Here is a 57,671-nt window from a genome sequence, read left to right on the forward strand (position 1 = left end):
CGATGAAAAATAAATAAAAAAGAAGATATATAAATATAAATATTTACATATCTTTTTCATTTTATAATAATCCGAATTTTAGTATGAATACTATGCTAAGTATAATTAAAGAAAGTTTTGCCTGATCTTTCTTACCACTAGCTAACTTTAAAAATGTATATGATATAATTCCAAACATAATACCATCTGCAACACTGTATGATAAAGGCATCATTACAAATGTTATAAATGCTGGTATCGCATCTGTAAAATCATTAAAGTTAATTCTTAATATTGAACTTGCCATTAAGAATCCTACAAGTATAAGTATTGGAGCTGTAGCTTGAGGTGGTATAGAAACAAATAATGGAGCAAAAAATAATGAAATTAAGAATAAAATTCCAGTAATTACTGCTGTTAATCCCGTTCTTCCTCCAACTGCTATTCCAGATCCACTTTCAACTGTTGTCGCTAGCGTTGATGTTCCTAATACTGAAGATATAGTAGTTGAAACAGATTCTGCTAATAATGCTTTTTTTACATTAGGCATATTTCCATTTTCATCTAATAAATTAGCCTTATCTGCAATCCCTAATAAAAATCCTATTGAGTCAAACATATTAACAAATAATAATGTAAGAACTATTACTAACATATCTAAGCTAAATATTTGACTTTTACCTACATCCAGTGCTTTCATAAATACAGGTTGTATTGATGGAGGTAAGTCTATAACTCCTGTTGGCATAGGAACTATTGAAAATACCATCCCAATTACAGATGTAATTATTATAGATATTAAAAATGCTCCATTTACATTTTTTATTAATAAAGTTGCAGCTATCATTAATCCTATTATAGATAATAATACAACTGGTGACTTAACATTTCCCAATGATATTATAGCTCCACCTTGTTGAACAATCCCTGCATTAACAAGTCCTATAAATGTTATAAACAACCCAATTCCAGCCGTTATAGCATGTTTTAATACATCTGGCATACACTCTATTATCTTTTCACGAACATTAGTTATTGTTAATAAAATAAATATAATACCTTCGATAAACATAGCACATAGTGCAAATTGCCAAGTATATCCCATACCTAAAACTACTGTATACGTAAAGAACGCATTTATTCCCATACTAGGCGCTAATATTATAGGATAATTAGCTAAGAATCCCATTATTATACATCCTATTGCTGAAGCTATTGCAGTTGCTGTAAAAACAGCACCTTTATCCATACCAGCTTCACCTAATATAGTAGGATTTACAACTAATATATAAGCAATTGTCATAAATGTTGTTATTCCTGCTAATACTTCTGTTTTTACATTTGTGTTATTTTCACTTAGTTTAAAAACTTTCTCTAATAATCCATTATTAGAGCCTTTAACACTTGAATTTTGCATATTTTCCTCCATTGATGATAAATTTTTTGTGATAAAATCCTTATAAAAAAATAAAAAGCATAAGCTTTTTATTTTTTATAATTTATTGTAAGTGTTTGAATAAACTGGTTTTATTCCCATTCTATAGTTCCTGGAGGCTTACTAGTGATATCGTAAACTACTCTATTTGCTCCATCAACTTCATTTACAATTCTATTAGATATTTTTTCTAATACATCGTAAGGCATTTTGTACCAATCAGAAGTCATTCCATCAGAAGAAGTAACGGCTCTTATACCTACTAAATAAGCATAAGTTCTTTCATCTCCCATAACTCCAACAGTTTTTACATCTGGTAAAGTTGCGAATGCTTGCCATATTTCACTATATAAACCAGCTTTTTTAAGCTCGTCCATATATATAGCATCTGCTTCTCTTAATATATCACATCTCTCTTTAGTTACTTCGCCTATAACTCTTATTCCAAGACCTGGTCCTGGGAATGGATGTCTATATATTAAATCATAATCTATTCCAAGTTCTAATCCTATTTTTCTAACTTCATCTTTAAATAATTCTCTTAAAGGTTCAACTATTTCAAATTCTATATCTTCAGGTATTCCACCAACATTATGATGTGATTTTATTGTAGCTGATTCTCCAAGTCCACTTTCTACAACATCAGGATATATAGTTCCTTGAGCTAAGAAATCCATTTTTCCTAATTTATTAGACTCTTCTTCAAATACTCTTATAAACTCTTCACCTATTATTTTTCTCTTAGCTTCAGGTTCTGTTACACCTTTTAATTTAGATAAGAATCTATCTTCACAATTTACTCTTATTAAGTTCATATCAAACTTATCTCTAAATATTCTTTCAACATCATCGCCTTCATTTTTTCTAAGTAATCCATGATCTACGAATACACAAGTTAAGTTATCTCCTATAGCTTTATGAACAAGTACAGCTGCAACTGATGAATCTACTCCACCACTTAAAGCACAAAGTACTTTCTTATCTCCTATAGTTTCTTTTAATTCTTTTATCTTTTCTTCTATAAATGAATCTGTTGTCCAATCTCCACTTACTTCACATACATTATATAAGAAGTTTCTTAAAACTTTATCTCCTTCTAAACAATGTTCAACTTCTGGGTGGAATTGAACTCCGTATAATTTCTTTTCTGGGTGATGCATTGCAGCTACTGGACAATCCTCAGTATATGCAGCAACTTCAAATCCTTCAGGAAGAACATCTATTAAATCTGTATGACTCATCCAAACAGTATTAGTAGAAATTCCTTCAAATATGTTTGAAGCGTTATATGTTATAGAAGTTTTTCCATATTCTTTTTCACTATTATTTCCTCTTCTTACATTACCACCTAATAAGTGAGCCATTAACTGAACTCCATAACATATTCCAAGTATAGGTACTCCTATTTCGAATATTTCTTTAGTTATCTTTGGAGACTCTTCTAAGTATGCACTGTTAGGTCCTCCTGTAAAGATTATTCCTTTTGGATTTTTAGCTTTTATTACTTCTATATCTGTAGTATGTGGTAATATTTCACAATATACGTTATTTTCTCTAACTCTTCTTGCAATTAATTGGTTGTATTGACCACCAAAATCTATTACTAAAACTATTTCATGTTGTTTTTTCATTCTTATACCTCCCCTTGAGTGCTGTAATTTGGCGCTTCTTTAGTTATAGTTATATCATGTGGATGACTTTCTTTTAATGAAGCAGCTGTTATTTTTATAAATTCAGAATTTTCCATTAAGTCTTTAATTGTAGCGGCACCACAGTATCCCATACCAGCTCTTATTCCACCTATCATTTGGTAAACTATATCTTCAGCTTTACCTTTATATGCAACCATTCCTTCAACACCTTCAGGAACTAATTTTTTAGCATCATTTTGGAAGTATCTATCCTTAGATCCTTTTTCCATAGCTCCGATAGATCCCATTCCTCTATATGTCTTGTATGATCTTCCTCTATATAAAACTGTTTCTCCAGGACTTTCTTCTGTTCCTGCAAACATAGATCCCATCATACATATTGATGCTCCAGCAGCTAATGCTTTTACTATATCTCCAGAGAATTTTAATCCTCCATCAGCAATTACTGGTACTCCATACTTATGTCCAACTTCTGCACAGTCCATAACTGCTGTTACTTGTGGAACACCTATACCAGCAACAACTCTTGTCGTACATATAGACCCTGGTCCTATTCCTACTTTTACACAGTCAGCTCCAGCTTTTATTAAATCTTCTGTAGCTTTTGCAGTTGCAACATTTCCAGCTATAACTTGTAAGTTTGGATATTTTTCTTTTACTTGTTTAAGAGCATTTATAACACCCATAGAGTGTCCATGTGCACTGTCTAGTACAACTACATCAACATTAGCTTTAACTAATGCAGCAACTCTATCCATTAAATCAGCACTTATTCCAAGAGCAGCTCCACATAATAATCTTCCTTGAGAATCTTTTGCAGAGTTTGGATATTGTATTTTCTTCTCTATATCTTTTATTGTTATTAATCCTTTTAAGTTTCCTTCTGCATCAACTATAGGTAATTTCTCTATTTTATGTTTCTTTAATATTTGTTGAGCTTCAGTTAAGTTTATTCCTTCTCTTGCTGTAACAAGATTTTCTTTAGTCATAACATCTTCTACTTTTTTAGTAAAATCAGCTTCAAACTTTATATCTCTATTTGTTATTATTCCGATTAATTTATTATTATCATCTACTATTGGTACACCCGATATTTTATATCTTGCCATTATATCATCAGCATCTTGTATTGTATGGTCTTTTGTTAAGAAGAATGGGTCTACGATAACACCACTCTCGCTTCTTTTTACTTTATCAACTTCTAAAGCTTGTGCTTCTATAGACATATTTTTGTGTATTATTCCTATACCACCTTGTCTCGCCATTGAAATAGCCATTTTCGATTCAGTAACTGTATCCATACCCGCACTCATTAGAGGTATATTTAATTTAATGCTCTTTGTTAATTGTGTTTGTGTACAAACATCTTTAGGTAACACTTCTGATCTTTGTGGAACTAAAAGTACATCATCAAATGTTAATCCTTCTTTTAATATCTTTGCCATATCGGTTGCCCCCTTCGTTATTTTATATATATTTTTTTACTATTTATTATTTTTTATATAATCAGTTATTTTTATACTGTTTCTACCCTGAAACTTTAATTTCCTTAAAAATGGGTACAAAAAAACCTGTATAATAACTTCATTTTATAAGTGAAATTACTATACAGGTTCTCAAAACTCTTTTAACTTGTAGCTAACCTATAGGGAATATGCTCAGCCTATAGATTTACTTTATTAATGATAGAGTTTTGTCTATAATAATTTCACTCATAGTCAGAGTATTTTCGGTACTCCGGTAGAGACTCTCAGACCATATTTCTGAGTATATATGAGTGATTTTTTATTTATGATTTTGTATACAATGTTGTATGAGTTGTTTATTAATTTATCAAATTTTCTTACTTGTGTCAACAATTTTAAAAAATTTATTTTTTATTGAGCAATTTATGCTATCATATACAAATTTTATGGATATATTAGCCTTTTTAGCTATGTTTTTACACTCTTCGTACTCTGGAGTAACTTTTATAATTTTATTTTTGTAATACCCAATTTTAACTGTTACTTCTCCATATTCGCAATTTATTTTTTCAAACTTTCTTAATAAAGTTTTTCTTTTATACTCCTTATACCTAATTCCAAAGGTACTAGTTTCCATAAATATAATTTCAGTAAATTTATCTAAATCCTTTTTTTCACATAATATAGACAGTTTTATCGCTGGTCTATTTTTTTCATATGTATACTTTCAGTGTATATATCAAGTGCTCCTTCTTCTATGACCTTATCATATACATATGAAAATATCTCTGACGACATATCATCTATATTACAATTTATTTCATATATTACTTCTTCTTTTTTTTATACCTACTATAGTTCTTAACATATTTGGTATTTCAAATTTTTTATGTCCTATCCCATATCCAATTTGATTAACTTCAAATTCTAATTTATCTATAAACTCGCTACATAATGTTTTTATTATAGCTGCCCCCGTCGGTGTAGTACACTCTCCTTCTACACTATTTAGTTTAACTGGTACTCCTCTTAATATTTCAATAGTTGCAGGTGCTGGCACTGGCATAATCCCATGATCACATTTCACAAATCCAGACCCAACTGGAACACAGCTAGAGTACACTTTATCTATGTTTAGTAAATCTATTAATATAGAACATCCAACAATATCTACAATAGAATCTATAGCTCCAACCTCATGAAAATGAATTTTATCTATAGTTGTACCATGAACTTTAGCTTCTGCTTCTCCTACCGTCATAAATATCTTTTTAGCTCTATCTTTTATTCTATCGTTTAAATTAGATTTATCAATAATATCAAAAACATCTACTAAATGTCTGTGTGCATTAGATTCTTTAGCTATTACATTAACCTTTGTTCCAACTATACCACTTTCATTTTTAGAATCTATTTCTATACTAAATTCATCATTTAAATTTAATTTCTTTAATTCCTCTAAAAAAATTTCTTTAGGTACCCCTAAGTTTAATAAACTCGCAATAGTCATATCTCCAGATATACCATTCACTATGTCAAAATACAAAATTCTCTCTTCCATTCGAATACCTTCTTTCATATTTTAGTCTAATTTATTTATTGTAGCTGCTAGATATCCAGCCCCAAATCCATTATCGATGTTAACTACAGATATTCCTGATGCACAACTATTTAGCATCGTTAATAAAGCTGAAAGACCATTAAAATTAGCACCATATCCAACTGATGTAGGTACCGCTATAACAGGAACATCTACTAAACCTCCAACCACACTTGGTAAAGCGCCTTCCATCCCAGCTACAACTATTAATACTCTAGCGTCTCTAATTATATTCATTTTATTTAGTAATCTATGTATGCCTGCAACTCCTACATCATAAACTCTCTCAACATCATTACCTAAAAAAGTGGCAGTATAATATGCTTCATCTGCAACCGGAATATCAGATGTCCCACCTGTAACAACTACAATCTTTCCTTTTCCTATATTATCTATAGGTTTATTTTTAATCTTTAATACTCTAGATAAATCTTCATATTCGCAATGTGGATATAAAGATTTAATCTTTTCATATGTTTCTTTTCTACATCTAGTTCCTAATATGTTTGAACCTTTTTCGCTCATCTTTTTTATAATTCCTAATATATGTTCATCGCTTTTACCTTCACAGTAAATAACTTCCGGATACCCATTTCTTATTTGTCTATGGTGATCGATATTTGCATATCCAATATCTTCATAAGGTAAATCTTTAAGCTTCTCCATAGCTATATCTATATCTATATCATTATTTTTAACTTGCTCTAATAAACCTCTAATATCCATAAGTACCCCCCACTATTCTAAGTTGTTAATATTAATTTTAACACACTAAGCATACCTTTTCCAGCTGATAAAACACGTAAAAAAGGGATTATATCATTTAGATACAATCCCTTCCTATTTCTATTTCTCTTAACCTCAGTAAAGTGTTGAACTTTTCTAAAAGCGAAGTGTTGATGATATTTGCTGAATAAACGTTAAAGACCGCGTTCTCCAAGTCTTTAGTGCATGAAGCAACTATCCTTAATTCCTATCACACCTCAATAAAGTATTGAACTTTTCTAAAAGCTAAGTGTTGATGATATTTGCTGAATAAACGTTAAAGACCGCGTTCTCCAAGTCTTTAGTGCATGAAGCAATATCATCAACACTTCGCCAAGTATGTTCAAGCTTTACTAATCTACATCATTGGAGGCATTCCTCCACCCATTCCTGGTACTGGATCACTTTCAGGAAGGTCTGCAACAGCTGCTTCCGTAGTTAAGAATACACCTGCTATAGATGCTGCATTTTGTAATGCAGTTCTAGTAACCTTAGTTGGGTCAACTATACCAACGTCAACCATGTTCACATATTTTTCATTTAATGCGTCAAATCCTATTTCAGGATCCTCATTTACAACTTTTTGTATTATAACAGCTCCTTCAAGACCAGCATTAATTGCTATTTGTCTTAATGGCTCCTCTAAAGCTCTTCTTATTATCTTAGCTCCTACTTGAAGTTCTCCTTCAAGCTCTTCTATTAATTTATCTACAACTGGTATTACACTAACTAATGCAGTACCACCACCTGCAACTATACCTTCTTCAACAGCTGCTCTTGTAGCATTTAATGCATCTTCGATTCTTAATTTTCTTTCTTTAAGCTCAACTTCTGTAGCGGCTCCAACTTTTATTACAGCTACACCACCTGCAAGTTTAGCTAATCTTTCCATTAATTTTTCTTTATCAAAATCAGAAGTAGTTTGATCTACTTGATGTTTGATTTGGCTTACTCTATCTTCTATAGCTTTTTTATCTCCAGATCCATCTACTATTGTAGTGTTATCTTTAGTTATTTTTACAGAACTAGCTCTACCTAACATAGATATGTCAGCATCTTTTAAATCATAACCTAACTCTTCAGATATAACAGTTCCTCCAGTAAGTATAGCTATATCTTCTAACATAGCTTTTCTTCTATCTCCAAATCCAGGAGCCTTAACTGCAACAACATCAAATACACCTTTTAATTTGTTTATTACTAATGTAGATAAAGCTTCCCCTTCTACATCTTCAGCTATTATTAATAATTTTTTACCTTGTTGTACTATTTGCTCAAGCACTGGTAGTATATCTTGTATATTATTTATTTTTCTATCTGTTATTAATATATATGGATCATTTAAAACAGCTTCCATTTTATCAACATCTGTTACCATATATGCTGAAACAAATCCTCTATCAAATTGCATACCTTCAACTGCATCTAACTCTGTATGCATAGTTTTAGACTCTTCAACTGTTATAACTCCATCTTTACCTACTATCTCCATAGCTTCTGCTATTAGGTTACCTACTTCTTCATCTCCTGCAGATATAGACGCAACTTGAGATATAGATTCTTTCGTTTCTATAGTTCTTGATTGTTTCTTTAATTCTTCAACAGCTAATTCTACAGCTTTTTGAATTCCTTTTCTTAAAAGCACTGGGTTAGCTCCAGCAGTTACATTTTTTAAACCTTCTCTTATTATAGCTTGAGCTAAAACTGTAGCAGTTGTAGTCCCATCTCCAGCTACATCATTAGTTTTAGTTGCAACTTCTTTAACTAATTGAGCTCCCATATTTTCAAATCTATCTTCTAACTCTATCTCTTTTGCTATAGTAACTCCATCATTTGTTATAAGCGGAGCCCCAAATTTTTTATCTAATATAACATTTCTTCCTTTTGGTCCTAATGTTACCTTAACTGTATCTGCTAATTTATTTACACCAGCCTCTAAAGCTGTTCTTGAATCTTGTGCGAATTTTATTTCTTTAGCCATATCTCATAATCCTCCCTTTATACTTATTCAACTACCGCTAATATTTCACTTTGTTTTAATATAGTATATTCTTGTCCTTCTAACTTAATTTCTGTTCCTGCATATTTAGAATATATAACTTTATCTCCAATATTTAATTCCATTTTAATTTCTTTACCATCTACTATTCCACCAGGTCCAACTTCTACAACCTCCGCTATCTGAGGTTGTTCTTTAGCTGTTCCAGGTAAAACTATACCACTTGCAGTCTTTTCTTCTGCTTCTACTTTCTTTATTACTACTCTGTCAGCTAATGGTCTTATTTTCATAATTATCCCTCCTAATGAAATTTATGTATTTATCACTCTATAACTTAGAGTGCTAACAACTTTATAATATATTATATTAAGTTATTTTCAATACCCTTAATTTAATTTTATTTAATTTTTATGCGAGGAAATTTTACTCGTATCGACAAATCTCCTCGCATATTATAAATTTATAAAATTGGCGAAAATAATCTCGCTACTGATTCAACCCATTTTTTTATTAAAGGTCTTTTTTCAAAATCGTTAAGATATATTTCTTTACTGTCTGTTAAATCCTCATGGAAATCGTCAGTTATTTTTTTACTATTTGCTCATCATACATAAATGCATTAATTTCAAAGTTTAACATAAAACTTCTTAAGTCCATATTTGCAGAACCTGTTGATGCAATCTTATCATCTATAATTACTACTTTAGCGTGTATAAATCCTTTTTTATATAAGTAAACTTTTCCCCCAGACCTTAAAATATCATCAAAATATGAATATGATGCTTGATGTACTATTTTATGATCAGCTATACCAGGGAATATAATTCTTACATCAACGCCTCTTAATGCTGCACTCTTTAATGCTCTTAATAAACTTTCATCTGGTATAAAGTATGGCGTCTCTATATAAACTCTTTCTTTAGCATTACAAATAGCTGAAAAATATGCATAGTGTATAGCCTCCCAATCACTATCAGGACCTGTTGCTACCACCTGTATCATGCTATTTCCTTTATAATCTAATTTAGGGAAATATTTTTCATCAAAAACTGATTTTTGAGTTGTATAATACCAGTCTATTAAAAATACCATTTGTAGCATATAAACAGAACTTCCTTCAATTCTTATATGAGTATCACGCCAATATCCAAACTTTTTGTTTTTACCCATATACTCATCACCTATATTTATACCACCTGTGTATCCTATGCATCCATCGATTATAACAATCTTTCTATGATTTCTATAGTTAATTTTGCCTCCCATTAGAGGGAATTTTGCAGGTAAAAAAGGAACTATTTCTATGCCCTCTTTTTTCATCTCTTTAAAGAATTTTCTATGAAACCAAAACCGCCAACATCCTACATCATCATATAAAATTTTTATACTCAGACCTTCTCGAGCTTTTTTTATCAACAAATCCTTAATCTTTTTTCCAATTTCACTATCTTTTATTATGAAGTACTCTAAATGGATATGTTCTTTAGCTTCTTCTATATCTTTTATTAGTCTTTCAAACTTTTCATTCCCATCAATAAATATTTCTACTTTATTGTTAGCTGTAAACGGGAACTTTCCTGTATTTAAAAGTAAACTTATAACTTTCTTTTTTAACCCTTCAGAATCATCTAATTTTGATAATTCTTTATTCTTTATAGCTTCTTGTTCAAGGTCTACCAACTCTTCTATTGATCTCAAATTTTCAAATAAATTATTTTCTTTTATATCTGTAGCTAGTTTCTGAGTTTTAAATATTTTTCTTTTTCTTATATTTCGGCCTAGCACCCCATATATAACTAGCCCAATCCCAGGAAGTACCATAAATATTAGTAACCATGCCATAGTCTTAGCTGGATCTCGATTTTCGAGTATTATATTTATAGCAACCACAATACTAGCTAGATAAGATATTCCTACATAACTTAAGACTAGTATGTCTAAAGCACTCATATATCCTCCTTATTTTTATCTTCCTATTCCCAACTCTCTAGCATAATAGAATAGATATTGTTGTGCAAATCCTGATAAATCTTCAAATTTATCTATCGCATACTTTCTTATTTTAGGCAAACTCATATCATCTTCTACATAAAATTCTTGCATAACTCTTTTTACCCATACATCAACAGGGAACGTATCATACTTTTGCATACCAAATAGTGCTATACAATCACAAACTTTTGGACCTACTCCATTAAATTCCATAAGTTTTTTTCTGCAATCTTCTGTTCCTAAATTCTCATAGTTATATACATCTTCATTTTCACTTATAACTCTTTCTGTAGTTGCCTTTATATATTTGTCTCTAAACCCCGTAGAACAAGCTCTTATATCGACTATACTTGCTTTACTTAGTTGTTCTGGTGTTGGAAAATCGTAATAGTCTACTCCATTGAACTTTCCAATATAAGTGCCATACTCCCTTGATAAATTAGATATAGCTTTTTGAATCATAGGAATTCTATTATTAGATGATATTATAAATGAAATTAACATCTCCCATGGATCTTGACGTAGAATTCTTATTCCCCATCCAAATTCTGTTGCCTTTTCTAAATACTCATCCATACTTTTTAGTTCATTTTTTATTTTTGCATAATCTGTATCTAAATCAAAGTAAGATTTCCATATTGTATTGAAATCTTCTAAATTAGTATTCTTTAAATAAACTGTATTTCCTTCTCTAGATACATTTATTACTCTACCTTTAGCTACCCCTGTATATGAACCATCATCTTCTGCTTTCCACCTAAAACATTGTCCACATTCAAATATATGCTTAGGATCAAAATCTAATGCCCCTTCTATAACCACTGAATTTTCTTTTTCATAAACTTTCATAAATTTCGCTCCTTTTTATATAAACTTATAGTTTTAATTCTACCCATATTTCGTTAAATTTAAATTAACTATTTATTTTTAATACAAATTTAATTTAAAAAGTCTAGAGTAGAATTAGTGATTCTTTTTTGCTAAAATACATAAGACATTATTTTTTAGAGGGTGATTATATGAATAGTAGAGGTGTATTTATAGCTATAGAAGGTCCTATAGGAGTTGGTAAAACAACATTAGCTAATATTTTAAACAATCATTTTAACTGTACTTTACTTAGAGAAATAGTAGAAGAAAATCCATTTTTATCAAAATTTTACACAGATATTAAAGAATACGCATTACAGACGGAATCATTTTTTTTATTTAATAGAATCAAACAATTAGAAGATGCTGAGAAAAATTTATTGAGTCAAGGCACAAATGTTGTTAGTGATTATCATATTATTAAAAATCTTATATTTGCAGGAATAACTCTTGATAATATGCAATTTTATAAATATAAACAAATGTATAATATTTTTATTAATGACTTACCTCAACCAGATATAATAATCTATCTTAACTCAAATACAGATGTATTGATGAATAGAATAGCTATGAGAGATAGAAGCTTTGAAAGACAAATGGATAGGAACTATATACAAGAATTAAGTACAGAGTATAAGTATTACTTTAACCCATTATCTATAAAACATAATTTTGTAGGTAAAGAACCTCTTATATTAGAAATAGATAACTCTAATTTAGATTTTCTAAATAATGATAATGATAGAAAATTTATAATAAAAAAAGTAGAAGATGCTATTAATAACTTAGGAGGACATGAAAATGTTTAAATTGGTAAATCAGTGTAATAAACCGTTAAATAGAGACTTATTTATAACTGTTGCTGGAAATGTTGGAGCAGGTAAATCTACACTTACTAAACTAGTTGGTGAAAAATTAGGTTTTGAAACTCATTTTGAAAAAGTTAATGGAAATCCATACCTAGAAGATTTTTATAAAGACCAAAACACTTGGGGATTCCACTTACAATTATATTTTTTAGCTCAAAGATTCAAACAACAAAAAGAAATAGACAGTAACGGTCTTAACAATATTCAAGATAGAAGTATATATGAAGATGTTGAGATATTCGCTAGAAACTTATATGATAACGGTAAAATGAGTAAAAGGGATTATATAACTTATAGAGATTTATTTAATGATATGGTTCCTCACTTAAGAAGACCAGATTTAATGATATATTTAGATGGATCTATAGATACTATCGTAAATAGAATCAATATGAGAGGTAGAGAGATGGAGAAGTCTGTTGATTTAGATTACTGGGCTAATCTTCACAACAGATATAAAAATGGATTGCTGAATACGATCAGTCTCCTGTTCTTTATGTAAATATAAATGAAATTGACTTAAAAAATAACCCAGAACACTTAGATGCTTTATGTAATGAAATAAAAAGCTTATTAAATATATAAAATTTAAAATAGTGAATTAACTAGGATAGAAATATAATTTATTAAATTTTTAAAATTGTATTTCTATCTTTTTATTATTTTTATTTTTTACTTAAAACAGTATATGAAACTTATGATTATTGTTAAAATAGATATATATTTCATGAACCATTACTTTTTTGATGATTTAATCCAAGGAGGAATTTTTAATGATAGAAGAGTTTAAAACATTTATAGCAGTTGTTGAACATCAAAATTTTACCAAAGCAGGTGAAAGTATAAATTTATCTCAACCAACAGTAAGTACTCATATAAAAAATCTAGAGAATTATTTTAATACAACTCTAATAAACAGATCTATTAAGCAGAAAAACATATCTATAACTGATAATGGATATTTATTATATAAAAGAGCTAGAGAAATAATAACATCTATAGAGTCAGTAAAGGATGAACTAAACAGTATTTCTAGTTCAATCAAAGGTCATATAAAGATAGGCGCTAGTTTAACTATTGCCGAATACTTTTTGCCTAACTTCCTAGCTGTATTTTCTGAAAAATATCCAGATATAGAAGTAGAAATGCTTGTTGAAAATACACATAAAATTTGTGAAAAAGTAAAAAGTTCAAACCTAGATATTGGGTTGGTTGAAGGAAGCCTTACTTCATTTGATTTCAATCAAAAATTCTTCTTTGAAGATAGTATGATTTTAACATTTTCTCCAGATTTAGAGATTGACCCATTAAACTTTAATATAGATTCAATAAAAAATAAAAAATGGATAGTAAGAGAAGAAGGTTCTGGAACAAGAGAATATTTAAACATATTCTTAAGTAATAATAAAATAACCCCTAGACAGATAATGGTATTAGGTAGTAATCATGCTGTAAAAGAAGCTGTAAAAAGCAATCTTGGAGTTTCAATTATATCTAAATTGGTAACAGACTCAGAAGGAGATTCTTTAGCAACTGTTAGTTTAAATGATACTTACAATAGATACTTCTCTTTTATAACACCAAAAGATATAAAACCATCAAGTACAACAACTTTATTTATAGATGAATTAAATAAATTTTCAAATTTTGAAAAATAGAAAAAAATCAAAGACCTCGCAAATGTCTTATAACCAATACACTTCCGAGGTCTATTATTTAATTAATATACACTATCACTTTTAATTCATTTTCAAATTTCATAACTTATTTTATATTAATTGTATAACTACTATCTAAAGAGTCATAACTATAGACATATAAATAATATAAACCAGCATCTGCATTATAAGTATTTTTTAATAAATTATTTTCAATGCTAGGATAAGCAACATAATTATTTAAATCATCAGATTTATATAAAAGCCAGTTAAGTCCGTGATTGTCTATATTGTCTAAAACTATTTCTATGGTTTTAGGATCTTTAATTTCAAAAGAAAACACATCATTTGTATCATCTTTGTTTAAAGAACCCTTAACTTCTTTTTCTAAAGATATTGAATTAGCAGTTTCAAAGTTATCATTAGGCTCAGATTCTTTAATATCACCTTCTATAACTTCACCTTTTGGTAAAATACCAGTAAACACAACTTCAAATTCATATTTATTATTATTAACCTTGTAGTCAACAAAGTAATTAGTAACAGTCTTATAACCAGACCAAGGAAGTTTTTCTAAGGAATTTAAAAATTCATTAGATTTATTATTCATAGCTTCCCAATCTTTAGCTTCTCCTCTAGAAGTATCTCCTGTATAAGTTCCTGTTAAAGTAAATGTATCAAAAATCCGCCTTTTTCTCTAACTATATTTACATTTTTTAATGGAGCTATATTTTTAATATCAGAAGAAATTTTATTTAAATCAATAGCATCATGAGTATCCAAATAATCATCAGAAACAAGTGGAACTGTCAAAGAATTATACTTATCAACTAAGTTTTGCATATGAGTTTGATAACCTTGATCTACTGTAGTACTTTTACTTAATGTTTCTATATAAGAATCATATCCAGATACATTATTAGATATAATGTTATCAGCTAAATTATTAAATATATCTAATCTATTATTGTACATATAATCACAAAATGCAAAACCATAATAATAGAAATCCCAAGATCCATACTTAGAATGAAGTAATTTATCTGTAGAAAATCTTTCCGCTGGGTCAGTTGCTAAACCAGAAACTTGAGATTTTCTAGGAAGTACATCATTATCTCTAGTAGACCCTGCAAAAAATTCTGCACTACCTTCTTCAAACCAAGTCAATCTCCAATCCTTTCCTTGATAAAAATCACCAGTTCCCCACATACCAGGAACCATGTAACGACCTTGTAAATAGTGACAGTACTCATGTCTAAATAACTCTTCTAAACTAAATATACTCTCCTCAGGAGTTCTCTCATAAGTAAAAAATGTGCCATCACCTTCTATATACATACCACCATTATCAGTACTGTATCCGTATAGAGGTTGGTTAAGTTTGTATTCTTTAGGGCTATTATATAAAACCATAGTTAAAACATCGTCTGGATTTCCTTTTTCTAGTTCATTATCATTCCCTATAACTCTATGGAATTGAGCTTTTACTTCTTTAGATGCCCAATATAATCTTTGAACTTTTTCCTTCGTAACCTTATCACCAGTACGAATTACCATAGATGAATCTTCAAAAGTATACACATTAGGTAAATAGTGTGATTTTCCCTCTTCTCTTATTTTATTAATATCTAGAACAGTTCCATCAACTAACTTCCCATTGAAGTAATATGAAATAAAATCGACTGCATCAAAATATTGAATAGATAAATATGGATAAATTTCTAAACAGCTATCAAGTTTCTTTTGAATATTTGTTGAATTTGAATAGAAATTCGATAATTTAGCGCAATAATACATCCCTGCATTAATTAACCAATCATTATCATCAGTTACATTTGTTAATATAGCAAAGTTTGTAACAGCATCTATATATCCATCAACTTTAGAAAACCAAGGTGATTTGTCTGCAGTTGTATTAGAATTGTACAAATAGGAATTTAAATCATATTCTATACCCTTAGTGATTTGGAATACAGAATTTGTTTTTGAGTAATCTTTTAAATTAGCATCTAAACTACTATTAAACTGAGTTAAAATAGGCACGCAATTATTTACAACCTCAACATTGCAAGCACTATTTCCAATTAACATGCCCAAAGACTGAATAACATTATTTTGACCAGACTCCCCAATCTTGAAATTAGGATTTTTCTGAATTGAAATCATGGCAGGTATACATTTTTCTCTATAAGATCTATCGTATAAATGACTAAGTGAATCGTTATAATAAGCTAAATAAAAACCAGATCTTAAAACTTCTACCAAAGTAGGTATTCCTTTATCATCAGTAGCAGTATAAGTTGCTCCTCTATCTTCTAACGTCTTAATAATTGCATTAACACGAGCTTCATCGTTATAAAATTTGTAAGCATCTTCATTATAAACAAAAAGATCTTTTATTTGAAACCAATCTATTGTAACTAGTAAATCTGTTAACTCCTTATAACTTAATTTATTAAGGTCATTATAGGTATAGGTAGCAGACTTACTTAACTTTGCGGACTTCCCTGACTTAAGTGTTGTGTCTGTATCTTGCTTTCCTAAGGGCTCAATATTTAAATCTTTCTTGAACTGATTTTCCTTAGTATCGTGCTTAATCTTTTGACCTATATGGAAAGGCATAGCATTTATATCACCTGGAATATTACTAGAACTAGGTGGTTGAGTATTTGCAAATGAAATGAATGTTAAATTAGTCAAAACCAAAGCTAAAGCTAAATTAAAAATCAAAAACTTAGAATGTCTCTTCTTCATAATGCCTCCTTATGCGCTTTAAAATATAATCTTGTAGTCAAGATATACTTTTATCTATATGCGTAAATAAGGATAAGCGTTCCAAACCAAAAGAAGGTAATAAATGACTAATCATTTATTACCTTCTTTTTTCCCCACCAAATGTAGCTATCATTATGTTTTAATTGGAGTATTTATTATTGAATGAGCGTTAAAGACCGTATTTTCAAGTCTTTAGCGACTGAGATAATTAATCCTCCAATTAAACCCACTAATTATATTACATACCTAGTTCTTTAAATTCTCTACTTCCTGGTTTTATTAAATCTATCTCTCCAGCTTCACATAAAGGACATCCATCAGCTTCATAAACTTGTATATCTAATTTTATTGCACTGTATATAGGCATTCCTATATCATGATTAGTTCTATCTGCTATACATGCAACCCCTATAACTTCTCCCCCTAAAGCTTCTAATGCTTTCTTTGTTTCTATTGTAGACTTTCCAGTAGTAACAACATCTTCAGCTATTATTATCTTAGCCCCTGGCTTAACTTCAAATCCTCTTCTTAATTGCATTTCTCCATCTTTTCTCTCTGTGAACACAGATTCTTTTCCTAATTGTCTACCTAATTCATATGAAACTATAACTCCTCCCATAGCCGGTCCAACAACTAAGTCTATTCCTAAATCTTTTATTTGATCAACTACAGTGCTTAATACTTTCTCAGCTTGATTTGGAAATCTTAAAACTTTAGCACATTGTACATATCTATTACTATGCTTTCCTGAAGATAATAAAAAGTGCCCTTCTAATAAAGCATCACATTCTTTTAATATTTCAACAACATTTACATTACTCATAATTATATTCTCCCTTATAGTTAATTTTTCTTTTTCCTCATCCACAGTAATTTTAACTTAAGCTCAGCGCAGGATAATAAATAGTTTGTTGAAGAAGCGTTAAAGACCATGTTTTTTAGGTCTTTAGCGACTGAAACAACTATTTATCATCCGTAGCTACCTCATTAAAATTACCTAAACTATACCTCTAATTTCATCTAAGCTTTTTATTCCTTCTCTATCCATATAATCTTCTATTCCTTTGATTATATCTAATCCAATTCTAGGATTTATAAAGTTAGCAGTTCCAACTTGTACGCAAGTAGCTCCAGCCATTATAAACTCTATGGCGTCTTGCCAATTAGTTATTCCACCCATTCCCATTACTGGTATGTTTACTGCTTTACAAACTTCATGAACCATCCTTAAAGCTATAGGCTTTATTGCAGGTCCAGATAACCCAGCATATATATTTTCAAATACCGGTTTTTTCTTATTTATATTTATAGCCATAGCTTTGAAAGTATTAACTAATGATATCCCATCTGCGCCTTCTTCCTCACACACCTTTGCCATCCCAACTATATCTTCAGCATTAGGTGATAACTTTACAACTAATGGTAGTTTAGTTTTTGCTCTTACAGCTCTTACAACTTCCCTTGCAACCTCATTTTTTATCCCAAAGGCCATACCTCCTGCCTTAACATTTGGACAAGAAATATTTAATTCTATCATATCTATAGGTTGGTCGTTTAGTAACTCTACACCGCTTATATAGTCATCTAATGTTCCTCCACCTAAATTTGCAATTCTAACCGTATCTAGTTCTTTAAAAAACTGAAGTTCATTTTCTATGAAACCTCTTACTCCAGGATTTTCAAGTCCTACGCTATTCATCATCCCTGATGGAGTTTCGTGAACTCTCATACCTTTATTTCCATCTCTTTTTTCCAGTGTAAGCCCTTTGCTACTTATTCCACCCAATTTTTCTATATCATAAATTTCTGCATATTCTTTTCCAAATCCAAAAGTCCCCGATGCCATAACTAAAGGATTTTTAAATTCTATATTTCCGAATTTAACATTTAAATTAGCCATTAAATATCACGTCCTCTCCCCAGAACACTGGACCATCTTTGCATGTTTTTTTATTTCCAAATTTAGTTTTACAAGTACAAACTAAGCAAGCTCCTACCCCACATGCCATATGATTTTCTAAAGATACCATTATTTTTGTATTAGTTCCTTCTGTCATCTTTACTAACTTTTCCATCATGGGTGTAGGCCCACAAGTTAATATATAATCATATTTTTCTACATCTAATATATCTGTAACAAAAGTGTCTCCTATAGCTATGTTTACTTCATTACATACTTCACTGTATTCTTCTTCTAATATAGCTTCTTTTCTGAATCCTAGATATGCATCACAGTTTTCAATGTTCTTAGCTACTAGGTATAGTGGAGCTATACCTATTCCTCCTCCTACTAACGCAACCTTCCCTTTTACATTTTCATATCCATTTCCATAAGGGCCTTCCAATTTAATTTCATCATTTACTCTTAGATTGCTTAATATTTTAGTTCCTTCTCCCACAACCTTATATAAAAAAGATATACTATCTTCATTTACATCATGAACACTTATCGGTCTTGAAAGTAATGGGTATGTATCCCAGGCTCTAAGCATGTAAAATTGACCCATCTTTGCTTCAAATTTACCCTCTACCTTCATAAAATACATATCTTCGCCTATATATTTATTTTCTAAAATTTTGTACATTATTGCATATCCCCCTTTACGTCATACATAACTCTTCCATCTCTTATAGTCATTATTATTTTCCCTCTAACTTTTTGACCATCAAATGGATTGTTTTTTCCTTTAGATACAAACTTAGATACATCTATAGCTTCTTCTTGTTCCGGATCTACTATAACTAAGTCCGCTCTTAAACCTTCTTTTATTAATCCTTGATTTAACCCTAGTAATTTAGCAGGATTTGCACTCATCATCTCACTTAATTTATTTAAAGATATATTATTTTCATTAAATACTTTGTTTACCATTGGAATGCAACTTCTATATTAGATATTCCAGGAGCTCCCTTTTCTTTGTCTTCTTTTGTATGAGGGGCATGATCCGTTCCTATCATATCTATATATCCATCTTTTATTCCTTGAATTAAGTATTTCATGTCTTCTTCCTCTGCAAAAGCTGGGTTAACTCTATATTCTAATCCATATCCGAATATATGATGAGGTCCTACCTCACAAGTGAACTTATATCCATCATTTTTATACTTTTTAATTTCATCTAAAGTGTCTTTTAAACTTATATGACAGATATGAAGGTTTCCTTCAACCTCTTTAAGCATGTTCAAATCTCTTTTTACTATTTCAAATTCCGGCTGACAATGAGTTAGAACTTTAAAATCTAATTTTTTAGATAAACTAAGTGCATCTCTCATTATTTTTTCATTGTGAAGGGTGTATCCATCATCAGAGAATAAGTCTGTATACGTTCTCATTTTTTCTATATCTATAATTTCTTCACCTTCAAGGTTTTCTGTTATAGCGCAAACTTGCTTTATATCACATAAATCTAATTTCTTAGCTTTTCTTAACACATATTCCATAACCTGTTCGTTGTCACAAACTGGCTTAGTATTTGCCATTGGACAAAGCACTGTGAATCCACCTTTTAATGCTGCCTTTTGTCCTGTTTCTAAATCTTCTTTATGTGTTAACCCCGGGTCTCTTAAGTGTGTGTGCAAATCTATAAATGCCGGCATTAAAATCTTATTTTTTCCATCTATAATTTTTAAACCTTCAATATCAGTAGGATTTATGTTCGAGTCCATTTTAGAAATCTTACCATTTTCAACAAGTAAATCTCCTTTAAAGTTCATACTAGAATCAATCATTTTTACGTTTTTTATAAGAAGTTTACTCATTTTTATCTACCCCCAGAAGTTTCATTATTAATGCCATTCTAACGTACATTCCATATTTTGCTTGATCGAAGTATACCGCTCTATTATCTTTATCTACCTCTGTATCAATTTCATTCACTCTTGGTAATGGATGCATAACTAACATATCTGGTTTAGCTTTTTCATTTTTTCTGTTGTTAATATATAATAATCTTTAAGTCTTTCATATTGTTCTTGATCTTCAAATCTTTCTCTTTGAACTCTAGTCATATAAAGAACATCTAAGTCTTCTATAACCTCATCTAAGCTATTAGTTTCAACATATTCGTGCCCAGCTATAACTTCTTTTATATATTGAGGCATTTCTAACTCTTTAGGTGATATAAATACAAATTTAGTATTTTTATATCTTGCCATAGCTTTAACTAGTGAATGTACTGTTCTTCCGTTTTTTAAATCTCCACATAATCCGATAGTGTGATTTTCTAAATTTCCTTTAAGTGATTTTATTGTAAGAATATCTGTAAGTGTTTGAGTTGGATGTTGATTTCCTCCGTCTCCTGCATTTATAAATGGTACTCTAGCAAACCTTGACGCCTCTAAAGCTGAACCGGCTCTTGGGTGTCTCATGACTATAGCATCAGCATAACAAGATACTGTTTCCATAGTGTCTTCTAATGTTTCTCCTTTTGCTGTTGATGAAGAATTTGGTTCTGAAAAGCCAATTACCTTTCCCCCTAATCTATTCATTGCAGCTTCAAAGCTAAATCTTGTTCTTGTTGATGGTTCATAAAATAAAGTTGCTAGTAAATTACCTTCACAAACTCGTGAGTATTTTGACGGATTGTCAATTATATTTTGAGATAAAGATAGAATTTCATCTATTTCATTTATCGAAAAGTCTTCTGGTTGGATTAAATTTCTTCCCTGTAATTTCATATATGTTCCTCCTTTTTTAGCCTCTCTGGACTAAATTTAAAAGTATTTTAATTTTTTTCTTTTATAGAATATTATCACCTTTAAGAAACGATGTCAATATGAGTTTCAAAAAATCTAGGCTTTATTGAATATAAAAAAGGATGTATCTAAAACAGATAGCGAAAGCAAATATATATGTTTTAGCGACATTTCAAAGCATCTTTTCAGCTTTGATGGAGCAAAACATATATATTTGCTAAAGCGTCTATCTATTTTAAACTACATCCTTGTAAATTCTATACTATAATACTCTCTTAGCTCCTACGTAAGCTTTTTGCCAGTAAGATGAGTTTATGTTACTAACTTTAACAACATCTCCTGAGTTTGGTGCATGAACCATGTTTCCTCCACCAACATATATACCAACGTGGCTTACTCCTCCGCCACCAGTTGCGAAGAATACTAAGTCTCCTGCTTGTAAATTAGCTTTACTTACAGATCTACCAACTCCGTATTGAGAAGATGAAGTTCTTGGTAAAGATACTCCTGCAGCATTTCTAAATACATATGAAGTAAGTCCTGAACAGTCAAAGCTATTAGGCCCTTCAGCTCCCCATACATAAGGAGATCCTAACTTAGCATAAGCCATACTAACTACAGCAGAAGCAGCATTTGAGTTATTAGCTGGCGGTGCCGGTTTCTCTTCATTACTTGAGTTATTGTTGTTATTGTTGTTATTGTTGTTATTATTGTTGTTATTGTTGTTATTGTTGTTATTGTTGTTATTATTGTTGTTATTATTATTATTTGTATTTTCGTTATTCTCTACATTATTGTTGCTGTTGTTATTGTTTTCATTATTTTCTACATTACTGTTGTCATTGTTTTCTTCAACATCATTGTTGTTATTGTTTTCGTTGTTTTCAACATTGTTGCTTTCATTTCCATTAGCAGCATCATTGTTTGTTGTTTGATTGTTATCAGATGCTTGTCCATTATTTTGATCTTTAACATCTGATTGATTATTTTCTTCTTCTACCACTGGAGCTTTATCAGATACGTATAAATCTCTTACAAATCCTTCATTTTCTCCATTTTTAACTTTTACCCAGTTACCTTCAGTTCCTAAAACTTGAACTTTTGTAGAAGCTGGTAAGTTATCTTTATATCAGACTCTACATGAGCATCTTTTCTTAAATTTACTTTATCTGCTGTTATATAAGCATTAGCAGCTTTAACATCAACATATCTAGACGCTATCCATCCTTCAGTTTCGTCGTCTAATTGAACTTTATACCATCCGTCTTGTTCTCCAACTATTTTAAATTGGTCACCTGAGTATGCTATAGTTTGAACTGATCCTTGCTTTCTTACTTTTACAGCTACTCCATCTTTAACTTCTGCAACTTTAAAATCTACATCTTTATAGTCTTTTAAATTTATTACATTCTTTTCATTAACGTCTTTTTTATCTGTTACCTTCTCAACTTTTGCATCGTCTGCATGCGCTATCCCGTTCATTGATAATGCCATAAATGATGCAAATACTGGTACTAATATTTTTCTCTTCATAATGTTTTTCCCTCCAAAAATTCACCATAAGTTTTCTTACGTGTTATTTTCATAGCTGAAACCTATGTAGGATAAAATACTAATACACAAGATATTTTCATTTTTGTATTTATATGTCACAACTCTGTAACCATTTTGTAAATAAATGTTACAAGTTATGTAGTATTCTTATATTAACAATATTTAACTTATATCTTGTATATAATATTTAAAAACTTATTATTTTATCCAAAATAACTTTTAATATACATTTTATATTAATTATATACTATTTTTTCAAAAGTAAATAAATTTGGATATTTTAGCATATATTAGCATGCAAATTTTTATATCTAGTATATAAATTTTTTTATATGCTTTTTTATTTTTTGCATAAAATAAAAGTGTACATTTAATCAGTTTTATACTGAAAAGATGTACACTTTTTTATTCTAAATTTTACTTATTTTATTCTTATTTATTAAGCTAAAGATGTAGCTTCTTTTTTAGCATCTTCTTTAACAGGAGCTTCTGTATACCATCCTCTTAATTTCATAGCATCAGCTATTCTCTTAATTGACATCATGTATGCAGCTGTTCTCATTTCAACATTATGGTCTCCTGCTAATGTCCATATTTCTTCAAATGCTTTTTTCATTAAAGCTCTTTGTTTTTCTTGAACTTCGTCAAAACTCCAGTTGTATCTCATTAAGTTTTGAACCCATTCAAAGTAAGAAACTGTAACTCCACCACTATTAGCTAATATATCTGGTACTAAAGTTATTCCTTTTTCAAATAGTATTTTATCTGCTTCTGGAGTAGTTGGTCCATTAGCTCCTTCACATACTATTTTAGCTTTTATATCTCCAGCATTTGCTGAAGTTATTTGATTTTCTAGTGCACAAGGCATTAATACGTCAACTTCTGCAGTTATTACACTTTGGTCAACAGCTTCTGCACCAGGGAATCCTTTTATACATCTATGTTCTTTATTGTAAGCCATTAAAGCTTTCATATCTATTCCATCTTTATTATATATAGTTCCTGTATGGTCTTCTACATATATTACTTTAGCTCCTGCTTCATCTATGTACATACCAGCGAAGCTTCCAACATTACCAAATCCTTGAAGTCCTACAGTAACATTAGATACATCTATTCCTTTTTTCTTAGCTGCTTCCATTGCAATTGTAGCAACTCCATATCCTGTAGCTTCATTTCTAGCTAAAGATCCGTAGAAATCAACTGGTTTTCCAGTAAATACTCCTGGTTGGAATTCCCCTGTAACATTTGCATACTCATCAACCATCCAAGCCATTATTTGTCCATTTGTATTAACATCTGGAGCTGGTATATCTTCTTTTTCTCCTATTATTGGAGCTATTGACTTAGCAAATCCTCTAGATATTCTTTCTAACTCAGCTTGAGAGAATTCTGTAGGATCGATGGCCATACCACCTTTACCTCCACCATAAGGTATTCCTACTACTGAACACTTGAAAGTCATCCAAGTAGATAAAGCTTTAACCTCGTCCATACAAACTGCTGGATGGAATCTTAATCCTCCTTTAAATGGTCCACAAGCATTATTATGTTGTGATCTATATCCTGTAAATGTTCTTACAGTCCCATCATCCATTTTAACTGGGAATGATACTTCTAACACTCTCATTGGATTTTTTAATATTTCATATACTGCTGGATCTGCCCCTAATTTATCGCAAGCAGTTTTTACTTGAGATCTTGCTATCTCTAGAACATTTAAAGTTTTTTCAGCCATTTTAAAAGCCCCCTTAAAAATATTTTAATTTTTTAAATCCCCTTTATTGTTTGTCGGAAAATGATTTCCCTTACTTACAGTTTGATTATAGCACAGTTTTTTATTTATTTGTATAAAATTTCTATTAGTTTTTTATTTAACACTTTTTATCTTGTTCAGTCTTATATCAAGCCTACTTACATTTATTAAAGTAACATCATACAATGCCTTTATTATATGTTCTTGAAGCTTAAATATAGTCTCAATACAGTTAAATAAATCTAATTCTAAAATAATAAATATTTCTAAATTTCCTTTTTTATTGTTAAATTTTACTGAATTAATTTTGCTTATGTAATCAAATTTCGATAGTTCAAAAAATATTATTTGATTTATTGCATTTTTTTTAATATAAAAATTTCCCATATAGCTAAAAGTCGGCCTAATGATAGTTTTTTCAACTAATATAGATTCCTTATTTTCTCTTTTAAATAATTTTTTAATCGGATTTATACTAAGTCCACTAGCAATAGATTTAACTTCTAATGTCGGAAGTGGTATTATGTGATTTCCTTTACTCCTCCACTCTTTTGCAATATCTATTTCTTCTTGTGTCGATATTTCATTTATATAAACAGTTTTATATATTTTCCCTAAATTTAATTTACTAGCTATCTGGTTTACCATTTTATCTGATGTTCCTATTATTAAAATAGACTCTATATTTTCTTCCACTATTTTAAATTTCACTTCATTTCTATGGTTTTCATCGTGAAATATAGCTCTTTTAACTGCCTGAATTTTGGTACTTGCTTGTTTTGCCGATATTCCAGCAATTATTTTATTCTTAAAAATTAAAATTCCATCATCTATTATATAGTTTATATTTTTTCATAGGCTAACTCTAATGCTTTATAACTTTTTCCAGAACCACTCTCTCCTACTAATGCATAAACCTTCATATTTACACTCCTATAATATATATTTAAAAAGGAGTGTCTCAAAATAAGTAGGGATAGAATAAATATAAGTTTTAGCGACTTTCAAAGCATCTTTTCAGCTTTAGGAGCAAAACTTATATTCATTCTTTCACACTATACTATTTTGAGACACTCCCTTAATTATATATTATAGCAAAACTCTCCATTTCCTTTAACGGAAAAGAAATCTGCATATCCTATTTCAAAAATTCTTTTTTCTAAATCTGGTATTTCTATATTATTTTTTATCAAATGAGTAAGAGCCCCTACATAAGATATATCACCTTGAACTATTACTCCTTTAATAACATTATCTTTTATTATAAACTTTTTATACCCTGTTTCATCTTTTCTAACATTTACGATACAGTCTTCTTCCATATCAATTATACCTAGCGAAACTGTAGGTATTCCTAAAAAATTCATTGTGTTTCTATATACAAATGAATCATCTATTTTTTCTTCTCTTCCAGCCATATTATAGGCAGCTACTATTCCTTGCTTCACAGCTAAAGGCCAAATTGCATTTTTCCCAACAACATCACCTGCCGCAAATATGTCTTTTGCAGTAGTTTTGCAATTCTCATCTATGATTATTCCTCTATCATAACTTATAAACTCTTTATTTATAAATTCAGCATTTGGGATAACCCCTGTTGCTACGATTGCCATATCACATTCTATATAAGTTTCATCATCTAATACTACTCCAATTATATTTTCATTATTATCTATGCAAATTTCATTAACACTTGCACCCTTAAAGAATTTCACACCTAATTCTTTAAATTTATTTTCATATACCGATGCAGCGTATTCATCTAACTGCCTATTTAGTATAAAAGGTTCTCTATATATTACAGATATATCTAAATTTTTATATTCTAATAATCCTATAAGAGCATCTATTCCTACAAGCCCAGCCCCTAGTATGGCTTATTTTTACATTTTTTGCTTTTTCTTTTATTTCATAAGCATCTTCTATATTTCTAAGTCCATACACATGTTTTGCTTTCTTTAAGTTTTTTATAGGAGGCATAGCTGATGATGCCCCTGTTGCAATTATTAGTTTATCATATTTAACTTTTTCACCAGTCTCTAGTATATATACTTCTTTATTTTCTATATCTATATTATTTACAGTGCATGAGTTTTTCCAACTTATATTATATTTTTCATCAAATTTAGTTTCTACAAAGTTTAAGCTATCTAATGTTCTATGTTCAGATATAATATGATGCAACATACATCTTGAGTAAATGTGTTCATCTTTTGATATTAATGTTATATTAGCTTTTTCATCTAACTCCCTTAATACTTTTATAGCGTTAATGCCTGCCGCACTAGCACCCAGAACTACATAATTCATTTTTTACCTCCTCTTGTAGCGTTATTGCTCCAGTTGGACAATTAGCTACACACTTGGGATATCCTATACTTTCACACATATCACATTTTAAAATAGTTTGTTTTGTTTTATCGTCAGGCTTTAAAAGTCCATATGGGCATGCCATAACGCACATATAACAAACTCCACACCTATCTTTGTCATAACTTACTATTCCAGTTTCTTTATTTTTTGTCATAGCTCCACTCATACATGTAAGTACACACTCTGGAGTTTCACAATGTCTACAAATAATAGGAATTGGATTATTAAATTTATTTAACTCTATATGGTTTCTACTTTCGTTATCTAGGTCTTCTAAATCTAAAGAGTATATATCTTTTTGTAAATCGTTTCTTAACATGCATGCTAAAACACAACTCTTACATCCGGTACATAATTCTTTATTAATTAGAATCCTATGCATAACATTCCACATCCTTTAAGCCTAATTTTTCTCTTCTATCTATAATTATTTTTTCTAATGTATCAGCTGAAGATACAACCTCTGAATCAACTATAACATGCCCTCCAGTTATATCCTTTAATCCTTCAGTTAAAACTTGTGTAACTAATTTACCACCTGTTATAAATGGTGGTAATGCTAAGTGAAGAGGTAATCCTAAAGCTAATCCAAATGCTCCATCTGCTAAAGCTTGTTCTTCTAACCATTGAGGTGCAGATAAAATTAGTGGAAGCTGAGGTATATCTATTCCTAATTCTTTAGCAATTTCAGTGGCAACTATTTCAAGTCTTCCTATAGCTAAACATGGTCCAAAGTTCAATACTGGTGGTATTCCTAAAGATTTGCAAACTTCTTTTAAATTTTCACCTGCTAATTCTTCAGCTCCAGGAGACATTAATCCAACATTTTCTAATCCTCCGGTAGAGCATCCTGCAGATAAAACGATTATATCTCTTTTTATAAGCTCTTTAGTTAATTCTACAGTAAATACATCATGTCCTTTTGCCGTCATATTTGAACATCCAACAACCGCTGCTATTCCTTTTATTTTACCTTCTGCAATTAAGTTTATAAGAGGTTTCCATGAGTCCCCTAAGAAGGCTTTTAAGTTCTTCTCACTTACACCTGTTAATGAAACATCATGTCCGTGGTCACTAGGTATGTCTATTTCAACTTCGCCTCTTCTTGATTTATAACTTATTAAGGCTTCATTTATTAATTTTTCTGAAATTGATTCTATATTTTCTCTATCAAACGGTACATATTCTGCATTAACTTTTTTAGCTACATCATCTAAACAAACCATTTTTACTTTATATTTATCTGCTATAGGCTCTATACCTGGTATAGTACAGTTAAATTCAGATGCAATCATGTCTATTGCTCCTGTAGAAAGAACAGCCTCACTTGTAAAGTTATTTCCAGCATGACCTGCAAATACATCTTGATAGTGCTCCCCTCTTAACTGTAAATCTTGCCCTACACAAGTACATCCAACCAATCTAAATCCTTTTGCTCCTGCTTCTTTTGCCAATTTAACAACATCTTCATCTTTCAATCTATCCTGGAAGTGAGCAAATGTTGAATGTTGATGTCCTGTTATCATTATATTTATATAATCTTTATCTATAACTCTAAATCCTACAGGTGCAGTTCTTATAACTGGCTCTCCTAAAATAACATCGTTTAAAAGATTAGTTAGTGTAAGTCCATATAATCCAGTAGATATTCCCAAGTTTAAACAGTTTATAAGCATATCAACAGGGTCACTATTTAAATTTGTAGATGACTTAACGATTGCATCAAAAACTTCTGATTTAGCTCCTCCTGGCATTATACCTATTTCTCTCCACTTATTAACTCTTGGAGCATATGCTATTTTCTCTACTAACTCCATTTTTTCATCTCTAGCTTTATATAAATCATCTAGAACTTTTTGCGCAACTTTTATACATTTTTCATATCTATCATTAGCTTCAACTCCAAATATATCAGCTAATTCATCTATTGTCTTTTCTCCCTTTATTATTCCTTTATTTTCACCTAACTTTTTCAAGTTTCTAGCTGTATTTTCAACAACATGCAGATAACATGCAGCTCCACTTGCAACTGCTCTTAAAAAGTTTCTAGCAACTATTGTATCAGCATCTGCTCCACAAATTCCCCTTGGAGATTTAGGTGTTATTCTACATGGACCATTTGCACATAATCTACAACATACACCTTGAAGTCCAAAACCACATTTAATTTTTTGATCTTCAGTTCTATGGAATGCCGTTTCAACATCCTTCGACGCTACAAAACTTTCTAACCTTTTATCTGCACTTTCGCACATTTTACAACTAACACAAGACATAAATTACATCCCCCTAAATATATTTTTATGGTAATCCTTTTTATATATACCATTCATTGTTAATAGTTAAACATATTTTTGAAAGAGTTTTCCTAATTTAAAAAACTTATTTAATTTTGAAAAAATCCAATAATTAAATAAGTTTTTATAATCTATTTATTTAAGCCTTCACTTATATTTTTTAATTTATTTTACTCTATCTGCTTCTGTTCCCGTTAATGGCGTTGGTTGATAATTATTAATACCATGTTGAGATGATATAGAACATGGTATAATTTCAGGTTTGTTTATACTTATAAGTTTATTATCTTCAAAGTTAAACGTTTGTTTGTATATAAAAGTATCTTTATCTTGAGGGTTTTTATTACCTCCGAAACAGAAATTACTTAGGCTATATGCAATATACTTGCCTTTATATTCTTCTATTCCTTGCATAACATGAGGATGACTTCCTAACACCCCATCAGCTCCATTATTTATAGCAAAATGCGCAAAATCTTTTTGAACTTGATCCGGATAATATTGTCGCTCTGTTCCCCAATGGAAATACACAAATACTACATTCGATTCTTTTTTAACACTTTGTATATCTTTTTTCATATTATTTAAAAATTCTTCATTATAATTTTCAGTCCAACCATTGTAACCTAATAATCCGACCTTTACACCTTTAACATCTACTATGCTTTTCTCTCCTAATCCAAAATAATCTATATTATTTTCTTTTAATATAAATTTAGTTTGTTTCATACCCTCATCAAAATAATCCTCCGAGTGATTATTCGCTAATGTTACAGCATCTATTCCACCTTGTTTAAGTGTATTTACATAAGAAGGATCTCCTTTAAACGCAAATTTTTTAACTTTTGCTTTGCTTGCGCTAGTTAAAGGCCCCTCTAAATTTGCTACTGTTAAGTCATCCTCCTCAAAAATTTTCTTAACATTTTTTAAAAAGTATCCATAATCTTGTCCTTGATTTTCAAACTCATTATCAAAAGATCCATAATATGAGGCTCCCTTATAGTTCCCCATAGTTATATCCCCTACAAAATTAATAGTTATACTTTCCTTTTTTACCTCTATTACTTCATCAACTTTCTTTGATTGTTCATTAATATCTTTAATTTTATTACTTCCTACAACAATTTTAAAAATAAGCATACAAATAACTACCACTACAATAATTATTCCAGATATTAATAGTGATAGCTTTTTTTATTAATCTTTTTCTTCATTTGTCTACCTCCACCAAAGTAATAACCCCTAAATATATTATAGCTTATACTATTTGTCAAAATAAATCGGTTTATGTAATATGTTTGTTTTGTATGCATTCTAATTATGTATATATAATTTTTTTGTTATAATACTAATGAACATAATTTTACATATTTTAGGAGGAGATTGAAAATGGCTTACAAAATTAATGATGCTTGTATAAGCTGTGGTGCTTGTGAAGCTGAGTGCCCAGTTAGCTGTATATCAGCTGGAGATGACAAATATGTTATAGATGCAGATACTTGTATAGAGTGTGGTGCTTGTAACGGAGTTTGTCCAGTAGATGCTCCACAACCAGAATAATAATAAATTAAAATAAAAAAACTACCTACTTTGTAGGTAGTTTTTTTATTTTAATTTATTTATCTTCATTCATAAGATATGATAAAGTAAATAAACTTTCAGTTAAGTTTACATTTTCAACTATAACATCATTTGGTACTTCTAAATCTAACGGTGCAAAGTTCCAAACTCCCTTTATACCTGATTTAACTAATCTATCGACAACTTCTTGCGCCCCATTTTTTGGTATACATAATATCGCTATATCGATATCATTTTCAGCTACGAACTCCTCGATGTCATCAGAATCTAATATTTCAAAATCTCTAATTTTTAATCCTATCATTCTTGGATTTGCATCAAATAAAGCTTTTATCTTAAATCCTGCTTTAGTAAACCCTGCATAATTAGCTATTGCTTGTCCTAAGTTTCCAGCCCCAATTATTATAGAATTATAAGTTCTAGATAACCCTAATATTTTACCTATTTCATTATATAACTCTTCGACATTATATCCGTATCCCTGCTGTCCAAATCCACCAAAGTTGTTTAAATCTTGTCTTATTTGAGATGCTGTAAAACCAATTATATCGCTTAATTCTTTAGAAGATATTCTTTGTATATCTCTATCTAACAAATCTCCTAAGTACCTGTGATATTTAGGTAATCTTCTTATTACAGCCATAGAAATATTTTTATTACTCATCTCATCACCTCCTATATATTCATTATCCCTGTTTTATATATTATGCTATTTTTTTAACAAAATGCATATATCCTTGATTATATTATACCAAAACATTATAATTTTAGATAGTTTAAAGGAGGTATAATTTTATGATTGTTTTGTCGTGCAATAACTTAAATAAAAGTTTTGGAATAGATACTATATTAGAAAATATTAGCTTCACTGTAAATGAAGGCGATAAGGTTGGTATTATAGGTGTAAATGGAACTGGTAAAACCACTTTATTTAAAGTACTTTCTGGGATTTATGGATATGATAGCGGAGATATATATCTTGGTAAAGGTGTAGAAATAGGATATCTTGAACAAAATACAAATTTCCAATCAGAAAAAACTATATATGAAGAGGTTTTAGAGGTTTTTCTGATTTAATGAATATGGAAAAGTATATAAGAGATTTAGAAATTAAAATAGCTGAAGAAGGTTCTAATCCTTATTCAAAAATTTTAGATAAACTGATGAATGAGTATTCTCAAAAATTAGAGCTTTTCTCTGAACTAAATGGTTATGGCTATAAATCAGAAGTAAAAGGTATTTTGAAAGGTCTAGGTTTTTCTGATTCTGACATGGAAACTCCAATAAATATATTATCTGGAGGAGAAAAAACAAGAGTCTTACTTTCAAAGTTACTACTAAAAAATCCTTCACTTCTACTTCTAGATGAGCCAACTAACCACCTTGATTCAGATGCTATAGAATGGTTAGAAGTTTTCTTAAAGCAATATAAAGGAACAGTAATTATCATATCTCATGATAGATATTTCTTAGATCAGGTTGTAAATAGAGTGTTCGAAATTCATAATAAAAGGCTTAAAACATATAATGGAAATTACTCTAAATTCATAGAATTATCTAAAGTAGAAAAAGAGTTAGAAGTTAAAAGATATGAAGATCAGCAAAAAGAAATTAAAAAACAAGAAGAATCAATTGATAGACTAAAAGCTTACGGAAGAGAAAAACATTTAAAAAGAGCTAGAAGTAAAGAAAAAATGCTAGATAAAGTTGATGTATTAGATAAACCTGATGTGTTTAGAAAAAAAGCTAGCATTCAATTTAGTCCTTCTGTATCTAGTGGTAATGATGTTTTACAAGTAGAAGATCTTTCTATGGGTTATGGTGAAAGAATACTTTTCAAAGATATAAACTTCAATATATATAGAGGTGAAAAAGTCGCTTTAATAGGAGCTAACGGAATAGGAAAATCTACTTTATTTAAAATAATAATGAATGAAATAATACCGTTAACTGGTACTGCTAAACTTGGTGCAAATGTTTATGTAGACTACTTCCACCAAGAACAAAAAACTCTTAACCTAGATAATACTATTATTGATGAAATTTGGAATGATCATCCTAATTTAAACCAAACTACGCTTAGAAACATGTTAGGATCTTTTTTATTTGAAGATGAAGAAGTATTTAAAAAAATATCTACACTAAGCGGTGGAGAAAGAGCTAGAGTTGCTATATTAAAATTAATTTTATCTAATTCTAACTTTTTATTACTGGACGAGCCTACAAATCACCTTGATATAGACTCTAAAGAAGTTCTTGAAGAAGCTTTATTAAATTATACAGGAACTTTATTTACAATATCTCATGATAGATATTTCTTAAATACAGTTGTTGATAAAATACTTGTTCTTGATTCTGATGGAATAACAGAATATCTAGGTAATTATGATTATTATATAGATAAGAAAAAACAAACCATAGAGATGAACGCTATAGAAACAACTGAGGAGAAAACAAAAACTCAATTAAAAGATGAAAAGCGAAAGGAAAGAGAACAAAGAGAGTTAGAAAAAAAGCTAGAGTTAAAAGGCAGAGCATAGAAAAGGAAATTGAAGAAATAGAAATTGAAATAGAAGAACTTAATGTACTTATGTGCAAAGAAGAAATATATTCTAATCCTGAAAAATCTAAGGAAGTTAGCCAAAACAAATCTTCTTTAGAAGATAGATTAAATAATTTATATGAAGAATGGGAACAGCTAATGTAGGCTGTTCTTTGTTTTGATAATTCTGAAATTTATATAAGAAATTGGTTGATATATATATGCTTTTTATATTAACATAGTATAGATATTAAATTTAAGGGGGTGTCTAATTGACAAATATTTTTAATTTAAATGATGAAAATAAGAAATTCTATAAATTACTAGTTTCACTTTGTATTCCTATAATAATACAGAATCTTATATCTACATCTGTAAATATTATAGATACAGTTATGATAAGTAGTTTAGGAGAGGCATCTGTAGCATCAATTGGAGTTGCTAATCAGTACTTCTTCTTATTTAATATGACTTTATCCGGTTTAACAGGAGGCGCTGGTTTATTTATATCTCAGTTTTTTGGTAAAAATGATGCTAATAATATAAAAAAGGTTACTGGACTAAATGTTTTACTTGGAATAATATTAGGTTTATTATTTTTTATACCAGCTTTTATGTTCCCTAAATTCATAATACATTTTTTCTCTTATGATCCTGAAGTTGTTAAACTTTGTATCCAATATTTTAGTATTATAGCATTTTGTTATCCTTTAATAGCTGTTAGTACTGTATTTAGTATGGGATCTAGAAGTGTTAGAAACCCTAAACTAGGAATGGTTTGTAGTGCAGTCGCTCTTGTAAGTAACATTATCTTAAACTACGGTTTAATCTTTGGGAAATTGGGATTGCCTGAATTAGGAGTTCGTGGAGCTGCTATAGCTACTGTAATAGCTAGATTGATAGAGTTTTCACTTTTAATAGTATATGTATATATCATAAAGAAAGATTATGTTTTAAAATTCAATATTAAAAATTTAAAATCTATAGATAAACAATTTATAAATGCTTTCTTTGAAAAAGTACACCTATATTATTAAATGATAGTGGTTGGGCAATAGGTACAGTTTTATATTCTGTTGCTTATGCAAAAGCTGGTACTTCCGCAATTGCAGCTAGCCAAATAGCTACTAGTACTGGAAATTTCTTTATTATGACAGCTGTCTGCGTTGCTATAGGAGCATCTATTATGCTAGGTAATGAGCTTGGTGCTGATAATAAAAAAGTAGCTATTGATTATGCTAAAAAGTTTTCTAAAATAGTTTTTATAGTAGGAACTCTATTTGGTATACTTCTTATACTAAACATACCAACTCTACTTAAAATGTTTAGTGTTTCGGATAATCTAGCTCCTGATATTATTAAAATATTTGTTATTATGGGATTATTAATGGGTCTGAAATCTTTTAATACTCTTTTAATTATAGGTATTTTAAGAAGTGGTGGAGATACTAAATATTCTTTATTTTTAGAACTAGGATGTATGTGGCTAGTATCACTTCCTCTTACTTTTATATTTGCAATTAAGGGAGCTCCTATTTATATTCTAGTGCTTCTTACTTACTCTGAAGAGATTGTTAAGTTTATATTCGGAGTTCCTAGAGCATTATCTAAAAAATGGGTTGCTAATATTGTAAAAGAAATTGATTAGGTAGTTCTCGTTGGAATATATTATTGTTTCATTCGCTGAAAGACCTAAAATCATAGTCTTTAACGCTACTTCAACAATAATATATTCCAACTTAGATATTTTAAAGTAAATAAAAAGGTACTATTATAAAATAATTTTATAATAGTACCTTTTTCAATTCAGCCTTTATACTTAAATATAATTAGTTTTTTATTTACTATATTAAAATGTAATACTATAGGTTTTAACGACCTTTAAAGCATTTTTACGCTTTGGGAGTGAAACCTGTAGTATTACATTTTTCATTTTAGCTTAAATAAAAAATTAATTTGCATTTTTTCTAATTTAACTAACTTATGTGATTTAGGCTCTAGTTTAAATTCAACATTATCATGATTTACCTCGATAATCCCATCAACTAGATTTGTGTATTTACTATTTAGACATTCTTTCATATCTATTTTTATAACTTCTTCTCGTTCTGACCTATTTACTAAAACTAAAATATTATCATCATTTATATCTTCAATATATCTTATATAACCAAACACATTAGGATTTTCTAATTCTAAAAATTTAGTTTCCCCACTAGTTAGCACCTTACTTTTATTTCTATCCTTAATAATATTTTTATAGAAAGCTAATATTTCCTTATCTTCATTTTTCCATGGATAAGTTCTTCTATTATCTGGATCTGTTTCACCTAAAAGTCCTGCTTCATCACCATAATATATATATGGCACTCCTTCAAAAGTCATTTGTATCACAACCGCTAATTTAAGAAGTTCTTTATCTTCATTTAATTCTGTAAGTATTCTTCTTGTATCATGCGTACCTAATATATTTAAATTAGATTTAAAAGATTCTTTTGGATAATTTTCTTTTATAGTCATAAGGCTATTGTATACATCATTTGAATCAATTTTATAATTTAAAAAATCTACAAATATATTCTTAAACACATACCCTGTAACCCCATTTAGCTGGTCACCTAAAAGATATTTTCTTCTTTCATCATAACTAATTTTATTAGATGCATCTTCCCAAACTTCACCTACAAGAATAGATTCTTTATCTAGTTTTAAAGTCTCACTCTTTAACTCCTCTATAAATTTAGAAGGTAATTCATCAGCTACATCAAGTCTCCATCCTTTAACTCCATATCCCATCCATTTTTTTATTACACTGTTATCACCTTTTATAATATAGTCAATATATGAAGTTTCAGTTTCGTTTACATTTGGTAAAGATTTAACCCCCCACCAACAATCATATTTTTGCGGATAGTTTTCAAATTTGTACCAAGAAATATACGGTGAATCTTGTGATTGATATGCGCCTACAGAATCATAATTCCCATACTTATTAAAATATACGCTATCATCTCCTGTATGACTAAATACACCATCTAATATAATATTTATTCCCTTTTTATTTGCTTCACTTATTAACTCTTTAAATATTTCTTCATTTCCAAACATTGGATCAATATTTTTATAGTCTCCTGTGTCATACTTGTGGTTACTCTGTGATTCAAATATAGGGCTTAAGTATATTATGCTAACCCCTAAATTTTTTAAATAACTTAATTTACTTATTATCCCTTTTAGATTTCCTCCATGAAAATCCCATCTAATTATTTCATTTTCACTATTTTTTATATACATAGGAGTATCTTCCCAATTTGCATATACAAAACTATTCTTTTTAGGGTTGTTTATTTTACCACTTTTATTAAATCTATCTACAAATATATGGTATAAAACTCCCTCTTTAAACCAATCTGGAGATTTAGTATTCTTACTAACTGTAATTTGATACTTATTTAAACTATCAATATCAAAATTTTCTTCGCATATACCATTTCTTTTACTCTTGCCATAGTACTTTAATTCGTTATTTCCATTTATACTTTCTATCGTTTTAAAAAAGTAAAAATAAACATCTGCTTGTTTAAATTCATATTTATCTATGTTAAACATACAATCGGATGCTTTTGTCATTTTTATTTCTTCTAAATTTTTTCTATCTCTTTCTATAATTAAATATACTTCTTTTACATTTTCTGTAGCTTTTACACTTAAACTTAATTTTTCTCCTAATTCCAAAGCTCCGAAAGGCTTTTTATAACTTTCTAACCAAGAATTATATGTTATACTCATTTTGATCTCCCACCTTTTATCTTTTGAACTGTTTATTTTTTATACCATATATCCTTAGCATATTCATTTATAGTTCTATCACTCGAAAATATTCCTGAATTTGCTATATTTGTTAAAGAAATTGAATTCCACTTATATCTATCTTTATATAAATTATTAATTTTTTTCTGTGCTTCTATATAGTTCTCAAAGTCTCTTAATACAAAAAATTCATCATTATAGGTTATTAAAGAATTATATATTTCTCTACCTTCTTCACCTATATTTGGTATGAATCCATTAACTAAATCATCCACAACCCTCTTTATATAGAAATTATTAGAATAAATATCTGCTGCTGAATATCCTCCAAACTTATTGTATTCTAGCACCTGACTTGCTGATAATCCAAAAATTATTATGTTTTCATCGCCTACTTGTTCATGTATTTCTATATTTGCACCATCTAAAGTCGCTAAAGTTATAGCTCCATTCATCATAAATTTCATATTACTAGTTCCTGAAGCTTCCTTTGTAGTTGTTGATATTTGTTCACTTACATTTGCAGCTGGTATTATTTTTTCTGCTAATGAAACCCCGTAATTTTCTATAAATACTACTTTTAATTTTTCATTAACTCTTTTATCATTATTAATTTTTTGAGCTAATTCATTTATAAATTTAATAACGCATTTGGCAAAGTAGTATCCAGGAGCAGCCTTTGCTCCAAATATAAATGTTCTTGGCTTTATGTCTAGGTTTGGATTATCTAATAATTCATGATATAAATGAAGTATGTGAAGTGCGTTCATAAGTTGTCGTTTGTATGCGTGTAGCCTTTTTATTTGTATATCAAATATAGAATTTGGATCTATTGATATATTATTTCTTTCTTTTATAATTTTTGATAAGCTTAGCTTATTGTTATATTTTATTTTTCTAGTTCCTGTAATACATCTTTTTCATTCTTATATTTTTCAAGTTGCTTTAGTTTCATAGTGTCCTTTTCCCAGTCACTACCTATAAGAGTAGTTATTAAACTAGATAGCTGAGGGTTTGATAACATTAGCCATCTTCTATGAGCAATTCCATTTGTTTTGTTATTAAATTTATATGGCTCATCCTCATAAAATTCTTTTAATACTTCTTTTTTCAAAATTTTAGTATGAAGGTCTGCAACTCCATTTACACTGCTACTTCCAACTATACTTAAATTAGCCATATTTACATTATTATTATAAATAATAGCCATCTTATTTATTTTTTCAATGTCATTTGAATATTTACTTCTTAACTTATTTAAATATCTTTTATTTATTTCTTCTATAATCATATAAATTCTTGGAAGTAATTCTTTTATCATTGATATTTGCCATTTTTCCATAGCTTCTGTCATTATGGTGTGATTCGTATATGAAGTGCATTTTTTTGTAATTTCCCAAGCCTCATCCCATCCAAGAGCTTCTTCATCCATAAGTATTCTCATTAATTCAGGTATACATAATGATGGATGAGTATCATTTATATGAATAGCTATTTTTCATTTAACTTATTAATATTGATTTTATTTTTTACACTTCCTTAATATATCCTGTAATCCTGCACTAACTAAAAAATACTCCTGTTTTAATCTTAGTATTTTACCTGCATCGTTAGAATCATTTGGATATAATACTTGTGATATCTCGTCTACGTAATATCTATATTGGAGTGCATCATGATAGCTACCATAGCTGTTTTTTGAATCTTTTAGTATTGGTTCAAAATCTTTTCTAGGTATGTCTGATTTAAATAGCCTCAATGTATTTATATACTGATTTTCATACCCTATAATAGGTATATCATAAGGTAGGGCCATTACAGGTATATAGTTTTTATGAATAGCCTTTAGCTTTCCATTATTACTTACAAGTTCTACTTCTCCTCCAAATTTAACGATAACCGCTTTATTTGGTCTTACAGTTTCCCAAATATAGGATTCTTCTTTTAGCCAATTATCAGGGACCTCAACTTGGTGACCATTTACAAACTTTTGTTCAAATAATCCATATTCATATCTAATCCCATAACCATGTCCACTTATTTTAGTAGATGCCATCGAATCTAGAAAGCATGCAGCCAATCTCCCTAATCCACCATTCCTAATGCAGGATCAGATTCTGCATCTATTAAATCATCTAGATTTATGTTCATAGTAGCTAATATAGATTTTACTTCTTCCATTACTCCTAAGTTTAAAAGATTTGACTGCAGCTGTCTTCCTAATAAAAACTCTATGCAAAAATAGTAAACTTCCTTTTCCTCTTTTAATCTATTCTCTTTCCATATATTTGCTATTTTAGATTTAAGAACAGTTACTAATGTATTTAGTAACTGCTCATTGTTAGCTTCTTCAATACTTTGTTTATATAAAAAATCCATTTGATTTTTAAATTCTAGCTTAAATTCCTCCCTATTTATGAGAGTCAATATTACCAACTCCTTTGCCAAACTATTTCATTATACGTTTTTATATATTCATTTGCGGACTTAGCCCAACTACTATCAGTACTCATAGCACTTTTAACTATTTTAAACCATGACTTTTTATCATTTTTATAAATATCTATTGCACTTTTAATACAGTAAAACATTTCATGTGCATTATAATTTGCAAAACTAAATCCATTTCCTTCTCCTGTATATTTATTGAAAGGTTTTACAGTATCTTTTAATCCTCCTGTTTCTCTTACTATAGGTATCGATCCATATCTCATTGCTATCATCTGACCAATTCCACAAGGCTCAAATAAAGATGGCATTAAAAACATATCTGATGATGCATAAATTTGTTGCGCAAGTGCAGCATCAAATGTTAATATAGCTGCTACTTTGTTTGGATATTTACCTGAATAGTAATTTAACATAGATTGATATTGTTCATCTCCAGTACCTAAAACCACTAATTGTAAATTTTCTCCTACTATTTCTGGCATCATATATGATATTAAGTCCAATCCTTTTTGAGATACAAGTCTAGAAACTATACCTATCATAGGAATATCTGGATTAACTTCTAATCCAAGAATTTTTTGTAATTCTAATTTGTTTTTAACTTTATCACCTATTGAATTTATATTATAATTGCATACTATATTTTTATCTGTCTCAGGATTATTTATTTCATAATCAATTCCATTTACAATTCCCTTTAACTTATGTGAGTTAGATTTGATCAATCCATCTAAACTTTCTCCATAAAACTTTGTTTGTATTTCATTAGCATAAGTAGGACTTACTGTGCTTACTTTATCCGAATATACTATTCCGGATTTCATAAAGTTGATACCACCATAATACTCTATATGTCCATCGTCTAAATAATGTCTTGGTATAGATAACACATCTTCTATATTTTTATTTGAAAATACACCTTGGTATTGAAGATTGTGTATAGTATATATAGTTTTTATTTCAGAATATCTTTCATCCTGACTATAATTTTCTTTTAAAAATAATGGTATCATACCAGTGTGCCAATCATTTAAATTTATTACATCTGGGAAAAAATCTATTCTTTTTAAAGATTCTAGTACCGCATTACTAAAGAAAGTAAATCTTTCTACATCATCGTCATATCCATATAAATACGCATATTCACCATCTCTCTTGAAGTAGAATTCATTATCTATAAAGTAAAATTTAACTCCATCTAGCTCTAGTTCCATTAATCCACAATATTGATTTCTCCATGCTACGTTTACATTGAATACTGCTACTGTTTTCATTTGATCTTTTAAATATTTAGGAATATTGACATACTTGGGCATTATAACCCTTATATCCACTCCTTCTCTTTTTAAAGCCTTTGGAAGCGCATAAGAAACATCTCCTAATCCCCCAGTCTTTACAAAAGGCCAACACTCTGCCGTTACAAAAAGAACTTTCAAAACTTATCCCCCTCTATAAAATTACATTTTTTTCTACTACTAATGGTAGTTTAATATCTCCTTTTAATTCTTTATCTCTAGATATAAACACATTTTTATCTAGTATTACATTATCTAGTTTCACATTTTCTTGTATAGTTCCACTTTGCATAACTACAGAATTTTTTATAACTGCTCCCTTTTTAACATGAACTTTTCTAAATATAATACTATCTTGAACTTCTCCTTCTATTACACAACCAGTAGCCACAAATGAATTTTTCACATTAGAAGTCTCTGTGTATAACGTAGGCTGCTCATTTTTTTCTTTTGTATATATCTTTCTATCTGAATAAAATAATTCATTCGCTACATCTACATTTAATAAATCTTTATTGGCTTCAAAATAGTTTTTAGTAGAATTTATACATTTTAAATATCCTTTATATTCATATGCCCCTATTCTTATTTCTTCTATGCTTTCACTTATACAATCTTCTATATGTGCATATTCCCCTCGTGATACTGCATCATATATCATATCTATAAATAAGCTTTTTTTCATGATATACATATCCATCAATATATCTGCATTTTTTTCTCTTCCTATATTTATTCCCATGCTGGTAATTTGATTTTTATCATTTATATTCAATTTTGTAGTTCCTAAAAAATCCTCATCTGCATTATCTATAGTTTTATAAATAACAGTTATGTTGTTGCCTGATAACTTATGATAGTTAAGTGCTTTTTTATAATCTATATTACAAATCATATAACTAGGAGATATAAGCACATATTCTTGTTTACTTTTTTCTATATAATCTATGTTAGAAAAAACATTATGAACGTCTCCTTTTTTTATCGCTCTGCAAATTTGTTTTTTAGTATTCTCAGGACTAAATACAAATAATCCATCATTCTTCGCTGATAGATCCCAATGACTACCATTTCCTAAATGATCTGTTAATGATCTATATTTTTGATCTGAAAAAATCCCTATATTTTTCATACCTGCGTTAACCATATTAGAAAGAGCAAAATCTATTATTCTATATCTTCCACCTATAGGTATTGATGCTACTACCCTTGAATCACTTAGTTCTTTTAAGTTATCACCTTTTCTATTTAAATTAATTATTCCCATACACTCTTTATTCATTTTTTAATCCCCCTATACTAATTCCATAGAAACAACATCAAATTCAGATACTATACTTATACTATCGTCACCACTAGAAATCTTGCAATCGTCCTCTATTACTGCACCTTCACCTATTATAGCTTTCTCTATAATCACATTTTTACCTATTTTTGCATTTGACATTATTACAGAATCCTTTACTGTACTTCCCTCTCCTATACTGACTCCATGAGATAATACTGAATTTTCAACATTTCCAAAAACCCTGCATCCATCTACAACTATAGATTGTTTTATATTAGAATTTTTTCCTAGATATTGTGGTGGCATAGCCATTGTATCTGTATAAATTCTCCAATTAGAATCATTTAAATTAAACCCATTATCTGGATTAATTAAATCCATGTTTGCTTGCCACAGACTTTCTATAGTTCCTACGTCTCTCCAATATCCATTAAATTCATATGCATACATGCTAACCTTATCATCTAGCATTTTAGGAATTAGATCCTTACCAAAATCTACATATTCTTTATCTGATTTAAAATAACTTTTCATCTTTGACCAGTTAAATATGTAAATTCCCATAGATGCTAAATTACTCTTAGGCTTTTCAGGTTTTTCTTCAAACTCATATATACTCCCATCTTCATTTGCATTCATTATTCCAAATCTACTAGCTTCATCCCAATCAACTTCCATAACAGCAATTGTTACATCTGCATCTTTTGATTTATGTTCTTCTAGCATATCGCTATAATCCATTTTATAAATATGGTCCCCCGATAAAACTAAAACATATTCTGGATCATAGCTATCTATATAATTCATATTTTGATATATAGCATCTGCTGTACCTTTATACCAATTTCCTTCTTTTTCATTCATATATGGTTGAAGGATTGATAACCCTCCATTTCTTCTATCTAAATCCCAATGGCTACCTATTCCTATATGTGAGTTCAATAGTAAAGGTCTATATTGTGTTAATACTCCAACTGTATCTATCCCGGAATTTGAGCAATTGCTCAAAACAAAATCTATTATTCTATATTTACCTCCAAATGAAACTGCTGGTTTTGCTATATTTTTAGTAAAAACTCCTAGTCTTGATCCTTGTCCCCCTGCTAATATCATTGCTATCATTTCTTTTTCATAATTTACTCCTAATCCCCCTAATAAATTAATAAATTTTATAAGATATTTATATTTTTACCTTTTATAAAAGTTGCTCCCATAGGTGGAACCTTTATATTTATGGAATACTGTTTATTATGCCATGCTATATTTTCTGATTTTAACTCCACATCTTTCATAGTTTGTCCTGATCCCCAATATTCCTTATCATCACTATTGAAAACTTCTTGATATATCCCCTCATATGGCACTCCTATCCTATATTCAGGATGAAATACTGGTGTGAAATTTAATACTCCTATTATAAAATCTTCTTTCTTCTTACCTTTTCTCATAATAACAATTACACTTTGATCTATATTGTGAGGATCTATAAAATCAAATCCTGAGTTATGTTCATCTATTTCATACATAGCTTTTTCATATTTGTATAGTAAATTCAAATCTCGCGTATACGTTTGCATTGATTTATGCGGTTCATTCATTAATAGTTCCCATTCTAATCCATATGCAAATCTCCACTCTAATCCTTGTGCAAATTCACATCCCATAAATAATAATTTTTTTCCTGGATGCAACATCATATACGCATAAAGTAATCTTACTCCTGCAAATTTTTGCCATGGATCTCCAGGCATTTTATCGAGAAGAGATTTTTTCCCATGCACAACTTCATCATGAGATAATGGAAGTATAAAATTTTCAGAAAAAGCATACATAAAAGAAAAAGTTATTAACTCATGATGATGCTTTCTATATATAGAATCCATTTCCATATATTTTAACGTGTCATTCATCCATCCCATATTCCACTTACTATCAAATGCTAATCCACCTTTGTACGAAGGTCCCGATACCATCGGCCAAGATGTGGATTCTTCTGCAACTATAATTGGATTTTTTATCTCCTTATGAATAACTTCATTAAACATTCTTAAAAACTCAATAGCTTCTATATTTTCTCTACCACCGTATTTATTAGGTTTCCAAGGACCTATATCGTAATCTAAGTAAAGCATGCTTGCAACCGCATCCATTCTAATACCATCTACATGGAACTTTTCTAGCCAATAAATTGCATTAGATATTAAGAAACTTTGCACTTCAGGTTTTCCTAAATCAAAATGGGCTGTTCCCCAACCAATATTTTCAGCTTTCAACTTATCTTCATATTCAAATTGAGGTGTTCCATCAAATTTATATAATCCATGATCATCTTTACAAAAATGACTATATGCAAAATCTAGAATTACTCCAATATCTTTTTTATGGCATCTATCAATAAATTTCATTAAACTAGTACAATCTCCATATCTACTAGTAGGACTATAATATCCTATTGTTTGATAACCCCATGATTCATCTAATGGATGTTCTGTTATTGGTAAAACCTCTATATGTGTATATCCCATTTCACATACATAGTCTATTAATTCATATAGTTCTTCGTAACTAAAAAAGTCTCCATCCCATTTTCTTTTCCATGATCCCAAGTGAACTTCATATATATTCATAGGTAAATCCTTGTATGTTGTCTTTTCTCTTTTTTCTATCCACTTTTTATCCTTCCAAGAATAATTGTCTATATCGAATACAATTGAAGCTGTTTCAGGTCTCATTTGCGAATAAAATGCAAAAGGATCAGACTTTAACTTACTATTACCGTTTTTATCTACAACATTATATTTGTATAAATCTCTAAATTCCATTTTAGGTATAAATATATTCCATATTCCACTCTTATCTAAATTTTTCATAGGATGGGAGGTTTTATTCCAATCATTAAATTCTCCAGATAAATATACTTGATTTGCATTTGGAGCCCATACTGTAAAAGTAACTCCTTTTTCTTTTCCCTTTTGTACTTTATGAGCTCCCATAAATTCATAGCTTCTAAAATGTTTCCCCTCTTTAAATAAATTTATATTATAGCTGTTAATTATATCCTCATATTTCTTCAACATAAAATCCCCCATCTTTAAGCATATATTAAATGTATTTTAAAACCGATTACTCGCTTATTTTTAATTATATATGAACTTTTACTTTATTATAAAAAGTATTGTTCTAAAAATTTAGACGATGATAGCTACAAATTTACATCATTCAATCTATTAACTCTTTTTTGTATATATAATTACAAAATATACATTTTATAAAACAAAGAAAACATTTTCCTAAATTGTGTATACAAAAAAATCGGAGTTAATTCAAAACATTGAATCACTCCGATTTTTTCTACTGACCTATTTTTAAATTAGGAACAGCATTTAAACTCATATCATTAATTTTTCCGTTAATAAAATTATAATATCCAGCACAACCAATCATAGCCGCATTATCTGTACATAATATAATTGATGGATACTTAACTTGTATATTTTGTTTCTTTGCCATTAAAGTTAACTTTTCTCTCAATGCAGAGTTTGCAGCAACCCCTCCTGCTAATGCAACTGTATTGTATCCTTTTTCATTAGTTGCCTTTATAGCTTTTGTTGCTAAAACTTCTACTACAGCTTCTTGGAATGATGCTGCAACATCTTCAACTATTATTTCTTCATTCTTCATTTTCTTAGCATTTAAGTAATTTAAAACTGCTGATTTTAATCCACTAAAACTAAAATCATATCCTTCATCCATACAAGCTCTTGGGAAGTCTATTGCTTTTTTATTTCCTTTTTTAGCTAATTTATCTATTATAGGTCCACCTGGATAACCTAGATTCATAGCTCTTGCAATTTTATCAAATGCTTCTCCTGATGCATCATCTTTAGTTTTTCCTAAAATTTCATACTTCCCATAGTCTTTAACTTCTACTAAGTGTGTATGTCCACCTGAAACTATTAAAGTTATAAATGGTGGCTTTAAATTTTTATCCTCTATATAATTTGCACTTACGTGTCCTTCAATATGATTAACTCCAACTAAAGGAATATCTAGAGTATAAGCTAATGCCTTAGCATATGAAAGTCCTACTAAAACAGCCCCTACTAATCCTGGTCCATGAGTAACCGCTATATGATCTATATCATCAAAAGTTACATTTGCTTCATCTAAAGCTTGTTGTACTACCATTGGTATATTTTCTATATGTTTTCTAGATGCTACTTCAGGAACAACTCCTCCAAATTTTTTATGTAATTCTATTTGCGTAGAAATTATATTACTTAAAACTTCTCTTCCATTTTTTAAAATTGCACATGCTGTTTCATCACAGCTAGATTCTATAGCTAATGTTATTATATCTTTTTTCATACTACACCTCTTTTAATTGGCTCCACATTATCATTGCATCTTCTTTATTGTCACTATAATACTCTTTTCTTATCCCTGCTAATTTAAATCCATATTTTTTATATAAATTTTGAGCTACTACATTAGATACTCTAACTTCTAATGTCATAGCAAATATATGATTTTCTTTGCATTTTTTAACAAGATGCTCGATAAGTTCATCACCTATCTTTTGTCCTCTAAAATCACTATGTACAGCTACATTTGTTATATGACCTTCTCCAGCTATAAACCATATACCTACGTAACCCACAATCTTTTTATCAATTTCTGCTACTAAATAATTAGCAACATCATTTTTCATCTCTTTTTCAAATTCACCTTTAGGCCAGTAATGTTTAAAGCAATTCTTTTCAACTTCAAAAACTCCATCTACATCACTGCTTGTCATATCTCTTATTATTAAATTATTATTTATCATTTTCTAGCCTCTTCATTTTTTCCTCATACTGAACTTCCGCTTGAGACTTTCTTATGTACATCGGATTTATAGTATAGCAATTATGTACATCTACATCTTTTTTAAATTTAATTCCAGCTACGGCACATAAACTACTAGCTTTACTTACATTGTTAGATACAGCTGCTATATAAGAATTTTTAACTTCATCAAGTTTTTCTTTATATAAATTTGTAGCTTCTCCAACAATAATAAACTCTTCATTTGATTTAGATAGTTCATCTACTAATTCATCTATTGTAACTACTTTTACATCTTCTAATGTTTTAAATTCTCCATTTTCAAATCTATATTTTCCTGTGTACACTTGGTTTCTTTGCGCATCTAATATAGGACAAATTACTCTATCACAAAGATTCATGTTGAAAGCTAAAGATTCTAGTGAATCAACAGCTATTATTGGTAGGTTTCTAACTTGTGATATAGCCTTAGCTGTAGCCATAGAAATTCTTAATCCTGTAAATGATCCTGGACCTATACATATAGCTATTGCATCAATATCTTTTATATTTAAATCACTTTCTTTTATCATTGATTCAATCATAACCATCAGTTTTTGTGAATGTGTTTTTTTAGTATTAACTGTATATTCACATATTAACTTATCATCTTCTACAATACATACACTTGTTGAATGTGTAGCTGTATCTATACCTAAAATTTTCATTACTTAGTCAGCTCCTTAACTATTTCTTCATACTTTTCTCCTTTTGGATTCAGTATCATTTCTCTTCCATTTTCTTTATAGTTCATTTCTATATATAAATATTCGTCTGGTAGTATATCCTCGATTAAGTTTGCCCATTCAATTATACAAACTCCATCTCCATTTATATACTCATCAAATCCTATATCATACATTTCATCACTACTTCCAATTCTATACACATCAAAATGGTATAAAGGCATTTTCCCTTCATATTCATTTACTATTGTAAAAGTAGGACTAGTTATATAATCATCTACTTCTAAAGATTGTGCTAAGCTTTGAGTCATAGTAGTTTTTCCTGCACCTAAATCACCTATTAAGCATACTACACTTCTTGGCGTTAAAAGTTTACCTAATTTAAATCCTATATCTCTTGTTTGCTCTTCATTTTCTAAATATATTTTAATCATCTATATCATCTCCATAAGTAAGACTTGTTTATCTAAATTGTTAACGTAACAGATATTATTATATTATAACAAATTACTATTATAAAGCCTTACATTCACAAAGTTTTTATTATATACCATATATTTTACAACTTATGGTAATATTATTTATTAAAAGGGGTGATATTTTTGAATTATAAAGTTCTAACACACGATGATTTCGATGATATAGTAGATATATCTCGAAACATTTGGGATGGTCATGACTATTTACCCAAAGTCTTTCACAAATGGGTTGATGATAAAGAAGGTTGTTTTATTGGATTAGTTAAAGAATGTAAAGTTATAGCAGTTGGTAAGTATACAGTTTTACCAGATAGACAAGGATGGCTTGAAGGACTTAGAGTACATATAGATTATAGAGGACAGCAACTTGCCCATGCTATTTCTGATATGCTATTTAATTTAGCAAGAGAAGATTTAAGAAATAATAAAATAACTAATATAGCAATGTGTACTCATATAGACACTCCAGCTAGTATAAAAATGATGGAAGCTAAGAATTTTTATTTAGCTCAGAGTTGCTTAATAGTTTTTAAAAATTATGATTTCATAAAGAAATCTAACTTAAATTTATTAGATTTTAAAGTTGAAAAATGGAATATTTCTTATGAAGAATTTAAAAATCTCGATTATTTTAAAACTTGTAATAATAAATTAACTTATGGATTTACATTTTTAAATATTTGCGAAAATATTTTTAATGATCTAGTTAAAAGTGATTCTTTATTAATAGTTAATGGTCATAAATGTATTATAAAAATGAAAGGATGTCCATCTATTATATGCATAGATAACACATTTGAAGGAATTAGTGATTCTACTAATTATTCTTTATTGAAATATAAATCAAAAGAGGCTGAAATTTATATAACAAATCCATACGATAATCTTATAAATCAGCTTAAAGAAAATAATTTTGAATCAATGTCTAATTTTGAAAATGATTGTGTCTATTATGTTTACGATGAAAAATAAATAAAAAAAGATTTTCAAATTTAACTTGCTCATGTGTAACTATATAAGTTTTACTCCATGAAAGCTGAAAATATGCTTTTAAAATGTCATTAAAACTTATATAGTTACCATTCGCTCTATACTTTGAAAATCTTTTAATTAATTTATTTTTTTAATATTACCTCCATCTTTTTATAAAGAGGTAATGTAATCACTGACATTATTACTGCTTTAACTAAGTTAAATGGAGCTATCATCCAAATAACAAAACTCTTTAAATCTACTACATTAGGATTTATTACATGTCCCATATTTACTATAGCTTCCATAGGCATTATTTTCCCATAAAAAGGTAGTAACATGTAATAGTTAGTTAAACAACCTATTACTATCATAGCTATTGTTCCTAAGAAAAACCCTAAAAATAATCCCTTTATATTTTTTTATGTCTATATGCTAATGATAAAATTACTACATATGAACCACCAATTAGTAAGTTTGCTGTTTCACCTATCCAAGCTGTTGTTGATGCCGTCATTGCTTGGAATAAATTTTTAATAAGAACTATTGTAAAACCTGCTACTGGTCCTAATGTCATACCTCCAAATATAGCCGGTACATCCGATATATCTAGTTTTAAGAAATCAGGAAATATACCTGGAATAGGTATTGCTATAAACATTAAAATATAAGAAATTGCTGCTAAAATAGCTACCTTTGTCATTGTATTTGTACTCATAGTTTTTTTATTGATGAATATATTATCCATTTAAAAAACCTCCTAATTTTAATTTTAGGAAAAAGAAAAAGCCCAAAGAATCTCTTCGAGCTTAGTTTTTTAAGTATATTAAAACAATAATATCTTTCTTATACATATATACTAATCCTCTCTCATCCAGACTTTACTGTCGGCCTTGGAATCTCACCAAGTCATGCTACAAATGTAGCTCGCGGGCTATACCGCCGGTAGGGAATTTCACCCTGCCCCGAAGATCTTACGTGCTATTTAATTTTCCTTATATCTATATATTATTAATAAAATTTAGATATGTCAATATTAATTAACCTTGTTTTCTATATACAACTTTTCCATCAATTATAGTATACATGACATTACTTTGAATTTCTAAAGGATTATTATCCCATATAACTATATCTGCATCTTTCCCAACTTCTATAGAACCTACCCTATTGTCTATCCCTAATGTTTTTGCAGGGTTTATAGTTATTGCTTCTATAGCTTTTTTAGAATCCATTCCATGTTTAACTGCTATTCCTGCACATACAGGTAAGTAATGTAGAGGAACTACAGGATGATCTGTAGTTAGTGAAACTTGCATTCCTGCATTTGATAAAACCCCAGCTGTATCAAAAGTTAAATTTCTTAATTCTATTTTTGATCTTTCAGAAAGCGAAGGCCCTACTATAACTGGGTACTCTTCTTCCACTAAATCTTCAACTATTAAATGCCCTTCTGTACAATGATCTAATGTTAACTTTAAATTGAATTCTTTTGCAATTCTTATCGCTGTAAACATGTCATCAGCTCTATGTGCATGTACTTTAAATGGAATTTCTCTATTTAGTACTGGAAGTAAACTTTCCATTTTCATATCATAATCAGGCTTTTCATTTTCATCATCTTCTTCATGTAATCTTATATCTTCTAGATACTGCTCTGCTTCTTTTAATGTTTCTCTTAACATTGCAGCAATTGCCATCCTAGTTTGTGGAGCTTTTTCTTCTTGTCCATAACAACTTTTTGGATTTTCACCAAAAGCTATTTTTGATGCCACAGGATTTTTTATTACCATCTTATCTATTCTTCTACCAACAGTCTTTATAGCGATACATTGTCCTCCCATAACATTTGCACTTCCTGGTGTACTACATGCAGATGTAATTCCACCGTTTCTCGCTTCTTCAAAGCTTCTTTCCATAGGATTTATGCCATCTATAGGATTTAAATGTGGCGTTATTGGATCTGTTTCTTCATTACCATCAGCTCCCTCAAACCCCATACCATCTTCCCATAAACCTAAATGTGTATGTGCATCTATAAATCCAGGAAAAATTAAACTTCCATTTACATCTATAACTTCTACATCTAATGGAGCAACTATATCTGCTCCAATTTCTATTATCTTCCCATTTTCAATAAGTATGTCACCCTGTATAATTCCATTAGTGACTGTGTTTATAATTCCATTTTTTATAAAAAGCATTTATTCCTCCTATACTTCTTTTATATCTTTCATAGTTAAAGAAACCTTTTGTGTTTTTAAATCTATACCTATTACTTTTACATCTATTACATCCCCTACAGTTACTACTGTCATAGGATCTTTTACAAATTTATTACTCATTTGTGATTTATGAACTAAACCATCATTTTTTATTCCAATATCAACGAATGCTCCAAAATCTACAACATTTCTTACAGTTCCTTTTAAAACCATACCTTCTTTTATATCTTCAATTTTTAATACATCTGTTCTAAGTACAGGCTTAATCCCTTCTTCTCTAGGATCTCTTCCTGGTTTTTTTATTTCAGATATAATATCTTTTAAAGTAACAATTCCTACTTCTAATGCTTCACTTAATTTGTGTATTCCGATATCTGCTATCTTAGAATCTATTTCATCTACATTTCTATTTTTTAAATCATTTAATGAATATCCTAGTCTCTCCAGTAAACTTTTGCAAGTATCATAACTTTCAGGATGTACTCCAGTATTGTCTAAAGGATTTTTTGAATTTATTATTCTCATAAACCCTGCACATTGAGTAAATGCTTGTGGTCCTAATCTTTTAACTTTTTTAATTTGAGCTCTTGATGTGAAATCACCATTTTCTTCTCTATACTCAATTATATTTTTTGCTATAGTTTTGCTTATCCCAGCTACATGTTCAAGTAATGAATATGAAGCTGTATTTAAATCCACCCCTACAGAGTTTACCGCATCTTCTACAACTCCACTTAAAACTTCTTCTAATCTTTTTTTATTCAGATCATGTTGGTACTGTCCTACTCCAATACTTTTAGGATCAATTTTAACTAACTCAGCTAAAGGATCTTGTAATCTCCTTGCTATAGATATAGCACCTCTTATAGATACATTTATATCTGGGTGTTCTTCATTAGCAAGCTCTGATGCTGAATATACAGATGCACCTGCTTCACTTACTATAGTGTATTGAACATTACTATTTATTTCACCTATCATTTCAGATACAAATTGTTCTGATTCTCTTGATGCTGTACCGTTACCTATAGAAATTATATCTATATTATATTTTTCTATAAGTCCTTTTAAAGTCTTCTTAGCTCCATCTACATCATTTTGAGGTTTAGTTGGATATACAGTTGTGTAATCTAATAACTTACCATTCTTATCTACAACAGCTATCTTACATCCAGTTCTATATGCTGGGTCAAATCCCATAACCACTTTATCCTTTACAGGAGGTTGAAGTAATAAGCTCTTAACATTTTGTCCAAAAACACTTATTGCTCTTTCATGGGCTAAATCAGTTAAATGATTTCTTATCTCTCTTTCTATTGAAGGGAATATAAGTCTTTTGTATGAATCTTCTATAGCAGAAATTATTTCTTCTTTGTTTATTTGGTTATTTTTATTAACATATACATCAACTATATGATTTATTACTTTTTCATTATTAATTTCTAATTTAACTTTTAAATATTCTTCTTTTTCTCCTCTATTTAAAGCCAATACTCTATGTGGAGCTATAGTTTTCACAGATTCACTAAATTCATAATACATATCATATACAGATTTTTCATCTTTTGAATTTTTACTTGATATAACTCCTTCTCTTAAAGCTAGCTCTCTTATATACTTTCTTAGCTTTGCATCTTCTGAAACTAATTCTGCTATTATATCTTTAGCTCCTTTTAATGCATCTTCTTCAGAGTTTACTTCTTTTTCTTTATCTATATATTTCTTACATTCTAAATTTAAATCTACTTTATCCTTTAATATAGCTATAGCTAAATTTTCTAAACCCTTTTCTTTTGCAATAGTTGCTCTTGTTCTTTTCTTTTGCTTATATGGAGCATAAATATCTTCAACTTCTTGAAGTGTTTTAGCTAGCTTTATATTTTTTAATATTTCATCCGTTAACTTGCCTTGTTCTTCTATTATCCTTTGTACATCATCTTTTCTACTTTGTAAATTTCTTAAATAAACTAATTTATCATAAAAAGCTCTAAGTATAACATCACTCATTTCACCAGTCATTTCTTTTCTATATCTGGCTATAAATGGTATAGTATTCCCTTCATCTATAAGCTTTATAGTATTTTCAACTTGAGAATCTCTTAAATTAAACTCTTCTTTTAAAATTTTATTTATATCCAATTTAAATCCCTCCTAAAAAGGGGCGTGTCCCAAAACTTGAAACACACCCTTATGTTCTATACATTATTTACTTTAGTCATTTTTAAATATTCATTTATAAATAAATCTATATTACCGTCCATAACACTGTCAACATTTCCTATTTCAGCGTTTGTTCTGTGATCCTTTACCAACTTATATGGTTGGAATACATAAGATCTAATTTGGCTTCCCCAAGTTATTTGAGAATACTTGCCTTGTAAATCTTCTATTGTTTCCTTTTGTTCTAATTCTTTTAACTCTATAAGTTTAGCCATTAACATTCTCATGGCAGTATCCTTATTACTGTGTTGAGACCTCTGATTCTGACACTGAACAACTACACCTGTTGGTATATGAGTTATTCTTACTGCAGAATCTGTAGTATTTATATGTTGTCCACCAGCTCCAGATGCTCTATATGTATCAATTTTCAAATCTGAAGGATTTATATCAATTTCTATACTTTCATCTAACTCTGGAATTACATCAATTGATGCAAAGAAGTGTGTCTTTTTCCAGATGGGTCAAAAGGAGAAATCCTTACAATTCGATGAACTCCTTTTTCACTTTTTAAATACCCATATGCATTAAGTCCTTCAATTTGTATAGTTGCACTTTTTATACCAGCTTCTGTATCTGATTGTAAATCTAGAGTTTTAACTTTAAATCCTTTAGAATTAGCCCATCTATCATACATTCTCAGTAGCATTTCTGCCCAATCTTGAGCATCTAATCCACCTGTTCCTGCGTTTATAGATAAAATTGCATTATTTCTATCATACTCTCCACTCAGTAAAGTTTTTATTTTAACTTTATCAATCTCTTTTTCAATTGAAGTTATTGTACTTTCAACTTCTTTTTCTAATGAATCATCAGCTTCTTCTTGAGCTAGCTCAAGAAGTACTTCTACATCTTCTACAGATGATTGTAGATGATTATACTCATCTACGATATCTTTTAGATTTTTATTTTCTTGAAGTACACGCTGTGCTTTTTCATTATCATTCCAAAAGTCTTGTTCATTCATTATTTTTTCACTTCTAATAATTTTTTCATTCAGACTTTCTATGTCAAAGAGAAGCCCTCAATTCTTCTATATTATTAGACATTTCTTCTATTCTATGTCTATATTCTTGTACATTAAGCATATATAACCTCCAAACTATCTTCCGCAACACTTTTTATATTTTTTACCACTTCCACAAGGACATTCATCATTTCTACCTATTTCTTCATCCTTCTTAACAGGTCTGTTTCCTTGTCCTTCATCTGCATTTGAAGATATTTTTTCTACATCTACTACTTGTTTTCTTTGTATAGGTTCTTCTATTGTAAAGTTATATAAATATCTTACAGTATCTTCTTGTATAGCTTTTGTCATATTATCAAACATGTCAAATCCTTCTAACTTATAAGCTACAACTGGGTCTTGTTGACCTATAGCTCTAAGTCCGATACCTTGACGTAATTGATCCATAGCATCTATGTGGTCTATCCAATAAGAGTCAACAGCTTGTAAAAGTATAACTCTTTCGATTTCTCTCATCCTTTCAGATTCAACCATATTTTCTTTCTCTTCATATATTTTTTAGCTAAGTTATATACTGTATCTATAACTTTTTCTTTATTCATGTTTTCAAGATTTTCAGCCTCTAAGCTACCTTTAGGCATAAACATATGATATAAATAATCTTTGTATGCATGTAAATCAAACCCTTGATCTGTCACATATATATCATATCCATCTGATATTATAGCCATTATCATTGTTTGAACTTGCTCTTCTAAGTTTTCACCTTCTAATACACGACCTCTTTGTTCGTATATTATCTCTCTTTGTTTATTCATAACATCATCATATTGAAGAACGTGCTTTCTTATACCAAAGTTTCTTCCTTCAACTTTCTTTTGAGCATTTTCTATTGATTTGGTTAACATCTTAGCTTCTATAGGTGTTTCTTCATCTAAGCCTATTTTTTCAACCATTCCAGAAATTCTATCACTTCCGAATAATCTCATAAGTTCATCTTCTAAACTTATATAGAATCTTGAACTTCCTGGATCCCCTTGACGACCAGCACGACCACGTAACTGATTATCAATTCTTCGAGATTCATGTCTTTCTGTACCTATTATCGCTAATCCGCCAGCTTCTCTAACTTTATCCTGCTCTTCTTCAGTTTGTTTCTTATATTTTTCAAGTATTTTATCAAAATCAGATTTAGCTTTCACTATTTCGTCAGTTAACTCTATACCTAAACTCTCTATATCTGCGTCTACCTTATTTATTATATCTTCAGGGTATCCAATTTTTTTCATTTCTTTTTTAGTTAAAAATACTGGGTTCCCTCCTAAAACTATATCCGTACCACGACCTGCCATGTTAGTAGCTATAGTTACTGCACCTAATCTACCTGCTTGAGCTACTATCTCAGCTTCTTTATGATGGTTTTTAGCATTTAATACTTCATGTTTTACACCTTTTCTCTTTAAAAGCATAGATAGAACTTCAGACTTTTCTATAGATACTGTACCAACAAGTACTGGCTGATTGTTCTTGTGTCTTTCTATAATATCTTCAACAACTGCGTTGAATTTTCCTAGTTCACTCTTGTAAACACAATCTGCTAAGTCTTCTCTTAATATAGGTTTATTAGTTGGAATTTGTACAACATCCATTTTATATATTGCTTTAAATTCTTCTTCTTCTGTTTTAGCTGTACCTGTCATTCCTGATAACTTATTGTACATTCTAAAATAGTTTTGGAATGTTATAGTTGCTAAAGTTTTAGATTCTCTTTGTATTCTTAATCCTTCTTTAGCTTCAATTGCTTGATGTAATCCTTCAGAATATCTTCTACCAAACATAAGTCTTCCCGTAAATTCATCAACAATAACTATTTCGCCATCTCTTACAACGTAATCCACATCTAACTTCATTATTTTATGAGCTTTTAATGCTTGATTTATATGGTGGTATAACTCTATATGAGCTACATCTGTTATATTATCAACATTGAAATAAACTTCTGCTTTTTGTATACCACTTTCAGTTAAAGAAACTGATTTTTGTTTTTCATCTATCTCATAGTTATCTTCCTTTAAAGTATGTACAAATGTATTTGCATCACCATATAGATGTGTTGATTTATCTCCAGGACCTGATATTATAAGAGGTGTTCTAGCCTCATCAACTAATATAGAGTCGACCTCATCGACTATTGCATAGTTTAATTCTCTTTGAACTTTTTGCTCTTTATGTATAACCATGTTATCTTTTAGATAATCAAATCCATATTCATTGTTTGTTCCATAAGTTATATCACATTCATATTGTTCTTTTCTTTCTTGAGGACTTTGTCCATGAACTATAACCCCAACTGTCATGCCTAAAAACTCGTATATTTTACCCATTTGTTCTTTATCACGTTTTGCTAAGTAATCATTTACTGTTACAACATGTACACCTTTACCTGTTAACGCATTTAAATAAACTGGAGCTGTTGCAACTAAAGTTTTACCTTCTCCAGTCTTCATCTCAGCTATTCTTCCTTGGTGAAGAACTATCCCACCTATAA

General features: G+C 29.5%; 47 protein-coding genes, 6 pseudogenes and 2 riboswitches (1 of these 55 running past the window's edge). Of the genes and pseudogenes, 8 read left to right on the plus strand and 45 right to left on the minus strand.

Annotated elements, in window-relative coordinates; all coding sequences use genetic code 11:
• Positions 1-61: 61 nt before the first annotated feature.
• From LEQ07_RS10950 to LEQ07_RS10990, 10 genes and pseudogenes are all read right to left on the minus strand, one after another.
• Positions 62-1,396, minus strand: a complete 1,335-nt coding sequence (locus LEQ07_RS10950; protein ID WP_263330689.1) for an NCS2 family permease — start codon at positions 1,394-1,396, stop codon at positions 62-64.
• A gap of 110 nt (positions 1,397-1,506) precedes the next feature.
• A complete protein-coding gene (gene guaA / locus LEQ07_RS10955; RefSeq protein WP_263330690.1) occupies positions 1,507-3,045 on the minus strand; it encodes a glutamine-hydrolyzing GMP synthase in 1,539 nt (512 codons plus the stop codon).
• Positions 3,046-3,047: 2 nt separating this feature from the next.
• Positions 3,048-4,511, minus strand: a complete 1,464-nt coding sequence (guaB, locus tag LEQ07_RS10960) for an IMP dehydrogenase (RefSeq protein ID WP_046824221.1) — start codon at positions 4,509-4,511, stop codon at positions 3,048-3,050.
• Between the two features lie 250 nt (positions 4,512-4,761).
• A riboswitch (purine riboswitch) is annotated at positions 4,762-4,863 on the minus strand.
• 36 nt (positions 4,864-4,899) lie between these two features.
• Positions 4,900-5,330: pseudogene (larC, locus tag LEQ07_RS23040) on the minus strand (nickel insertion protein).
• A gap of 22 nt (positions 5,331-5,352) precedes the next feature.
• Positions 5,353-6,093 (minus strand): nickel pincer cofactor biosynthesis protein LarC, encoded by a 741-nt coding sequence (larC, locus tag LEQ07_RS21410; protein ID WP_332843111.1) that lies wholly within the window; start codon positions 6,091-6,093, stop codon positions 5,353-5,355.
• Positions 6,094-6,114: 21 nt separating this feature from the next.
• The gene (gene larB, locus LEQ07_RS10970; protein ID WP_046824218.1) at positions 6,115-6,858 is read right to left on the minus strand and encodes a nickel pincer cofactor biosynthesis protein LarB; all 744 of its coding nucleotides are present in this window, start codon (positions 6,856-6,858) and stop codon (positions 6,115-6,117) included.
• Between the two features lie 397 nt (positions 6,859-7,255).
• Positions 7,256-8,878, minus strand: a complete 1,623-nt coding sequence (groL, locus tag LEQ07_RS10975; protein WP_046824217.1) for a chaperonin GroEL — start codon at positions 8,876-8,878, stop codon at positions 7,256-7,258.
• Positions 8,879-8,901: 23 nt separating this feature from the next.
• Entirely contained in the window at positions 8,902-9,186 is a 285-nt protein-coding gene (locus tag LEQ07_RS10980; protein ID WP_021428256.1) for a co-chaperone GroES, read from the minus strand.
• Between the two features lie 292 nt (positions 9,187-9,478).
• Positions 9,479-10,846 (minus strand): cardiolipin synthase, encoded by a 1,368-nt coding sequence (cls, locus tag LEQ07_RS10985; RefSeq protein WP_263330691.1) that lies wholly within the window; start codon positions 10,844-10,846, stop codon positions 9,479-9,481.
• 15 nt (positions 10,847-10,861) lie between these two features.
• Positions 10,862-11,737 carry a DNA-3-methyladenine glycosylase family protein gene (locus tag LEQ07_RS10990; protein WP_263330692.1) on the minus strand — a complete coding sequence of 292 codons (876 nt, stop codon included), beginning with the start codon at positions 11,735-11,737 and terminating at the stop codon, positions 10,862-10,864.
• Positions 11,738-11,907: 170 nt separating this feature from the next.
• Here LEQ07_RS10990 and LEQ07_RS10995 point away from each other — a divergent pair, with 170 nt between their 5' ends.
• From LEQ07_RS10995 to LEQ07_RS11005, 3 genes are all read left to right on the plus strand, one after another.
• Positions 11,908-12,570 (plus strand): deoxynucleoside kinase, encoded by a 663-nt coding sequence (locus tag LEQ07_RS10995; protein ID WP_046824214.1) that lies wholly within the window; start codon positions 11,908-11,910, stop codon positions 12,568-12,570.
• Entirely contained in the window at positions 12,563-13,132 is a 570-nt protein-coding gene (locus tag LEQ07_RS11000; protein WP_263330693.1) for a deoxynucleoside kinase, read from the plus strand. Before LEQ07_RS10995 ends, LEQ07_RS11000 begins: the two co-directional genes overlap by 8 nt.
• A gap of 271 nt (positions 13,133-13,403) precedes the next feature.
• Positions 13,404-14,288, plus strand: coding sequence for a LysR substrate-binding domain-containing protein (locus LEQ07_RS11005; protein ID WP_025161362.1), 885 nt, complete (start codon positions 13,404-13,406; stop codon positions 14,286-14,288).
• Positions 14,289-14,394: 106 nt separating this feature from the next.
• On the opposite strand, the gene LEQ07_RS11010 is transcribed toward LEQ07_RS11005, so the two are convergent.
• The 17 genes and pseudogenes from LEQ07_RS11010 to LEQ07_RS11090 all read right to left on the minus strand — a co-directional run bounded on the left by LEQ07_RS11010 (position 14,395) and on the right by LEQ07_RS11090 (position 30,878).
• Positions 14,395-14,973 (minus strand): pre-peptidase C-terminal domain-containing protein, encoded by a 579-nt coding sequence (locus tag LEQ07_RS11010; RefSeq protein WP_263330717.1) that lies wholly within the window; start codon positions 14,971-14,973, stop codon positions 14,395-14,397.
• Complete coding sequence (locus LEQ07_RS11015) at positions 14,952-17,042, minus strand: collagenase (protein WP_263330694.1); 2,091 nt, start codon at positions 17,040-17,042, stop codon at positions 14,952-14,954. Before LEQ07_RS11015 ends, LEQ07_RS11010 begins: the two co-directional genes overlap by 22 nt.
• Positions 17,043-17,301: 259 nt before the next feature.
• Positions 17,302-17,886 carry an orotate phosphoribosyltransferase gene (gene pyrE, locus LEQ07_RS11020; RefSeq protein WP_021431594.1) on the minus strand — a complete coding sequence of 195 codons (585 nt, stop codon included), beginning with the start codon at positions 17,884-17,886 and terminating at the stop codon, positions 17,302-17,304.
• Between the two features lie 174 nt (positions 17,887-18,060).
• The gene (locus tag LEQ07_RS11025; RefSeq protein WP_263330695.1) at positions 18,061-18,963 is read right to left on the minus strand and encodes a dihydroorotate dehydrogenase; all 903 of its coding nucleotides are present in this window, start codon (positions 18,961-18,963) and stop codon (positions 18,061-18,063) included.
• Complete coding sequence (locus LEQ07_RS11030; RefSeq protein WP_046822430.1) at positions 18,956-19,648, minus strand: dihydroorotate dehydrogenase electron transfer subunit; 693 nt, start codon at positions 19,646-19,648, stop codon at positions 18,956-18,958. The genes LEQ07_RS11025 and LEQ07_RS11030 overlap by 8 nt, the downstream gene beginning before the upstream one ends.
• On the minus strand, positions 19,648-19,935 hold the full coding sequence (locus LEQ07_RS11035) for an amidohydrolase family protein (protein ID WP_263330696.1): 288 nt from the start codon (positions 19,933-19,935) through the stop codon (positions 19,648-19,650). Before LEQ07_RS11035 ends, LEQ07_RS11030 begins: the two co-directional genes overlap by 1 nt.
• Positions 19,929-20,822, minus strand: a complete 894-nt coding sequence (locus tag LEQ07_RS11040; protein ID WP_263330697.1) for an amidohydrolase family protein — start codon at positions 20,820-20,822, stop codon at positions 19,929-19,931. The genes LEQ07_RS11035 and LEQ07_RS11040 overlap by 7 nt, the downstream gene beginning before the upstream one ends.
• Positions 20,815-21,740 (minus strand): annotated as a pseudogene (pyrB, locus tag LEQ07_RS11045) (aspartate carbamoyltransferase). Before pyrB ends, LEQ07_RS11040 begins: the two are co-directional and overlap by 8 nt.
• Positions 21,741-22,020: 280 nt before the next feature.
• Positions 22,021-22,761: a C40 family peptidase gene (locus tag LEQ07_RS11050; protein WP_263330698.1), complete on the minus strand. Its 741-nt coding sequence runs from the start codon at positions 22,759-22,761 to the stop codon at positions 22,021-22,023.
• A gap of 83 nt (positions 22,762-22,844) precedes the next feature.
• Complete coding sequence (locus tag LEQ07_RS11055) at positions 22,845-23,291, minus strand: SH3 domain-containing protein (protein ID WP_263330699.1); 447 nt, start codon at positions 23,289-23,291, stop codon at positions 22,845-22,847.
• Between the two features lie 460 nt (positions 23,292-23,751).
• The gene (locus LEQ07_RS11060) at positions 23,752-25,050 is read right to left on the minus strand and encodes a Glu/Leu/Phe/Val family dehydrogenase (RefSeq protein WP_046822454.1); all 1,299 of its coding nucleotides are present in this window, start codon (positions 25,048-25,050) and stop codon (positions 23,752-23,754) included.
• 132 nt (positions 25,051-25,182) lie between these two features.
• Positions 25,183-25,779 (minus strand): ATP-binding protein, encoded by a 597-nt coding sequence (locus LEQ07_RS11065; protein WP_263330700.1) that lies wholly within the window; start codon positions 25,777-25,779, stop codon positions 25,183-25,185.
• Between the two features lie 371 nt (positions 25,780-26,150).
• Entirely contained in the window at positions 26,151-26,942 is a 792-nt protein-coding gene (locus tag LEQ07_RS11070) for an FAD-dependent oxidoreductase (RefSeq protein WP_317852073.1), read from the minus strand.
• A complete protein-coding gene (locus LEQ07_RS11075; RefSeq protein ID WP_263330701.1) occupies positions 26,887-27,378 on the minus strand; it encodes an FAD-dependent oxidoreductase in 492 nt (163 codons plus the stop codon). The genes LEQ07_RS11070 and LEQ07_RS11075 overlap by 56 nt, the downstream gene beginning before the upstream one ends.
• Positions 27,353-27,823, minus strand: a complete 471-nt coding sequence (locus tag LEQ07_RS11080) for a 4Fe-4S dicluster domain-containing protein (protein ID WP_046822457.1) — start codon at positions 27,821-27,823, stop codon at positions 27,353-27,355. Before LEQ07_RS11080 ends, LEQ07_RS11075 begins: the two co-directional genes overlap by 26 nt.
• Positions 27,816-29,717, minus strand: coding sequence for an anaerobic carbon-monoxide dehydrogenase catalytic subunit (cooS, locus tag LEQ07_RS11085; protein WP_263330702.1), 1,902 nt, complete (start codon positions 29,715-29,717; stop codon positions 27,816-27,818). Before cooS ends, LEQ07_RS11080 begins: the two co-directional genes overlap by 8 nt.
• Positions 29,718-29,903: 186 nt before the next feature.
• Entirely contained in the window at positions 29,904-30,878 is a 975-nt protein-coding gene (locus tag LEQ07_RS11090) for a CapA family protein (RefSeq protein WP_263330703.1), read from the minus strand.
• A gap of 249 nt (positions 30,879-31,127) precedes the next feature.
• Here LEQ07_RS11090 and LEQ07_RS11095 point away from each other — a divergent pair, with 249 nt between their 5' ends.
• Positions 31,128-31,298: a DUF362 domain-containing protein gene (locus LEQ07_RS11095; protein ID WP_021428309.1), complete on the plus strand. Its 171-nt coding sequence runs from the start codon at positions 31,128-31,130 to the stop codon at positions 31,296-31,298.
• Positions 31,299-31,353: 55 nt separating this feature from the next.
• Here the strand turns inward: LEQ07_RS11095 and LEQ07_RS11100 are convergent, their stop codons facing one another.
• Positions 31,354-31,983, minus strand: coding sequence for a redox-sensing transcriptional repressor Rex (locus tag LEQ07_RS11100; protein ID WP_046822460.1), 630 nt, complete (start codon positions 31,981-31,983; stop codon positions 31,354-31,356).
• Between the two features lie 131 nt (positions 31,984-32,114).
• On the opposite strand from LEQ07_RS11100, the pseudogene LEQ07_RS11105 reads away from it, so the two are divergent.
• From LEQ07_RS11105 to LEQ07_RS11115, 3 genes and pseudogenes are all read left to right on the plus strand, one after another.
• Positions 32,115-34,026: pseudogene (locus tag LEQ07_RS11105) on the plus strand (ABC-F family ATP-binding cassette domain-containing protein).
• A 107-nt stretch (positions 34,027-34,133) separates the two neighbouring features.
• Complete coding sequence (locus LEQ07_RS11110) at positions 34,134-34,898, plus strand: MATE family efflux transporter (RefSeq protein WP_263330704.1); 765 nt, start codon at positions 34,134-34,136, stop codon at positions 34,896-34,898.
• Positions 34,899-34,981: 83 nt separating this feature from the next.
• Complete coding sequence (locus LEQ07_RS11115) at positions 34,982-35,509, plus strand: MATE family efflux transporter (RefSeq protein WP_263330719.1); 528 nt, start codon at positions 34,982-34,984, stop codon at positions 35,507-35,509.
• Positions 35,510-35,790: 281 nt separating this feature from the next.
• Here LEQ07_RS11115 and LEQ07_RS11120 read toward each other — a convergent pair whose 3' ends face one another.
• The 11 genes and pseudogenes from LEQ07_RS11120 to tsaE form a co-directional block, all read right to left on the minus strand.
• On the minus strand, positions 35,791-37,650 hold the full coding sequence (locus tag LEQ07_RS11120; RefSeq protein WP_263330705.1) for a glycoside hydrolase family 13 protein: 1,860 nt from the start codon (positions 37,648-37,650) through the stop codon (positions 35,791-35,793).
• Between the two features lie 32 nt (positions 37,651-37,682).
• Positions 37,683-39,727: pseudogene (locus tag LEQ07_RS22575) on the minus strand (glycogen/starch/alpha-glucan phosphorylase).
• A gap of 29 nt (positions 39,728-39,756) precedes the next feature.
• Positions 39,757-40,098: a hypothetical protein gene (locus LEQ07_RS23045; RefSeq protein ID WP_332843117.1), complete on the minus strand. Its 342-nt coding sequence runs from the start codon at positions 40,096-40,098 to the stop codon at positions 39,757-39,759.
• A 2-nt stretch (positions 40,099-40,100) separates the two neighbouring features.
• Positions 40,101-41,558 carry a glycogen synthase GlgA gene (gene glgA, locus LEQ07_RS11130; protein WP_046822464.1) on the minus strand — a complete coding sequence of 486 codons (1,458 nt, stop codon included), beginning with the start codon at positions 41,556-41,558 and terminating at the stop codon, positions 40,101-40,103.
• Positions 41,559-41,571: 13 nt separating this feature from the next.
• Entirely contained in the window at positions 41,572-42,699 is a 1,128-nt protein-coding gene (gene glgD, locus LEQ07_RS11135) for a glucose-1-phosphate adenylyltransferase subunit GlgD (protein WP_046822465.1), read from the minus strand.
• Positions 42,700-42,711: 12 nt separating this feature from the next.
• On the minus strand, positions 42,712-43,827 hold the full coding sequence (locus LEQ07_RS11140) for a glucose-1-phosphate adenylyltransferase (RefSeq protein ID WP_263330706.1): 1,116 nt from the start codon (positions 43,825-43,827) through the stop codon (positions 42,712-42,714).
• A 47-nt stretch (positions 43,828-43,874) separates the two neighbouring features.
• Positions 43,875-45,782 (minus strand): 1,4-alpha-glucan branching protein GlgB, encoded by a 1,908-nt coding sequence (gene glgB, locus LEQ07_RS11145; RefSeq protein ID WP_263330707.1) that lies wholly within the window; start codon positions 45,780-45,782, stop codon positions 43,875-43,877.
• A 274-nt stretch (positions 45,783-46,056) separates the two neighbouring features.
• The gene (gene tsaD / locus LEQ07_RS11150; protein WP_046822468.1) at positions 46,057-47,073 is read right to left on the minus strand and encodes a tRNA (adenosine(37)-N6)-threonylcarbamoyltransferase complex transferase subunit TsaD; all 1,017 of its coding nucleotides are present in this window, start codon (positions 47,071-47,073) and stop codon (positions 46,057-46,059) included.
• A gap of 1 nt (position 47,074) precedes the next feature.
• Complete coding sequence (rimI, locus tag LEQ07_RS11155; protein WP_046822469.1) at positions 47,075-47,533, minus strand: ribosomal protein S18-alanine N-acetyltransferase; 459 nt, start codon at positions 47,531-47,533, stop codon at positions 47,075-47,077.
• Positions 47,523-48,239, minus strand: a complete 717-nt coding sequence (gene tsaB / locus LEQ07_RS11160; protein ID WP_046822470.1) for a tRNA (adenosine(37)-N6)-threonylcarbamoyltransferase complex dimerization subunit type 1 TsaB — start codon at positions 48,237-48,239, stop codon at positions 47,523-47,525. The genes rimI and tsaB overlap by 11 nt, the downstream gene beginning before the upstream one ends.
• Positions 48,239-48,691 (minus strand): tRNA (adenosine(37)-N6)-threonylcarbamoyltransferase complex ATPase subunit type 1 TsaE, encoded by a 453-nt coding sequence (gene tsaE / locus LEQ07_RS11165; protein WP_046822471.1) that lies wholly within the window; start codon positions 48,689-48,691, stop codon positions 48,239-48,241. The genes tsaB and tsaE overlap by 1 nt, the downstream gene beginning before the upstream one ends.
• A gap of 168 nt (positions 48,692-48,859) precedes the next feature.
• On the opposite strand from tsaE, the gene LEQ07_RS11170 reads away from it, so the two are divergent.
• Complete coding sequence (locus tag LEQ07_RS11170; RefSeq protein WP_263330708.1) at positions 48,860-49,708, plus strand: GNAT family N-acetyltransferase; 849 nt, start codon at positions 48,860-48,862, stop codon at positions 49,706-49,708.
• 143 nt (positions 49,709-49,851) lie between these two features.
• Here the strand turns inward: LEQ07_RS11170 and LEQ07_RS11175 are convergent, their stop codons facing one another.
• From LEQ07_RS11175 to secA, 6 genes and pseudogenes are all read right to left on the minus strand, one after another.
• Positions 49,852-50,082 (minus strand): ECF transporter S component, encoded by a 231-nt coding sequence (locus LEQ07_RS11175; RefSeq protein WP_263330709.1) that lies wholly within the window; start codon positions 50,080-50,082, stop codon positions 49,852-49,854.
• Between the two features lie 38 nt (positions 50,083-50,120).
• Positions 50,121-50,456, minus strand: a complete 336-nt coding sequence (locus LEQ07_RS11180) for an ECF transporter S component (protein WP_263330710.1) — start codon at positions 50,454-50,456, stop codon at positions 50,121-50,123.
• A 110-nt stretch (positions 50,457-50,566) separates the two neighbouring features.
• Positions 50,567-50,685: riboswitch (FMN riboswitch) on the minus strand.
• 63 nt (positions 50,686-50,748) lie between these two features.
• Positions 50,749-51,912 carry an amidohydrolase gene (locus tag LEQ07_RS11185; RefSeq protein WP_263330711.1) on the minus strand — a complete coding sequence of 388 codons (1,164 nt, stop codon included), beginning with the start codon at positions 51,910-51,912 and terminating at the stop codon, positions 50,749-50,751.
• Between the two features lie 9 nt (positions 51,913-51,921).
• Positions 51,922-54,072 carry a Tex family protein gene (locus tag LEQ07_RS11190; RefSeq protein ID WP_046822474.1) on the minus strand — a complete coding sequence of 717 codons (2,151 nt, stop codon included), beginning with the start codon at positions 54,070-54,072 and terminating at the stop codon, positions 51,922-51,924.
• Between the two features lie 56 nt (positions 54,073-54,128).
• Positions 54,129-55,241: pseudogene (prfB, locus tag LEQ07_RS22580) on the minus strand (peptide chain release factor 2).
• A gap of 14 nt (positions 55,242-55,255) precedes the next feature.
• Positions 55,256-57,671 (minus strand): annotated as a pseudogene (secA, locus tag LEQ07_RS11205) (preprotein translocase subunit SecA); it runs 256 nt beyond the window's last position.

Origin of the sequence: Paraclostridium sp. AKS73 (assembly GCF_025671395.1) — a bacterium.
Classification (GTDB): domain Bacteria; phylum Bacillota; class Clostridia; order Peptostreptococcales; family Peptostreptococcaceae; genus Paraclostridium; species Paraclostridium benzoelyticum.

What these genes read in the sequence shown, in the direction of transcription:
- LEQ07_RS10950 (WP_263330689.1), bottom strand. Translation starts at nt 1,396, where the DNA reads ATGCAAAATTCAAGTGTTAAAGGCTCTAATAATGGATTATTAGAGAAA.
- guaA (WP_263330690.1), bottom strand. Translation starts at nt 3,045, where the DNA reads ATGAAAAAACAACATGAAATAGTTTTAGTAATAGATTTTGGTGGTCAA.
- guaB (WP_046824221.1), bottom strand. Translation starts at nt 4,511, where the DNA reads ATGGCAAAGATATTAAAAGAAGGATTAACATTTGATGATGTACTTTTA.
- larC (WP_332843111.1), bottom strand. Translation starts at nt 6,093, where the DNA reads ATGGAAGAGAGAATTTTGTATTTTGACATAGTGAATGGTATATCTGGA.
- larB (WP_046824218.1), bottom strand. Translation starts at nt 6,858, where the DNA reads ATGGATATTAGAGGTTTATTAGAGCAAGTTAAAAATAATGATATAGAT.
- groL (WP_046824217.1), bottom strand. Translation starts at nt 8,878, where the DNA reads ATGGCTAAAGAAATAAAATTCGCACAAGATTCAAGAACAGCTTTAGAG.
- LEQ07_RS10980 (WP_021428256.1), bottom strand. Translation starts at nt 9,186, where the DNA reads ATGAAAATAAGACCATTAGCTGACAGAGTAGTAATAAAGAAAGTAGAA.
- cls (WP_263330691.1), bottom strand. Translation starts at nt 10,846, where the DNA reads ATGAGTGCTTTAGACATACTAGTCTTAAGTTATGTAGGAATATCTTAT.
- LEQ07_RS10990 (WP_263330692.1), bottom strand. Translation starts at nt 11,737, where the DNA reads ATGAAAGTTTATGAAAAAGAAAATTCAGTGGTTATAGAAGGGGCATTA.
- LEQ07_RS10995 (WP_046824214.1), top strand. Translation starts at nt 11,908, where the DNA reads ATGAATAGTAGAGGTGTATTTATAGCTATAGAAGGTCCTATAGGAGTT.
- LEQ07_RS11000 (WP_263330693.1), top strand. Translation starts at nt 12,563, where the DNA reads ATGTTTAAATTGGTAAATCAGTGTAATAAACCGTTAAATAGAGACTTA.
- LEQ07_RS11005 (WP_025161362.1), top strand. Translation starts at nt 13,404, where the DNA reads ATGATAGAAGAGTTTAAAACATTTATAGCAGTTGTTGAACATCAAAAT.
- LEQ07_RS11015 (WP_263330694.1), bottom strand. Translation starts at nt 17,042, where the DNA reads ATGAAGAAGAGACATTCTAAGTTTTTGATTTTTAATTTAGCTTTAGCT.
- pyrE (WP_021431594.1), bottom strand. Translation starts at nt 17,886, where the DNA reads ATGAGTAATGTAAATGTTGTTGAAATATTAAAAGAATGTGATGCTTTA.
- LEQ07_RS11025 (WP_263330695.1), bottom strand. Translation starts at nt 18,963, where the DNA reads ATGGCTAATTTAAATGTTAAATTCGGAAATATAGAATTTAAAAATCCT.
- LEQ07_RS11030 (WP_046822430.1), bottom strand. Translation starts at nt 19,648, where the DNA reads ATGTACAAAATTTTAGAAAATAAATATATAGGCGAAGATATGTATTTT.
- LEQ07_RS11035 (WP_263330696.1), bottom strand. Translation starts at nt 19,935, where the DNA reads ATGGTAAACAAAGTATTTAATGAAAATAATATATCTTTAAATAAATTA.
- LEQ07_RS11040 (WP_263330697.1), bottom strand. Translation starts at nt 20,822, where the DNA reads ATGAGTAAACTTCTTATAAAAAACGTAAAAATGATTGATTCTAGTATG.
- LEQ07_RS11055 (WP_263330699.1), bottom strand. Translation starts at nt 23,291, where the DNA reads ATGAAGAGAAAAATATTAGTACCAGTATTTGCATCATTTATGGCATTA.
- LEQ07_RS11060 (WP_046822454.1), bottom strand. Translation starts at nt 25,050, where the DNA reads ATGGCTGAAAAAACTTTAAATGTTCTAGAGATAGCAAGATCTCAAGTA.
- LEQ07_RS11075 (WP_263330701.1), bottom strand. Translation starts at nt 27,378, where the DNA reads ATGAATTATGTAGTTCTGGGTGCTAGTGCGGCAGGCATTAACGCTATA.
- LEQ07_RS11080 (WP_046822457.1), bottom strand. Translation starts at nt 27,823, where the DNA reads ATGCATAGGATTCTAATTAATAAAGAATTATGTACCGGATGTAAGAGT.
- cooS (WP_263330702.1), bottom strand. Translation starts at nt 29,717, where the DNA reads ATGTCTTGTGTTAGTTGTAAAATGTGCGAAAGTGCAGATAAAAGGTTA.
- LEQ07_RS11090 (WP_263330703.1), bottom strand. Translation starts at nt 30,878, where the DNA reads ATGCTTATTTTTAAAATTGTTGTAGGAAGTAATAAAATTAAAGATATT.
- LEQ07_RS11095 (WP_021428309.1), top strand. Translation starts at nt 31,128, where the DNA reads ATGGCTTACAAAATTAATGATGCTTGTATAAGCTGTGGTGCTTGTGAA.
- LEQ07_RS11100 (WP_046822460.1), bottom strand. Translation starts at nt 31,983, where the DNA reads ATGAGTAATAAAAATATTTCTATGGCTGTAATAAGAAGATTACCTAAA.
- LEQ07_RS11120 (WP_263330705.1), bottom strand. Translation starts at nt 37,650, where the DNA reads ATGAGTATAACATATAATTCTTGGTTAGAAAGTTATAAAAAGCCTTTC.
- glgD (WP_046822465.1), bottom strand. Translation starts at nt 42,699, where the DNA reads ATGAATAAAGAGTGTATGGGAATAATTAATTTAAATAGAAAAGGTGAT.
- LEQ07_RS11140 (WP_263330706.1), bottom strand. Translation starts at nt 43,827, where the DNA reads ATGATAGCAATGATATTAGCAGGGGGACAAGGATCAAGACTAGGAGTT.
- glgB (WP_263330707.1), bottom strand. Translation starts at nt 45,782, where the DNA reads ATGTTGAAGAAATATGAGGATATAATTAACAGCTATAATATAAATTTA.
- tsaD (WP_046822468.1), bottom strand. Translation starts at nt 47,073, where the DNA reads ATGAAAAAAGATATAATAACATTAGCTATAGAATCTAGCTGTGATGAA.
- rimI (WP_046822469.1), bottom strand. Translation starts at nt 47,533, where the DNA reads ATGATAAATAATAATTTAATAATAAGAGATATGACAAGCAGTGATGTA.
- tsaB (WP_046822470.1), bottom strand. Translation starts at nt 48,239, where the DNA reads ATGAAAATTTTAGGTATAGATACAGCTACACATTCAACAAGTGTATGT.
- tsaE (WP_046822471.1), bottom strand. Translation starts at nt 48,691, where the DNA reads ATGATTAAAATATATTTAGAAAATGAAGAGCAAACAAGAGATATAGGA.
- LEQ07_RS11175 (WP_263330709.1), bottom strand. Translation starts at nt 50,082, where the DNA reads ATGATAGTAATAGGTTGTTTAACTAACTATTACATGTTACTACCTTTT.
- LEQ07_RS11180 (WP_263330710.1), bottom strand. Translation starts at nt 50,456, where the DNA reads ATGGATAATATATTCATCAATAAAAAAACTATGAGTACAAATACAATG.
- LEQ07_RS11185 (WP_263330711.1), bottom strand. Translation starts at nt 51,912, where the DNA reads ATGCTTTTTATAAAAAATGGAATTATAAACACAGTCACTAATGGAATT.